This is a genomic window from Saccharopolyspora sp. NPDC003752 (assembly GCF_053605825.1).
Genome location: NZ_JBSGJZ010000057.1, coordinates 1 through 49,576 on the forward strand (window position 1 = coordinate 1; position 49,576 = coordinate 49,576).

Annotated in this window: 35 protein-coding genes and 1 pseudogene; 8 read left to right on the forward strand and 28 right to left on the reverse strand. The window is 64.8% G+C overall.

Annotated features, from left to right (window positions below; genetic code table 11):
• The first annotated feature begins 638 nt into the window (after positions 1-638).
• Positions 639-986 carry an IS110 family transposase gene (locus ACWEV3_RS39700; RefSeq protein WP_452618868.1) on the forward strand — a complete coding sequence of 116 codons (348 nt, stop codon included), beginning with the start codon at positions 639-641 and terminating at the stop codon, positions 984-986.
• Positions 987-1,562: 576 nt separating this feature from the next.
• On the opposite strand, the gene ACWEV3_RS39705 is transcribed toward ACWEV3_RS39700, so the two are convergent.
• Positions 1,563-2,084: a hypothetical protein gene (locus ACWEV3_RS39705; RefSeq protein ID WP_452618839.1), complete on the reverse strand. Its 522-nt coding sequence runs from the start codon at positions 2,082-2,084 to the stop codon at positions 1,563-1,565.
• Between the two features lie 385 nt (positions 2,085-2,469).
• Between ACWEV3_RS39705 and ACWEV3_RS39710 the strand changes: the two genes are divergently transcribed.
• The 4 genes from ACWEV3_RS39710 to ACWEV3_RS39725 all read left to right on the forward strand — a co-directional run bounded on the left by ACWEV3_RS39710 (position 2,470) and on the right by ACWEV3_RS39725 (position 5,489).
• The gene (locus tag ACWEV3_RS39710) at positions 2,470-2,682 is read left to right on the forward strand and encodes a hypothetical protein (RefSeq protein ID WP_452618840.1); all 213 of its coding nucleotides are present in this window, start codon (positions 2,470-2,472) and stop codon (positions 2,680-2,682) included.
• 562 nt (positions 2,683-3,244) lie between these two features.
• Entirely contained in the window at positions 3,245-4,294 is a 1,050-nt protein-coding gene (locus ACWEV3_RS39715; protein ID WP_452618841.1) for a hypothetical protein, read from the forward strand.
• Positions 4,295-4,336: 42 nt separating this feature from the next.
• Positions 4,337-4,915: a hypothetical protein gene (locus ACWEV3_RS39720; RefSeq protein WP_452618842.1), complete on the forward strand. Its 579-nt coding sequence runs from the start codon at positions 4,337-4,339 to the stop codon at positions 4,913-4,915.
• 328 nt (positions 4,916-5,243) lie between these two features.
• Positions 5,244-5,489: a hypothetical protein gene (locus ACWEV3_RS39725; RefSeq protein WP_452618843.1), complete on the forward strand. Its 246-nt coding sequence runs from the start codon at positions 5,244-5,246 to the stop codon at positions 5,487-5,489.
• A 178-nt stretch (positions 5,490-5,667) separates the two neighbouring features.
• Here ACWEV3_RS39725 and ACWEV3_RS39730 read toward each other — a convergent pair whose 3' ends face one another.
• The 5 genes from ACWEV3_RS39730 to ACWEV3_RS39750 form a co-directional block, all read right to left on the reverse strand.
• Positions 5,668-6,468 carry an SDR family NAD(P)-dependent oxidoreductase gene (locus ACWEV3_RS39730; protein WP_452618844.1) on the reverse strand — a complete coding sequence of 267 codons (801 nt, stop codon included), beginning with the start codon at positions 6,466-6,468 and terminating at the stop codon, positions 5,668-5,670.
• 215 nt (positions 6,469-6,683) lie between these two features.
• Positions 6,684-8,096, reverse strand: coding sequence for a GH1 family beta-glucosidase (locus ACWEV3_RS39735; RefSeq protein WP_452618845.1), 1,413 nt, complete (start codon positions 8,094-8,096; stop codon positions 6,684-6,686).
• 7 nt (positions 8,097-8,103) lie between these two features.
• Positions 8,104-8,925, reverse strand: coding sequence for a carbohydrate ABC transporter permease (locus ACWEV3_RS39740; protein ID WP_452618869.1), 822 nt, complete (start codon positions 8,923-8,925; stop codon positions 8,104-8,106).
• Between the two features lie 63 nt (positions 8,926-8,988).
• Positions 8,989-9,942, reverse strand: coding sequence for a carbohydrate ABC transporter permease (locus tag ACWEV3_RS39745; RefSeq protein WP_452618846.1), 954 nt, complete (start codon positions 9,940-9,942; stop codon positions 8,989-8,991).
• Between the two features lie 5 nt (positions 9,943-9,947).
• Positions 9,948-11,225: an ABC transporter substrate-binding protein gene (locus tag ACWEV3_RS39750; RefSeq protein ID WP_452618847.1), complete on the reverse strand. Its 1,278-nt coding sequence runs from the start codon at positions 11,223-11,225 to the stop codon at positions 9,948-9,950.
• A 920-nt stretch (positions 11,226-12,145) separates the two neighbouring features.
• On the opposite strand from ACWEV3_RS39750, the gene ACWEV3_RS39755 reads away from it, so the two are divergent.
• The gene (locus ACWEV3_RS39755) at positions 12,146-12,454 is read left to right on the forward strand and encodes a hypothetical protein (RefSeq protein WP_452618848.1); all 309 of its coding nucleotides are present in this window, start codon (positions 12,146-12,148) and stop codon (positions 12,452-12,454) included.
• A gap of 328 nt (positions 12,455-12,782) precedes the next feature.
• Here the strand turns inward: ACWEV3_RS39755 and ACWEV3_RS39760 are convergent, their stop codons facing one another.
• The 4 genes and pseudogenes from ACWEV3_RS39760 to ACWEV3_RS39775 all read right to left on the reverse strand — a co-directional run bounded on the left by ACWEV3_RS39760 (position 12,783) and on the right by ACWEV3_RS39775 (position 14,670).
• Complete coding sequence (locus tag ACWEV3_RS39760; protein WP_452618872.1) at positions 12,783-12,911, reverse strand: hypothetical protein; 129 nt, start codon at positions 12,909-12,911, stop codon at positions 12,783-12,785.
• A gap of 248 nt (positions 12,912-13,159) precedes the next feature.
• Positions 13,160-13,246, reverse strand: a pseudogene (locus tag ACWEV3_RS39765) (hypothetical protein); the annotation flags it as partial.
• A 220-nt stretch (positions 13,247-13,466) separates the two neighbouring features.
• Positions 13,467-13,988, reverse strand: coding sequence for an acyl-CoA dehydrogenase family protein (locus ACWEV3_RS39770; RefSeq protein WP_452618849.1), 522 nt, complete (start codon positions 13,986-13,988; stop codon positions 13,467-13,469).
• A gap of 253 nt (positions 13,989-14,241) precedes the next feature.
• Positions 14,242-14,670: an SsgA family sporulation/cell division regulator gene (locus ACWEV3_RS39775; protein WP_452618850.1), complete on the reverse strand. Its 429-nt coding sequence runs from the start codon at positions 14,668-14,670 to the stop codon at positions 14,242-14,244.
• 304 nt (positions 14,671-14,974) lie between these two features.
• On the opposite strand from ACWEV3_RS39775, the gene ACWEV3_RS39780 reads away from it, so the two are divergent.
• Positions 14,975-18,625, forward strand: a complete 3,651-nt coding sequence (locus ACWEV3_RS39780) for a BTAD domain-containing putative transcriptional regulator (RefSeq protein WP_452618851.1) — start codon at positions 14,975-14,977, stop codon at positions 18,623-18,625.
• On the opposite strand, the gene ACWEV3_RS39785 is transcribed toward ACWEV3_RS39780, so the two are convergent.
• The 13 genes from ACWEV3_RS39785 to uppS form a co-directional block, all read right to left on the reverse strand.
• Complete coding sequence (locus tag ACWEV3_RS39785) at positions 18,616-18,945, reverse strand: hypothetical protein (RefSeq protein WP_452618852.1); 330 nt, start codon at positions 18,943-18,945, stop codon at positions 18,616-18,618. The two genes, ACWEV3_RS39780 and ACWEV3_RS39785, sit on opposite strands and share 10 nt — an antisense overlap.
• 19 nt (positions 18,946-18,964) lie before the next feature.
• The gene (locus ACWEV3_RS39790; protein ID WP_452618853.1) at positions 18,965-19,582 is read right to left on the reverse strand and encodes a helix-turn-helix transcriptional regulator; all 618 of its coding nucleotides are present in this window, start codon (positions 19,580-19,582) and stop codon (positions 18,965-18,967) included.
• Between the two features lie 95 nt (positions 19,583-19,677).
• Complete coding sequence (locus ACWEV3_RS39795) at positions 19,678-19,812, reverse strand: hypothetical protein (protein WP_452618854.1); 135 nt, start codon at positions 19,810-19,812, stop codon at positions 19,678-19,680.
• 733 nt (positions 19,813-20,545) lie between these two features.
• Complete coding sequence (locus tag ACWEV3_RS39800) at positions 20,546-20,755, reverse strand: hypothetical protein (protein ID WP_452618855.1); 210 nt, start codon at positions 20,753-20,755, stop codon at positions 20,546-20,548.
• A 13-nt stretch (positions 20,756-20,768) separates the two neighbouring features.
• The gene (locus ACWEV3_RS39805; protein ID WP_452618856.1) at positions 20,769-20,921 is read right to left on the reverse strand and encodes a hypothetical protein; all 153 of its coding nucleotides are present in this window, start codon (positions 20,919-20,921) and stop codon (positions 20,769-20,771) included.
• A 22-nt stretch (positions 20,922-20,943) separates the two neighbouring features.
• A complete protein-coding gene (locus tag ACWEV3_RS39810) occupies positions 20,944-21,081 on the reverse strand; it encodes a hypothetical protein (RefSeq protein ID WP_452618857.1) in 138 nt (45 codons plus the stop codon).
• A gap of 110 nt (positions 21,082-21,191) precedes the next feature.
• Positions 21,192-22,244 carry an alcohol dehydrogenase catalytic domain-containing protein gene (locus ACWEV3_RS39815; RefSeq protein ID WP_452618858.1) on the reverse strand — a complete coding sequence of 351 codons (1,053 nt, stop codon included), beginning with the start codon at positions 22,242-22,244 and terminating at the stop codon, positions 21,192-21,194.
• A 468-nt stretch (positions 22,245-22,712) separates the two neighbouring features.
• Entirely contained in the window at positions 22,713-24,062 is a 1,350-nt protein-coding gene (locus tag ACWEV3_RS39820) for an amino acid permease (RefSeq protein ID WP_452618870.1), read from the reverse strand.
• Between the two features lie 754 nt (positions 24,063-24,816).
• Positions 24,817-25,083 (reverse strand): hypothetical protein, encoded by a 267-nt coding sequence (locus tag ACWEV3_RS39825; protein WP_452618873.1) that lies wholly within the window; start codon positions 25,081-25,083, stop codon positions 24,817-24,819.
• A gap of 273 nt (positions 25,084-25,356) precedes the next feature.
• A complete protein-coding gene (locus tag ACWEV3_RS39830) occupies positions 25,357-26,598 on the reverse strand; it encodes a cytochrome P450 (RefSeq protein ID WP_452618859.1) in 1,242 nt (413 codons plus the stop codon).
• Positions 26,599-26,604: 6 nt separating this feature from the next.
• Entirely contained in the window at positions 26,605-27,636 is a 1,032-nt protein-coding gene (locus ACWEV3_RS39835) for a terpene synthase family protein (protein WP_452618860.1), read from the reverse strand.
• 28 nt (positions 27,637-27,664) lie between these two features.
• Positions 27,665-28,546, reverse strand: coding sequence for a terpene synthase family protein (locus tag ACWEV3_RS39840; RefSeq protein WP_452618861.1), 882 nt, complete (start codon positions 28,544-28,546; stop codon positions 27,665-27,667).
• A 153-nt stretch (positions 28,547-28,699) separates the two neighbouring features.
• Positions 28,700-29,650 (reverse strand): polyprenyl diphosphate synthase, encoded by a 951-nt coding sequence (uppS, locus tag ACWEV3_RS39845; protein ID WP_452618862.1) that lies wholly within the window; start codon positions 29,648-29,650, stop codon positions 28,700-28,702.
• Positions 29,651-29,891: 241 nt separating this feature from the next.
• Here uppS and ACWEV3_RS39850 point away from each other — a divergent pair, with 241 nt between their 5' ends.
• Positions 29,892-30,692: an aldo/keto reductase gene (locus ACWEV3_RS39850; protein ID WP_452618871.1), complete on the forward strand. Its 801-nt coding sequence runs from the start codon at positions 29,892-29,894 to the stop codon at positions 30,690-30,692.
• 635 nt (positions 30,693-31,327) lie between these two features.
• Here ACWEV3_RS39850 and ACWEV3_RS39855 read toward each other — a convergent pair.
• The 5 genes from ACWEV3_RS39855 to ACWEV3_RS39875 all read right to left on the reverse strand — a co-directional run bounded on the left by ACWEV3_RS39855 (position 31,328) and on the right by ACWEV3_RS39875 (position 49,488).
• Positions 31,328-31,534, reverse strand: a complete 207-nt coding sequence (locus ACWEV3_RS39855) for a PLDc N-terminal domain-containing protein (RefSeq protein WP_452618863.1) — start codon at positions 31,532-31,534, stop codon at positions 31,328-31,330.
• 128 nt (positions 31,535-31,662) lie between these two features.
• On the reverse strand, positions 31,663-31,881 hold the full coding sequence (locus tag ACWEV3_RS39860; RefSeq protein ID WP_452618864.1) for a helix-turn-helix domain-containing protein: 219 nt from the start codon (positions 31,879-31,881) through the stop codon (positions 31,663-31,665).
• Entirely contained in the window at positions 31,881-32,318 is a 438-nt protein-coding gene (locus ACWEV3_RS39865; RefSeq protein WP_452618865.1) for a DUF2975 domain-containing protein, read from the reverse strand. Before ACWEV3_RS39865 ends, ACWEV3_RS39860 begins: the two co-directional genes overlap by 1 nt.
• Positions 32,319-33,153: 835 nt before the next feature.
• On the reverse strand, positions 33,154-33,828 hold the full coding sequence (locus ACWEV3_RS39870) for a type VII secretion system-associated protein (RefSeq protein ID WP_452618866.1): 675 nt from the start codon (positions 33,826-33,828) through the stop codon (positions 33,154-33,156).
• 60 nt (positions 33,829-33,888) lie between these two features.
• On the reverse strand, positions 33,889-49,488 hold the full coding sequence (locus tag ACWEV3_RS39875) for a protein-glutamine glutaminase family protein (protein WP_452618867.1): 15,600 nt from the start codon (positions 49,486-49,488) through the stop codon (positions 33,889-33,891).
• Between the last annotated feature and the right edge of the window lie 88 nt (positions 49,489-49,576).

Genomic DNA, 49,576 nt, shown 5'->3' on the forward strand with positions numbered 1-49,576 from the left:
GACCCTGCTCCCGGGCCTGGGCCACCATCGCCGCCACGGCCGCCTGTTCCGGCGAAGGCTGCCGTCCTGCCTGTTTCACGTTCCTCTGTGGACTCACAGCATCCGATGTCATCACTCACAGTGCCCATCCCGCCGGACCCCAGCCCGGCGCGTCAGGCCGAAAACACCGCTCGCGGAACAGTCCCCACCCAAGAGTGGAGGTACAGCCTGGGCCGCGGGACTGTCCGATGGACGGTGCACCTCTCTAATGAATTCCGAACGGCTCGCTGAGGCTGTGAAGCCTCTCTGTTACCTGGCCCGTTCGAGGTCTCGAAAAAGAGCGGCAGCTCGGTCCCAGCGAGTCCAGGTTGGTGTACGTGGTACGAGCCCGCCCGCACAGTGGAGGCCTTGCTTTTCGGGAGCCTTCGAGCTCTGACGCGAAGACTGGTCGCCGTGCTGGTCGCTGGGATCACGAACAGCTCATCGGAGGGAAGGCCATCGAGCCTCTCATTAGGGCGCTGCGCGTTCTCACTGGTCGCTGGCCAGTAGCGCTATCGGTCGACTGGAGGTAGCGGGTTGTTCTGCGGGATCGACTGGGTGGAAAGCCATCAGACCTGGCCATAGTCGACGCCGAGGGCACGCTCGAGGCCAAGAAACGTATCAACGAGGACGTTGATGGCTTCGCCGAACTGACAGAACTACTCGCCGAACTCGGTGACACTGCCGAAAACCCGATACCGGTTGCGATCGAGACACCACGTGGCCTGCTTGTCGCCTCGCTACGCGCCACCGGTCGTCCTATTTTCGCGATCAACCCGATGGCGGTCGCCCGCTACCGGAGCGCTACTCGGCTGCCCGAAACCAAATCCGACCACGCCGACGTCTACGCCATGACCTTGGCGAACATCCTGCGCGTCGATGCCCACATGCACCGCCGCGTCCCAGCCGACAGCGACCTGGCCCAGGCCATCGCCGTGCTCGAGAAAGCCCAGCAGGACGCGATCTGACGCCGCACCAAGGCAAGCACCGAACTGCGCTCGGTACTGAGGGAGTACTACCCGACTTTCCTCGAAACCTTCGCCGGCAGTCGGCGACGAACCTCGCCACCCCTGATACCCGCGAAATTCCGGCGATCGAGCCGACACCTGCAGCCGCGGCGAAGCTGTCGAAGACCCCCATCGTCGCCGCGCTGCGCCGACCCGACCGCAGCCGCAACATCGACCAGACCACCGCCGAGATCAAAGAGCAACTTCGCAAGCCGCAGCTCCACCAACCTTCGCTGGTGGAGGAAGCCTTCGGCGGCCAGGTCCTCGCCCTGCTGGCAACGTTAAACGCCGCCTGCATCGGTGCTGACGAACTCGCCGGGTCCTTCGAGCCGGTCCGCAAAGTCGCGCACGCACTACACGTGCGACGAGAGCTCCGCCAGCGGTCACCTCATAAGCACGCAAGAACGGAGCCAGTCAACAGATTCAGCACACCGCTTCAGCACGTCATCGCCGCAAACGTGCCCGACCGCCTCGTGCCCTGCTTCCATCAAAAGACAAAGCCCGCCCAGAAGCAGCGAGCCGTTCCTCGCGATGAGGCTACCCACATACCAGTACGGCCCAGAAGCGTCGTCGCTGCGCAGAATTTGGGTCTGGCCGTTGCTCGGTGATGTGCACCTGCGCGAACCTCTTGCCCCGCACTCGTACCTGCACGGTGGTGCCGGGCTCCAAGGTACGCAGGTAGTCCGCGACAAGGAGACCCACCCGGGCGGATGCATGCGCGTCCAGGTCGTGGTTCGACAGGTCCAGTCGTAGCCGCAGGTCGCAGTGCTCGGCGACGGACGTCCACGCCGGCTCTAGGCCAGCGTGAAGCGTCGGCGGGTAGATGGCGGCGCCGAGCAGGCGCAGGCGGTCGACGAGCTGGCAGACGGTGCCACCCATCTCGGCGATCCGGACCGCGAGCTGCCGGTCACCTGCCGTGGCGGAGATCAGGGCCAGCTCGATGGCGAGCGCCGACAGGCCCTCCGCCGGGCCGTCGTGCAGCTTTCGTTCGAGCTCGTACCGGTACTCGGCCGTGCCCCGGCTGGGCGCGCGTAACCGGCCGGGCAGCAGCCTACCCAACCCGGTGACCCTACGTACGAATTCAGACATCATGACAGCATCACCCCGGCGACAACCGGGAGAAAGACCGCAAGTCCCGCAAGCGCAGGGAAATCCATATTCTCCCGCGTACCAGATGATTGATCCGCACTCGGGTCGTGATTGCCAGCTGGGTGTTGGTCAGCGCACACGCGCGGCCTGAGGTTGTGGTTTCGAACCATTTTGGCCTCGGGTAAATTTCCTGGTAGTCGTACTCTGCGATGTGTTGAACGGCTCCCTGGGAGATCCGCGAGCTCACTCGGGCGGGGCCTGTGCCTGCTGTGACGCCACCGTGCGCATTGCTCAGATAAGCCGTTGGCCCCAAGGCAGGTGCCCAGAGCGAAATCTCGCTCGGCCGACCGGTGCCGTGCCCCACTACCACGACCAGCGGCACGCGCAGGTGCTCGACGGCGTACTCGACGTGACCGACGATGGCACCGTCGAGCACCTGCCCGTGCGCTACGAATCACGAAAGGCCGCCAAGTCCCTCGTCGAAGACACGGCGGCCGTCGACGCACCGGACAGGCGCAACAGGTTCCGGCGGGAGAACGATGATCTGGTCAGCTGCACGGAACCCTGAATACTCCACGAGCGAAGGAGTTTTCATCTCCGACCACGAAATGTGGCCGAGCGGTCACTGATGATCGCACCATTGCGCCAACGAGAACGGACTAACGAGACGAAACACGCATTTCCCGCAAGCGGATACTGTGCCTACTGTGCGACGTCGTCGGTCCACGCAGCTGTCCTCATCAGCCGAAGGAGACCTCCTGTCCGATCCTCGACTCGACTTGTCCCGAAAGACAGGCGTGTCAAACCTCTCAGTAGCGCTGGTAGCCGATTTTGCACCGCCGCGGCCGACACCCAGCGCGTGAGGACGAACCGCTGATCTTGAAAAAAACCTTCGTCTGTCTCCACACCAGCCCACACTTAAGATCTACTTATCTAGGGCGTTAGTCGCATGATGTGGTCTCGTCGAGCGTCCCCAGAATGGGCGCTTCCGCTGTGCCGAAAGGCAGGCATTCAGGGCCAATGAGGCAATGTGCGGGATTCGAGGTAACGGTCCGCCCACACAGCGCGTCTTGATTAGTATGAGAAATCAAGTTCGGGTCACGCTCATTGCCGCGGCTGTACTGTCGCTGATGGCCAGCTTGCTAGTGGTGACTGCGCAGGTATCCGCCTCGGCTCGGGGCGGTGGCAACTCGGTCGCGATCGCCGAGTATGACTTGGCTGACACGGCTTTCACCGATCCCCAGACCGGCACGGTCAGCGAACTGCGTGCAGTGGTGCACTATCCGCGAAAGCTCACCGGTCAGTCCCCGCTGATCGTCATGGCGCACGGATCGTGGTGGGCTTGCGACGCCCAGGATGCCGGCACTTGGCCCTGCCCGGCCGGCTCGCGCCCGTTCCCAAGTTATCGAGGCTATGACTACCTGGGTACCGCTCTGGCCTCAGCCGGATTCGTCGTGGTGTCGATCAGTGTGGACGGCATCAACCAGACCTCTTTTGACTACGGCGACCGAGCCCGACTGGTCAACGAGCACCTGCGGATGTGGCAGCAGTTGGCGGCCAGCGGGGCTGGGCCGCTGGCCGGACGGTTTGTCGCCCCGGACACCGGACGGCCGGTCACGCCGGAGTTCACCGGCCACGTCGACATGACTCGCGTCGGCACCCTGGGACATTCACGCGGCGGCAAAGGCGTCATGTGGCAGGCATCCGACAAGCACCGTGGCGAATGGCCGCCCGGTGTGCAAGTCGGCGCGGTCTTGGCACTGGCGCCGGTCAAGTTCGACGTTCCGGAGGGCGATCACAGCGACACGCTCGTCACCACACTGCCGTTCACGGTGGTCACCAGCGGTTGTGATGGCGCGGTCGGCGAAGCGGGCCAGCAGTACTTGGACGACCTCGCTGGGCGCAACACCGTGACGGACTACTCGGTTTCGCTGCTCAACGCGAACCACAACTACTACAACACGAACTGGACTCCGCCGTTCAAATTCGGCGAGGACGACAGTACCTGCCCCGCCCAGGAACTGGCTCCAGCCCAGCAGCGCCACGCACTCACCGCCTACGCAGTCGCCTTCTACCGCTACGAACTGTACGGCGATCAGAACGGAGTGCTCGTACTGACTGGCCAGCGCCCACTGCCGGGAACGACCACGAAGGTGCGCGTGGCGCCTCCGCGTCTGTAACGTCAAAGGGCCGTGAGCCACGCCGATGGCAGGAATCTTCAAATGGTTTCCGCCCAGTTTCCTGAGCTGTCTGGGCGAACGCGCCAACTCGCTGATCAAGATCAGCTGTTCTTCCACATGGCTGCCGAGATCGACGATGGCATGCTCGCCCAAATCGCGGAGGACCTGGACGCCGAAAGAGGGGTGGCGGCAGCGAGAGCGCTGGTCTCGATCGCCGTGGCGAGAAATCTTTCGATATCGCAGGAAGACCGCCAGACTCTGCGACGAGTGCATGGAATACACGATTGCGACCCCAAGCAGGTCGACCTGCTTGATGCGCGCGCCGCGGATCCGACACCCACGGCCAAGTTCGCGTCGATCGGGGCAGAGTTCCGTCCGCGCACGGGTACATCAAGAGACGTGATCGATCACCGGACGCGAACATCCGGAAGGACGGCCTCCCCCAACTCGGCCCCAGCCCAAGACGAGTTGACTGCCGCAGACGCGTGTACCACCAAGTTCATGCCCGTGACGCCACAGGAGCCTCCGCCCACCAAGTTCGCTCTCCTCCAACCTCCCGGGTCGAACTCGCCCGACACCACGAACGCCGAGCCCGTTCAGGCACCTCGCCTCACCGACTGATCCTGGCGCGATCTTCACCGAGTCCGCTGCCGGCCGCCGAAAGCCATCGCGATGAGATCCTGCCGGTAGGTGTTGTCGGCTGCCGACCGGTACCCGCTCCCGGAGGCCTCAGCGCGGCCGGTCACCGGCGCGGCGCCACTTCGGACGGACAGATCCTTCAGCCAGAGCAGATCGAGTACGTCGACACGACCGACTGGGTGGCATCCTCCACGACCACCGCGCAGCATGACTTGTATGGATGCGATTTTCGGCAAGTGCAGCGCTACGCAACAAGATCCGCGAGTGACGGCAGCTCACCGCGAAGAGCCCGAAGCCGTACCTCACTCCGATGCAGCTCAATCTCGTCGCGGACCCCGGTACCGCCGCCACCCCGCTCCGATTGGGCATGCGGGCCCGGCAGGCAGCCCTCATCGAGCAGTTGCGCGCGATGGGGGAACTCGGCGTCACGCACGTCTCCTTCAGCCTCCGCCCCGGAGACCGCCCGGTCGACGAGGTGCTCCAGGAGCTGGCACATGAAGTGCTGCCGCACTTCACCACCACTCCCGAACCCGCCCTCACCAGCCGAGGCACCTGACCTTGCCTACCGGGAAGTCACCGACCGCAGCTCCAACGTGCAGTTCGGCGAAATGCGCGAACGGGCGCGCGGTCGTCGAGCAGACACGAAGCCCAGCTGTGGAATCCGGTTGTTCAGGTGATGCTCGAAGCAGGTGTCGTGCTTCCGGGGTGGGGTCACCCGCGACCCCGGAGCGAGATCAAGGAATGAGGGTGGGAGCAACGCCGCCGTCGACCCGCAGGGCCGCACCTGTCGTGGCTGACGCATGCTCGGAGGCGGCATAGACAGCGAGGGCGGCTACCTCGTGGGGCCGGATGAGGCGGCCGAGCAGCGAGGTGGGCCGCTCCTGCCGGATGAACGCGGTCTCCGCCTCGTCGAAGGAGCCGCCCGGACCGACGCGGTCGGCGATGAATTCCTCCACGCCGGGCGTCAGGGTAGGGCCGGGCAGGATCGAGTTGACCGTCACGCCGGACCCCTTGAGCTCCTGGGCCATTCCGCGGGAGACCGCCAGCTGCGCGGTCTTGGTCATGCCGTAGTGCACCATCTCCGTCGGTGTCATAACAGCAGACTCGCTGCTGACGAACAGCACCCGCCCCCAGCCGCGCTTGGCCATGCGCGGTGCGTAGTGACGTGCCAGGCGCACGCCGCTGAGGACGTTGACGTCGAAGAAACGCCGCCATTCGTCGTCGGTGATCTCGAAGACCGGGGTGGCCGCGAAGATTCCGGCGTTGTTGACCAGGACATCGCAGTCGGGCACGGCGTCGATGAGCTTCTGCGCGCCCTCAGCGGTGGACACGTCCGCAGCCACGGACTGCACGGATTCCGCTGCGGCTCCGGCTTCGTCAGCCACTTGGCGGGCGGCTTCGACCGTGCGCGATTCTTCCCTGCCGTTGACCACCACGGTGGCGCCGGCGCGGGCCGCCGCCACCGCGATGGCCCGCCCGATACCCGCGGTGGAGCCCGTGACGACGGCGGTGCGGCTGGACAGGTCGATCTGCATGATGCTCCTTCATCTCCGGCCCCGGGGACGCCCCGCGCGTTGCCCGTGTGCTTCTGCGGGGATCGCCGAGATATACTATTTGCAGACGCGTCATACTAACAAACGCTATATATAAGCGCGAGCGAAGTAAGATATGTGACGGCGACCACAAGGGCCTTCAACCGGCGTCGCAAGACTCTGCCACCGGTCCGGCTGACCGCCCCGGTTCGTTGATGTCAGTCCGTTGTGCGATCGGCAGGGGCGTCGGCCGGGATGGCGTTGGCAGCCACAACACGCGAGAAGAACCGGGCGCTGTCTTTGATCGTGCGCTGCTGTGTGTCGAAGTCGACGTGAATCAACCCGAAGCGCTGCGAATACCCCATCGCCCACTCGAAGTTATCCAGCAATGACCAGGCGAGGTAGCCGCGCACGTCTGCACCTTCCTCGATCGCCCGGTGGACGGCGCGGAGGTGCTCGGCGAAGTAGCGGATCCGTTCGCCGTCTCGGATCCGACCATCACAGTCGATAGTGTCCGGGAAGGCTGCGCCGTTCTCCGCCACCACGAGCGGAACGTGTGGGCAGTGCCGGTACAGCCACAGCAACAGATCAGTCAGCGACTCTGGCGTCTGCTCCCAACCAGACGAAGTGAGTGGGCTGCGCGGTGGAAGCACGTTGAATCCCCGCAAGCCTGGAAGGCCGCAGTTGCTCGGTTCGGTTGGATCCGGCGCCGGCACCACCCGAGTCGGCGCGTAGTAGTTCACCCCAAGCCAGTCCAGCGGGGCGGCAATCTCCTTCATGTCGTCGTCATGGACTGCGGGTTCCAGGGCCTGCAGGTGAGCGACATCGCCGAGCACATCCTTGGGATAGCCCCGCCCCAGCACCGGATCGAGGAACACCCTGTTGTGCATACCATCGAACTTGCGCGCTGCCTCGCGATGGGGCTCGTCGTCCACATCAGTCAGGGCCGGCGAGAAGTTCAGCACGATGGAGAATCGTTGGCCGAGGCGTGCGACTGTCCGTAATGCGGCCATTCCCCATCCATGGGCCAGCAGGAGATGGTGCGCTGCGACTAGTGCCGTGCCGGGCTCCGCAATTCCTGGCGCGTGCACCCCGTTGCCGTAGCCGAGGAAGGCCGAGCAGAACGGCTCGTTGAGCGTCGTCCAGTCCTGCACTCGATCGCCAAGAGCGCTGTACACCGTCGCCGCGTAATCGGCGAACCGTGCAGCGGTGTCGCGGGAGCGCCATCCCCCTGTGTCTTCAAGTGCCTGTGGCAGGTCCCAGTGGTAGAGAGTGACCATCGGATCAATGCCCCGGCTGAGCAGCTCGTCGACAAGTCGGTCGTAGAACGCGATTCCCGCTGGCTGCAGTGTTCGGCCGTCCGGCATGACTCGGGGCCAGGACACCGAGAAGCGGTACGTCGGGAAGCCGAGTTCCGCGATCAGTGCGACGTCTTCGGGGTAACGGTGAAAGTGATCGCAGGCCGTCTCACCCGTGTCACCGTTGACGACCTTGCCCTCCCGGGCGGTGAACGTGTCCCAGATCGACGGTCCACGACCATCTTCCGTCGCACCGCCCTCGATCTGGTAGGAGGCCGTGGCAACTCCCCAAGTGAAGCCCGGCGAGAATGCAAGTTCCTGCCCGTTGGTCATACCCACCTCATCTGTTGACTGAAGCTCGAGTGATTCCGTCCACAATCTGACGTGCCAGCAAGACGAATACAACGATAACGGGCAAAACGCCGAGCGTCGCACCGGTCAGCATCAACGAGTAGTCCAGGAAATACCCGCTCGCCAGCCTCGACATGGCGACCTGAACGGTGGGGCTCTCGTTCGGGTCCAGCACGATCAGCGGCCAGAAGAAATCGTTCCACGCGGCCATGAACGTCACCATGCCCAACACCGCCGCTTGCGGGCGGATCGCAGGGACCGCGACGTGCCAGAACGTTCCCCACAGCGAACAGCCGTCGACTCGTGCCGCATCGACCAGCTCGACGTGCACCGCCTCCTCGCACGCTTGGCGCATCCAGAAGACGCTGAACGCATTGATCAGACCCGGCACGATCACCGCTTCCAAACGGCCGTACCACCCGAAGTTCCCGACCACCATGTACAAGGGGATCACGCCGAGCTGGGCGGGCACCATTACCGTACCGAGCACGACAAGGAACAGGCTGTTCCTCCCCGGGAAGCGCAGACGAGCAAAAGCGAATCCGGCGAAGCTGGACAGCACGACGGTCGACACCATGACCGTCCCCGAGACGATCAGCGAGTTCTGGATCGCCAACCAGAAATCCACGGTGTCGAAGACACGTCGGACGTTGTCCAGGAAGTAGCCGCCCGGGATCAGCGGAGGACTCGCCTCGCCGATCGCCGATCCATCACTCGAAGCCACCACGAAGGACCAGTACAGCGGGAAAACCGACGTCGCGACCACCGCGAAGAGAAACCCGTAGACCAGACCGCCGGGCCGGCGGACCAGCCGACGCCTGCCCGCAGATCCGCGAACCTGCGGCGACCGACCAACAACACTCCCACGCACCGCTCAACCACCTCCCCTGATTCGACGAACCAGGGCGAAGTTCCCCAACGCGGACACCAGGCACACAGCGAACAGAACCCATGCGATCGCTGCCGCATACCCGGCGTCGAACAGGCCGAATCCCTTCTCGTACAGGTACATGGTCAATGTCTGGAACTGGCGGTCGTTGCCACCAACGCCCCCGGTTCCCGACGAGTCGAACAGCTGCGGCTCCGCGAACAGCTGCAGGCCGCCGATGGTCGACACCACCACGGTGAAGACGATGGTCGGCCGGATTCCCGGGACGGTGATCGACCAGAACGACCGCCACCGCGATGCTCCGTCCAGCGCTGCGGCTTCGTAGAGCTCCCTCGGGACGTTGCGCATAGCTGCCAGGTAAAGCAGGGCGTTGTAGCCGGTCCAACGCCACATCACCATGACTGCGATGGCCAAGTGGGAGGACCAGCGCTGGTTCTCCCAGTCCACGGGTTCCACTCCGACCATCCCCAGGATCCAGTTGGCCACGCCGAAATCACGCCTGAACAACTGGGCGAAGACCAACGTCACGGCTACCACGGAAACAACATTCGGCAGCAGGACTCCGGCCCGCCATGCGGTTCCCGCGCGCAGTGGCCGGTTGAGCAAAGCCGCGATGCCGAGAGCGGCCAACAACTGCGGAACGGTGGAAACCAGGAAGATGCTCGCTGTGTTGAACAGGGCGTTGTAGAAGTCGGGGTCGGCGAACAACGCGGAGTAGTTCGCCGACCCGACGAAACCCTGATCGCCGTCGATCAGGTGCCAGTCGTGCAGCGAGACCCACGCGGTGTACAGCAGCGGGAAGAACCCGAACACCGCGAACAGCACGAAGAATGGCGCGATGAAGAGGTACGGCGTGACCCGACCGTCGATCCTGGCGAGCAGCTCACTCCAGCGTGAACCCGAAACGGTTGACGGCAAGAGCGACGGGCGCGCTGGCATCATCCCTACTTGACTGCTTCGCGCGCCTGTTGGACGGCTTCGTTCCACGCCTCGTCGAGGGTTTGCTTCCCGTTTTCGACGCGGCCAAGCGCCAAACCGAACTTCGGGCGCACGACGCTGTCCTTGGGTCCGCGGTAGTGCGGTTGCAGGCTGTCCGCAGCAGCCGCGTAGATCTTGCCGACCGGCGCGTTGTTGAAGTAGGGATCGGTCTTGCTGACCACCTCGGGGGCCTGGTAGGCGGCTGGTGCGCTGGGCAGGATTCCACTCTGCAAGAAGATCTTCTTCTGCTGCTCTGGAGCTGTCAGCCACGTCACGACGTCATAGGCTTCCCTCTGGTGTGAGCTCTGCTTCGGCACGGTCAGGTAGGAACCGCCTTGGTTGCCGCTGTTGCCGGGAACCGTCGTGACATCCCATACACCCGTGTTCGCGTTACCGCCCGCTTCCTTGATCTGCTCCAGCATCCAGGCCGGGCAATTCATAACGGCGAACGACCCCTGTTTGACCGCGACATTCCATGCCTGGGTGTAGGTGGTCACCTTCGCGGTCTGTCCCTTCGCCCCGATTTTCCCGGCGATCTCGAAAGCACGCCGGAGGTTCGGGTTCTGGTCAGCGATGAACGAATCGTCCGCCTTCGAGAAGAAGTTCTCCTCGGACTGGTTGAGGATCGCGGTGTAGATACTGCCGGCGGAATCGGCGAACTTGGCATCAGGTACCGCCGCGCTGAACCGATCGGCAACACTGGCGAACTCTTCCCAGGTGGGCCACAGCTCGGCGACCTCATCGCGGTCGGTTGGCAGGCCTGCCTTCCCGAACAGGTCGCGGCGGTAGCAGAGTGCGAGACCACCCATGTCCGTCCCGAGGCCGAGGACGAAGCTGCCGTCCTTGCTGACCCCCTGCTCCCATTTCCACGGGGCCCAGTGGCCCTGCAGCTCCTTGGCCCCGAAGTCGGCCAGATTGACGAACTTGTCCTTCGACTGCAGGAACTGCGGCATGTACTGCTCTTCGATCGCGACGACGTCGGCGACGCCGCTTCCGCCTGCGAGATGGGTGGCCAGTCCCTTGTGGTGGGCCTCGAAGTCGGAGACTTGAGGAACGAGGTCGATGTTGGGGTGCTGTGCCTCGTACTCCTCAAACAGCGGTTCGTAGCCGAACTCGCCGAAGGTCGCGACCTTGATTTCGATCTTCCCGCTGCCGGACCCGCTTACTCCCCCGCATCCCCCCAGAACCATGAGCAGGGCCGCGCTCAAAACGAGGGCTGACCAGAACGAACGTCCTATCGTCATCGCACTTCCTCACCTGTCGGTCGCGGACCACCATGCCGCACGCTGAACACTGAGTTCACCGGGCGCTCGAAAAGCGTGTCCACCGAGGGAAGGCAACTCTGTCCTCCGGTACATCCAACCGCGGCCACATGACCTCAGACGAGCGCGAGGGATCACAAGAGCACGGCCTTCGCCTTGCTGCCTTGTTCCCCATGCATCGATCAGCCACCTGCAGCGCCTCCGGGGCCGCCCACGCGGGTGCGGTCGTCGTGACTGCCGGCGCGGTCTCGGCAGACGAGCTTCACCCCGCGACGGGCCCGCAACCAACGCGCTCAGCGTCTCGGCGGTGCGATCAGGAAGCACCTCGACCAGGCGGCGGTACTCGACATCGATCAGGACCGTGCGCAATAGCGGCCACGACGCAGAGCGAAGTCGTCCACACCAGCATCCGCGGGGCAAGCGTTCGGACGTGTAGCCGCTGGAAGTGATTTCGATGCTTCGCGCAAGCATCAGATGCGAGCGGCGGAGACGCTCGATTCCGGTAGGCAGAACCAGGGGCCTCGAACCGCGCTGAGGCGTGATATCTCGACCAGACAGACGTCGACGATTCTGTGCGAGCGCCTGGGCTGGAGCCGCCAGCGGCCGGCGCGACGAGCAGCCGAGCGCAACGAGGCGTATCCAGGAATAGGGCTACAGATAGATCATTAACTGGACCCGCCCACCACGTGTGTATGCGTGCAACCTCGCAGGGATGCGAGGGCAACGCGCTAACCAGCACCTCAGCGGGGCGCTAAGGTTGCGATACAGGATCGGGTCGACCACTCCCACCGAACGTTTGGGATCGCGTCAATTGCCGCCCAAAGGCGGTCCGCATCCCTGCGGCAGAAAAGACCAACCGCGCCACTGACGCGACTTTTCCTTCGACTACCCGGGGAGGATGAATGTCCACCACGGACCGGGACACGTTCCTATCGGCCACCCAACGACAGGACTTTACAGACGGCCTCGATCAAGTGCTCTTCCACATGGGCTCGGCCCTCAAAGAGGATCAAACGGACATCGTGGCAGACCACCTGGAGCACGGAAACGTACTGGCTGCTGCAGAGACGATGGCGTCCATCGCGGCGGCAAGACGGCGGCGCATGTCCCATGAGGACCGCGGCCTTCTTCGCGTGGTCATCGAAACGTACAACGGCAATCGCACGAACATCGATCGATTGGACTCGCAAGCTGTCGTTGACGCCCGTTGATATCAGAGCACCCCGATTCCTCGGCCTGGCTTGATTCAGGCCGTGCCGCGGCCAACGAGCAGAGTTCACAGTCGTCTCCCGAGGGCGCGAGTTCTGCTGGTGAACAAATCCGCAATAGGATGACGTGTCGCCGCACTTCGGCTAATCCGAAGGTCAGCGCAGCGGACGTGTTGTCCCCCGCGGCAAGATCCGCCTCAGCGCCGGCATGACATCGAGCCTACTGTCGCCGATTTCCTCATGCGACAACGTCCGCAAGTCCTGCGCACCAGCGGTCTTGTCAGTCCAACCAAAATCACGCACCTGAGTTACCGATCAATAAAGATCAAGCTCAGACGACGGCCCCGTCAGCTAGCAGTGCGAACTCGGCCGCGATCTTGCGGATGTCGGCCTTGAGGAACTGGATCGCCCGGCGCGCCCGATCGGCGACCTCGCCGGGGGTCTCCACGGCCCAGGCCATGACTGCGCGATGGCGAATGTGCAGGCGATGACGCGTCCAGCGAGCACGAGGTGCTCTTGCCGAAGCGGTTCGTCGAGGAAGGCCAAGTCCACGTCCTGCCCGCGGCAGGCGGGAGACGTCGACTCCCATGCTGCGAGAACCGAGCTGAGTTTCCCGGTTCCCTGCCTTTCCTGGCAGTATTGCGTGAGCTGCTGGCTCAGCAGGTCGTTTGTGCCATCGAAGATGGTGAAGACGCGCGTGTCGCGGAACGCTTGTGCGGCGATGTTGGTCGGCGAGCCGCATCGGTAGCGCTCGCCACCGACAATCTGCTGGTAGTGATGCGCGGCATTGACCATGTGCTTGGTGGCGACCGTCTTGAGCGCCTGGGCCACGGGGAAGCCTTCCGCATGTCGGCCATGACGTCCAGCCGTGTCCGCAGGTAATGGCTCAACGCGTCGCAGACCGTGCTAGACGCCTCGATCGCGTTGAGCCGGTACTGCACGAACCGGAGGTCCGCCAGCGCCGCCAGCGCGGCCATCATCGATCTCGGCGGCATCAGCAACTCCGCCATGGCGCTCAGTCCCCGTCCTCGGCAACCAGCCGGCGGTGCGCCGGTACGATGGCGTCGATCTCATTGAGGCCGTAGTCGAGCAGCTTCATGCCGATCGGCTCGTATCGCTGAACCGTGCTGAACCCTTCGTCGCGCCGCACGACGAAATAGCCGTACTTCCTGCCATCCTGATCGTTCTTAGCGCTGACCACCCACCAGTGCGCGGTCGCGCTGAAGCCTTGCCAATGCTTGCGGCCACGGATCCGGTAGCCGTTGCCGACCTCCTCGAAGGTCGTGGCCATATTCGACATCGCCGAGCCGCAGCCCGGCTCCGTCGAGGCGAAACCACAGATCATCGGGCGGCCAGAGGCGAACTCCGGGCAGACCTCAAGCTTGGCCTCCCGGCTTCCGCGCAAGGCGATCGGCCGCAGGGCCACCGCAGATACGATCTTCGTGTACATCGCCAACGGCAGGTTCCACTCCGCGATGCGCTCCACGACACGGCGCAACTCGACGTGGCTACCCCGGCCGCCGAACTCCCTGGGCACCGCTGGGAGGACATCTCGGCCTCCGTGAGGCGCGCCCAGTCCTCAGACGAATGTTCTTCTGCGGATAATGGGCGCAGTCGAAGACTTTCTCCGCCAAGTCACTGATCCCGTCGAGGGACTCTTCGCGTGCTGCCCTTTTCCACCCGGCCGTCGCCCTAGACCAGAGCTCTCGTCGCACACCGTCCCGGCAGCTGGGTGCCCCACATCCCATCTCAACGCAGACGCCCCCGACACACAGCCCACTGAGAGCATCTCAGTGCAGGTCAGTCTGCAATAATCGATTCAGTACCTCGTCGACGCTCATCCATTTGTGCTCGTCCCCGGGGGCGACGGCGGCGTAGGTCTCGTCCAGGAACTCCGCCAGTTTGGCAGCGGGTGCTTCGAAGGCGGCCTGCCCGGACGGCGAGCTCAACGCGATGACGACGAGCTCGGGCTTGTCAAGTTGGGGGATGATTTGCACGTCACCTTCACCACTCGCAACGACCAAGCCGGCCGCCAGCAGATCCCGGTCGATCACCCAGTCGACCTCGCCACTCATCCCCGCGCGGAAGCTCATGTTCACCGCGTACGGATCACGGCTTTCGTACCGCAGTTCCACCTCGAGCGGCCTCCGCACATCGGCCGGGGCCATCAGGTTGAAAACCGCGGCAGAGTAGATCGTCTTGTGGTTCTCGCTCATCATGCCTGCGCTCCTCAGAGTCGGATCCTGCACGACACACAGCATGGCCGCCCTGGATCCACAACTTCTTCACGCCGTCTTCAGCTCGTCGCAAGCACGCAGGCCAAGCCCGACGAACACGCATGTACAAAAGGGCAATCCTCCAGGTAAAGACGATCACGGGCACAAACGGATGCCCGAAAGGGCACTACGGTGCAAGAGATCCAAATGGATGGCTCTTGCGCAACTAGGGGTGGCGATGCCTGCGAGCCCGTGCGGCCCGCTTCGGGTCGAATTGCTGGGGCCTTCGCGTGCTTGGCTCGGAGAGGTGGAGATCACGCTCGGCCCGCCACGCCAACGAGCAGTGTTCGCGGTGGTGGCACTGCAGGCCAACCACGTCGTCCCCCGACATGAACTCATCGACGCCCTGTGGGGGGAACGCCCTCCCACCAGCGCCGAAGGCAGCATCTACACCTACATTTCTGGCCTGCGCCGCAGCCTGGAACCGCAGCGCTCCCGCCGATCCAACGACGGCATCCTGATCTCGCAACCAGCCGGTTACACGCTTCGCCTTCCCCCGGAAGCCCTGGACATCAGCGTCTTCGAGCGGCTGCGCGAGCAGGGACGGCAACAGCTTTCCTCCGGTGACTACGAGGCCGCGGTTGCATCCCTGGACGGTGCGTTGGGCCTATGGCGCGGAGAAGCGCTGTCCGGCGTTCCGGGGCCATTCGCCCAGCGCCACCGCGAACGCCTGGCGGAATTACGCCTCGCGACCATCGAAGACCGTTCGACCGCGGTTCTCGCGCTGGGCGGCCACGTGGATTTGGCTGCGGAACTTGCCGGACTCGTCCGCGACTTCCCGTTGCGGGAGTCGTTGCGCGTGTTGTTGATGATCGCCCTGTATCGCAGCGGACGACCGGCGGAGGCATTAGAGGTCTACAGGGACGCCCGCCGGATGCTGGTTGAAGAGCTCGGCGTCGAGCCGGCTCCCGAGCTGAGCCGAGTACACGAACAGATTCTGGCCAACGATCCCGTGCTGGATGCAGAACCAGCGAGGGCACCGGTGCCCAACAACGCACCACGGTCAGCTGGCAGCGCGCCGCTCTCGGTCGTTCCGGCCCATGTCACCCGTGCGCTGCAGCGAAGCGGGGAAAGCCGCTTCGTTGGGCGCACTGCGGAGGTCGCGCGCCTGCAGGATCTGGTCGCCGAGGTGCGGGCAGGCCGTGGCCGACCGGTGTGGATTGAGGGCGATCCAGGGATTGGAAAGTCCGAGCTGCTCACAGTTGCCCTCGCCGACGCCGGCCGCCGCGGCTGCCAACTCGCATGGGCGGTGGCCGACGAGCTGAGTCAGCGATTCCCACTCCAGGTCGTGACGGAGTGTCTCGGCATCGATGCGACAGCACCCGACCCGCGGCGGGCGCAACTTGCCGCCACCTTGCACGGCGAGCATGCCACGGACCCGGTCCACCGGTTGCTCGAACTCGTCGACGAGATCTGCGCGATCGCGCCGCTGATACTGGTCATCGACGATCTGCAGTGGGCGGACGAGGCCAGCGTCCTGGTGTGGCACCGGCTCTGCGCGGCGACGCGCCAATTGCCGCTGTTGCTGGTCGCAGCGTCGCGCCCGGCACCGGATCGGGCCGAGATGGGACAGCTGCGCCGCGCAGTCGAATTGCGGGATGGCGAGGTTTTTCTGCTGGGTCCGCTGTCCGAGACGGAGACCGACCAGTTGCTCGCCGAGTTGGTCGGCGCCGAACCAGGCCCCGTACTGCGGGAGATAGCCGCACGCGCTGCGGGAAATCCCATGTACGTGCAGGAAATGACCGACGCATTGCTGCGAGCCGATGCCGTGGCGATCGGGAACGGCACTGCCGATGTCCCCGCGGCATCGATCTCGGAAGCCCCTCAATCCCTCGTTGCCGCTGTCGGCAGACGACTCGACTTCCTTTCCCCACCGAGCCGGGAAGTGCTCCGCTGGGGCGCGCTGTTCGGGCTGGAGTTCTCCGTCACCGACGTTGCCGCGGCCGCGGGTCGACAAGCGTTCGAGCTTCTGCCGGCCTTCGAGGAAGCTATCGCTGCCGATGTCGTCGTCGATGCCGAGACCCAACTCGCATTCCGGCACCCACTACTGCGGCAGGCGCTCTACGAAGGGATCCCGAAGGCTGTGCGAGGCGCGCTGCACCGGCAGGCGGCGGAGGCCCTCGCCCGTGGTGACGCCCCGGTGCGGCAGGTCGCGGAACAGCTCCTGGCCGCACCGGCTGCCAACGAACGCTGGGTGTTGGAATGGCTGGCTGATAACCACGTCGCGGTGTCCAACCGGGCGCCGCTGATCGCCATCGAGCTGTTCGAACGCGCGCTCGAAACCTGCCCGGCTGGTGACGCGAACCGAGAAGTGCTGCTCACGGCACTTGTGAAGGTTCTGTTTCGCGCGGGGCGTGACCCCGAGGCGAAAGCGCGGCAAGCCCTCGCCATCGCGACCGACCCGTACCGGTCGGCGGAGATGCGGCAGCTACTGGCCGCGATGTTGCACCGAAGAGGCGACACGCCTGCAGCAATCGAAACGCTGGGGGACGCGGCTGATGATCCGGCGGTCCCGGAGATATGGCGCGTCAGGCACAGATCGCTGCTGGCGAACTTCCGGCGCGGTGACCTCAGCGATCTCGACGCGACCGAAAGGGCTGCCGATGACGCGTACGAGGAGGCGGTGACCGCGGGTGAGCCCTACCCCATCGCGCACGCGTTGCAGACCAGGTGGCTGGTTGACACGGTGCGCCGAGATCACGTACGCGCGCTCAAGCACATCGACAAGGCACTCGGCGTGGTCGGCAATGACCCCGAGTTTTCGGAGTTCCGCTTCGATCTGCTCGACAACCGCTCCTTCACGCTGCAGAACCTGGATCGTCTCGTCGAGGCAGAGAAGACCATGCGCTCCGCTCGCGTAGTCGCAGCACAACACCTCCCGTCCAGCGGTCTCCAAGTGACCGAGGCAGTGCACTACTACTGGGTGGGCCGCTGGGACGACGCCGTGCTCGAACTGCAGACCTTGACGGACGACGGTCCGGCGATCTCCTTCTACGGGTTGCGCGAGCCCGGCCCAGCAGCGCTGCTCGCGCATGGCGTCGGCGCGTTGATCGCCGGGCATCGGGACGACAGCAAGGCCGCCGCACGTCATCTCTACGCTGCCGAACAATATGCGCCGGCCACCGGCGCGGAACGGGAGAGCTGTGACTTCCTCCTGGTCGCGCAGGCGCTAGCGGCCGAGCAACGCGGTGAACCGGACAAGTCCCTGTCCATCCTGGACCCGATCCTAAGCCCGGGATTCGCACCCCTGATGCTGCGGCACCAATGGCTGCCGGACCTCGTCCGACTGGCGGTTGAAGTCGGCGATCTCGACCGGGCACATCGAGCGTTGGACGTGTGCCAGGAAGAAGCGGTAAAGGAAAGCCAGCCGGCCCGGGCGTTCACTGCGTCTGCCCGCTGCCAAGGGCTCATCTCCGGCGACCCCGAGCCGATCATGGCCGCGGTGCAGCACTACCGAGAGGTGGGGCGCGAGGTCGAACTCGCCGCAGCTCTAGAAGACGCGGCGCTGCTCCTGGCCCAACGGGATCTGCGGGACGACGCCCAGGACAAACTCGACGAAGCAGTCCAGCACTTCGCCCTCCTGTCCGCCCGCTGGGACATTCGCCGAGCCGAGTCCAGGCTCCGCGCACATGGGATTATCCCGAGTCCGCACGCTCGACTCGTGCGTCCCTCCGGTGGCTGGGCGGCCCTGTCTTCGGAAGAGGTCCGGATCGCACGCCTAGTCGCGGAAGGGCGTTCCAACCCTGACATCGCAACCGAACTGGCTCTACCGCGGCGGATTGTGCAAGGCCATGTCACCAGCATCCTGGGTAAGCTGAACGCGCATTCTCGCATCGCTGTCGTCGACGAAGTTCGCAGACGCGCCCCGGACGGCGCGCTGACCGAGATTCACAGGTAATCGCTTGGGTCAACATCCAACAACAGATCTCGCAACGCCGCACGCAACCGTTCGGCCTGCAACGGCGTGAGGACCACATCAGTACCGTCCGGGGTGGTCAGAACCATCCGCCGTCCAGCGAACACAAGCGTCAGTTCGCGATCGCTGCCCTGGTCGTCGGAACATGGAAGCACGTGTCGTGCTTTTTTCGGGGAGATCTTATCGGCGACGGGCATCGAGGGCCTCCGGTGCTCCGCGACCTCCGGACAGACTCCGGCTGCGGAAGCAAGCACCGAGAACATTGTCGAGCGACCACCTGTTTCCCGCAGCCGCAAACCCATGTCGCCCATCTCCTTCTGATCAGATCGCTCCGACTCTCATCGCATAGGCCACCGCGTGCTGCCGGTTGCGCAGGTTTAGTCGCCTCGTCACCCCGTAGACGACGTTCTTGACCGTCCGCACGGAGTAGCACAACTGCTCCGCGATCTCCGCGCTGTCCAGCCCTTCGGCCACCAACCTCAGCACATCGATTTCCCGGGAGGTCAACCCGGATTCGTTCAAGCCCTGCGAGCTCGGCACGTCCCGCTGCAGGTATTCCACCTGCTTGAGCAGCTCGCCAAGCAGGTCGGGCGGCTTCATGCCATCACCCTTGGCCGCAGCGATCACACTGTTGATCAGCCTTGTCTCAGTAATCGCAGAGCGCGGCAGTACAGCCACCACGCGAGATTCGACCGCATCGAGCGCATCAGCCGGGTTGAGTACGTTGGTAACCAGCACTCTGGGCATCGACCACTCTTGTGCGGAACGTCGCATATCGGCCAAAACCTGGGCGTTGACGCGGTCTGCAGCGAACACGATCACGTCGGATTTAGCAGGCTTGGCCACCACGCAGAGCTCCGCCTGAGTCTCCAGGAAACTCGTCAGACCCGCCAGGGTGATCGCATCGTCTGCCTGCACAGCCACTCGCACTGGGTTCATCGGGGCCTCCCTACACGCTCTGTGCGTCGTGATCTGAGTGTGGGAAGGCCGTCTTCACGATTTCTCTACATCACCTCTACGGTCGTTTTGCCTGATCAGCGCCGTTGCACGGCCAGGCGACACCGGCTCCACTCGTCGAGCAGGAGATCGATCCAGATGACGTGCAGTTGGGCGGCCTGTTCGTTACCCGCCGCGCGGCACCGCAGGACGTACTCACGGGCGTCCGACATCTCAGTCTCGAGTTGCCGCAACACGAGCCCAGCATCCTCGGGCTGCTTTGCCGTTTTCAACACGTTCCCCCTCTGTCATGCCTGGGACAACCATGCCTGAAACTTGGCGAAATATGAACTCCGGCGCCCAGAACTGGCCAAACGTCTAGCCTGTTTGCCTCGTCGTACCACCCATTCGAGACAGTTCAAAGTCGCCGCAAATGCGTGTCGGCCCGGCGAACCCAGAATGTTACCCCGGAAACCCTGACCGCCCGGGCAGATTATGACGGCGATTCGGGCAGCGCCTCACCAATTCCACCAAACCAGCAACACGGCAGCGCGTAAGATTTCAATGCCTCCGGATACGCACGCGCAATCGTGTTCCAGCGCAAACCTCGCGCCGCCTCGGCGAAGACGACGTTGCCGTAGACGCGAGATCGAGAAGACGTACACGAGAGCACACTCCATCCAGACGGTGGGACCGAGTCATGCGGCGAGGTGTTGCGTAGTGTCCGGATCGAACACGTGGATCTCGACTGCATCGCGCACTGTTACCCGGATCGCCTCGCCGATGCGCGGTGGGGCGCGGCCAGCCGGCCCACGGACGACAATGTGCTGCCGATTCGCCTAGGACGCCGTGAACGTAGGCGTCCGAGCCGAGTTCTTCCACCAGCCGGACGGTGAAGTTCAAAGTCGTACTCGGCCGCTCGTATCAGCCTCAACGCCTCCGCACGCGCTCCGAAGACCACCTCGGTCAGCGTGCTGTCCGCAGCATGACTGAACATCTCCCTGGCAGCGGGACAGTGAGCTCACCGATCGCAACGCCGTCGCGCTGCAGCGACAGATTCAGAAAGTTGATCGCGGGGGTCCCGATTAAGCCGGCGACGAACAAGTTCGCCGGGCACTCGTACAACCCCCGAGGAGTCACGCACTGCTGCAGCACGCCGTCGGCGAGCACTGCCATCCGATCCCCATCGTCATCGCACCTCGACCCGGTCGTGCGTGACGTAGCTCGTCGTCGTTCTCAGGCGCTGTTGCAGCGGTACGATGTCCGCCCGGGTTTCGACGCGCACCTCCGCGTCCAGTTTGGACAGTGGCTCGTCCATCAGGAACACGCTGGGTGCGCGCACGATAGCCCCACCCCATAGCAACTCACTGCCCCTGCCCACCGGACAGCACCTTCGGTTTACGATCCAGGTACTTGGTGATACCCAGTACCCCCGCATCCTCCCCGATCTTGTCCTTAATCTGCCGCTGGGGAATGCGACGCAACTTGAGCGCAAAGTCCATGTTCTCCGCGCGACCGTCATGATCATTGCCTCCCAGCGCCCCTGCCCCAGCCGCACCCACCCACTCCGCGCAGGGCGGCCAGCAGCAGCGAAGCCATGCGGAACCGCGGCCTAAACATCGGCACTACCCACCTGCGTGTAGCACTTCGACTCGCGCACTCCGAAGTGCGGCAAGACCAGGACCTTCACTCCAGCCTGGGTGCGAGTCAACGTCATTGCTTCGTCAAGGCCCGATAGAGGTACGGCGTGGGTCAACAACGGATCGGTACGGATCGAGCCTGATGCGATCAGGTGCATCGCCATATCGAAGTGGTCCAGCCCGGCCATCGAACGACTCACCCTGTCGTCATCCTCTTTCAACTTCGGTAGCAGGACTCGCGACAGCTGGACCCGCGCGCTCGCGTGGGGTGTACCAAAAAGGATCAAGCGGCCATCGACTCCTACCTCCTCGAATGCCTCCTCGATCACATCCGGATCGCCGGTGCAGTCGATCGACGTATCGAACTTCTCACCGCTGACCCCATCGAGGCCTGGGGCGACCAAGTGCGCGCCGAGAGTTGCCGCGAGGTCCAGCTGATCCACGTCGCGGTCGACGACGGTCACTTTGACCCCACTGAGGCACAGCACCTGCAGTACCAGCATTGCCAGCGGATTCGCGCCGAGAACCAATGATCGCTGGCCGGCGACCACGCCGAACCGGCGCACACCCATGAGTGCACGCGCGGTCGGTTCGATCATCGCCCCCTGCGCCCAAGTCATCGTCTCCGGCAGCCGGTAGCAGCTGGCCGCAGGCACAGCAACGTAGTCAGCGAACGCGCCGTCCACGGACTCACCGATCACACGGTGCTGCTCGCATTCCACCGCAGAACCCGAGCCGCATGCCTCGCAATGCCCGCAGGGCAGGTTCGGATCCACCGCGACCCGATCCCCAACTCGCCAGTCTCCCTGCACTGCAGGTCCCAACTCGACGATCTCGCCGCTGAACTCGTGCCCCGGCACAACGGGGTAGGAGGCCGAGGGAAATTCGCCGCTGGCGATTCGCACATCATTGTCGCAAACCCCGCACGCTTGAACCCGGACGATCACCTGCCCGGAGCGCGGTGTCGGATCAGGAACTTCACCGATGCTGATCAACTGCCGTCCGGTGATGATCGCAGCCCGCATCTGCATGCACCTTCCTAAACATCATCGTTGGCCTGGGGGATTCCAAACTGCGCCCACATGAGCAGCTACCCAAATGACCTCTGGACCATTCAAGATGTCTCTGACACCCACAAAAAAACGCGGGATCAAATCTAAGCCCCTAGTGCCACGCCGCTTTGCCCATTCCCGCCCCATCTCGTCCTCGCCACGGCCGCACCAACCGCAGCTGAATTACGAGTGTCCACGAAATCTTAGTTCCGAACTCGTAAACGAGCGACGACGGATCGTGGAACCCGACGATCATGATCAACGCGGCGGCATGCCCGACCGGAAGATCGTTGCGCCCCGACCTGGCAGGTGGATCTTCTGCGCGTTCAGCGGGACTTACGAGAACGTGTCACGAGCCGCTTCGAGCTGCCCGCGACCACGTCCCGTACCGATGTTCCCTAGGCGCGGCAAAGGGCGCACCGGCGTTCTGCAGGAACCCGGCTAATGGCGATCGCCGGTACCCTCCAGAGCCTTTGCCGTATCGACTCGCTTGCGGACGCAGAACCAGCCGATCACCAGCGCAATCGCGAGCACCGGCACGCACAGCAGGGTCATACGTCCCGCTGGCACGTCAAACCACATCAGGCACGCGACGGACAGCAAGAACGCGATCGTGACGATTTGCGTGACCGGCGAGCCCGGCAAGCGATATGCCGGCCGCGCGACTGCTCCGGCCCGCGCCTTGCGCACGAACAGGAGGTGACACAGCATGATCATGCTCCAAGTGGTGATGATCGCGATCGCGCTCAAGTTCAAGACGATCTCGAACGCATCAGTAGGCACCACGTAGTTCAGCCCCACACCCAGCACGCAGACCGCGCCGGTAAGCAAGATCCCCCCGTAGGGCACGTGGCTGCCGTTCATCAGACCGGTGAACTTCGGGGCCGAGCCGGCGACCGCCATGGAACGCAGGATGCGACCGGTGGAGTAAAGCCCCGAGTTGAGGCTGGACATCGCAGCGGTCAGCACCACGAGGTTCATCACGTCACCGACGGCCGGGATTCCGACCTGCGACAGCACTGTCACGAAAGGGCTCTCGCCCTTCTGGTACGCATTCCACGGCAGCAGCATCGTCAGCAGCACCACCGAGCCGACGTAGAAGACACCGATCCGCCACATGATCGAGTTGATCGCCTTCGGCATGATCTTCGCCGGGTTGTCGGTCTCCCCCGCGGCGACACCGACCAGTTCAACGGCGGCATAGGCGAACATGATCCCCTGGACCACGAGGATCAACGGCACCAGACCGTTGGGAAGAACACCCCCGTGGTCCGCGATCAGCTGGGGTCCTGGCACCGTGCCACCGATCGGATGCGCCGCAACGAGCAGACCGATACCGATGACCATGAAGACGACCAGTGCGCCGACCTTGATGATCGCGAACCAGAACTCCATCTCACCGAAGAGCTTCACAGAGACCAAGTTCAGCGACAGCACCACCACCAGCGCCACCAAAGCCAGCACCCACTGCGGCACGGGCGTGAAAAAACTCCAGTAGTGCGCGTACAGCGAGATCGCGGTGATGTCGGCAATCCCGGTGGTCGCCCAGTTCACGAAGTACATCCACCCGGCAACGAAAGCACCCTTCTCGCCCATGAACTCACGCGCGTAGGACACGAACGCCCCGGAGGATGGCCGATGCAGAATAAGCTCTCCCAACGCGCGCACGACGAAGAACGCGAACACCCCGCAGACGGCGTAGGCGATCGCGAGTGACGGACCAGCCTGCGCCAACCGCCCGCCCGCACCGAGAAAGAGGCCGGTGCCGATCGCACCCCCAATCGCGATCATGTTGATGTGCCGGCGTTTCAAGGACTTGCGGTATCCCCTGTCCCCTGGATCCACATGTGTTCGCGGTTCCGGCTGACTGGGATCCTGCAATATTTGCTTAGTCACAGAGTTCTCTCGTTTCGGCTTGCCGTCTCCCGAACAACACGCCAATGCGCCCCACGGGAGATCGCCATACTCATCGCGCTCGTGACACTCAATGATGAATACTGGGACCAAGTCCCCGAATGGTCAAGATCTCCACACGAAAACGAGATTCCCGGGCAGCCCCTTCTGCCCCGCCGAGACAACGCGTCCTGCCTTACTCCAAAAAAAGCCTGCTCGAACACCTGCGGCGCAACGTTTGCCAACGAAGCATTGAAATGTGATTTCGGCCACTTCAAGCAACCAGAAAGCGCACGTAAGTGCCGAACACTCGCGAATACTCACTTGCTTTCGCAACGTCGACGTCGCTATCCGGCTAATGCACCGACATCGAAACCCGACAAGGCGCGCTTTCCAACGCGAGGGGAGGCGATCAAGGTGAGCACCGGTCCGTGGCCGAACGAAGGAGATCAACAACGACGCGGTCCATGAAAGGGCTCTGTTGCCTCATCGAAGACGCATTGCCGACCGGGCGTGCTGGATTTAGGGCCGATGGCGCAGCATCTGCCCGGCCCCGCATCTCGTGCCCCTGCACCAAGTCGCTCGGGGCGTAGCCGGGCGCCGGCCGCAGCCGCAACATCGACCAGACCGCCGCCGAGATCAAAGAGCAGCTTCACAGCCGCAGCTCAACCAGCCTCCGCCGGTCGAGCAAGCCTTCGGCCGCTCCCGGTAGCGGGCGACCGCCATCGGGTTGATCGCGAAAATAGGACGACCGGTGGCTCGCAGCACGGCGACAAGCAGGCCACGCGGCATGGTGATCCACCACCCCGATCCCATAGGTCCGGACGGTGTTCGGGTTGCCGAGCAAATCACGAAAGGTGTCAGCCGCCGCCCGGACGGTCACGGCCTTACCGGTCGGCAACTGCCCGACGGCGGGCATCGCTCAAACGCTTTCGGCCCTCGTCGTGGACCTCGGCATCTCGACGATCGCCAGCCGAGCCGCCGCGATTCGCTAGCACGTCATGGAAATGCCTGTCCCCGTGGTCACCGACGCCGTCGGCTACCACAACGTCACCACCCCCGGCTCGCCGCCCAATCCGGAGGACCGTGGAGCCGATCCCCCCGCCCCGGCGACCACACGGTCGCCAGCAAGCCCACCGACGCAGCGAACTCACGCCAGTTCATTACACGAGCTCACCAGTCCGCAATGCCCTCACGTGAGTGAGCATGCGACGTGCCGGTCGAGCTCCACCGGCAGGCTCTGCGGTATGGAGATCTTCATGCCAGGCAACCAGGGAACCTGCTCCAGGGAACACCCGAGTCGCATACGTGGAAAACCGTTGAGAAGAGCGGAGAAGGCCGTCCTCGCCTCCAGTCTGGCCAGAGACGCTCCCAGGCAGTAGTGGATGCCTTTGCCGAAGCCGAAGTGGTGGTTGTCGCGGCGGCGGATATCGAACCGTTCGGGGTGGGGGAAGGCGGCCGGATCGTGGTTGGCAGCCGTGACTGCTATCAGCACCATGTCTCCGCGCTGCAGGGTCTGCCCGTGCATCTTCAGATCTTCATGCACCCAACGAGGAGTGACGAAGGCGCTCGGCGGGCGGCAACGGACCATCTCTTCGATAGCGGAATCGATCAGTTCAGGCTCTTTGCGCAGCAGGTCCATCTGGTCGGGGTGCTGGAGAAGGAGGAGGGTGCCGTTGGCCAGCAGGCCCGAGGTCGCCGCGATGCCGGCGCGGATGACGACGGACACCATCGGCAAGATCTCCTCCGTGGTGAGCGTGCCTCCGGAGTTTTCGGTAGAGAGCCAGTCGCCGAGGAGCCCTTCCTCGGGGTGCGCCCGTATTTCCCGGATCAGCTCCTGGACCAAGAGCAGGAGGTCCTCCAGCGACTCTCTGACGTCGTCGGTGACGGGGGCGTCAATGTCCCTTGCAGTGATGCGGTTCGCGTACGCGACCAGGAGTGGCTGGTAGTGCGAGGACCTGACAAGGAGACGGCACACAGCGAGGGAAGGGATACGGGAGGCGAAAGAGGAGACCAGATCTACCGATCCGGACCGCGGGAGTTGCGCGATGGTGTCGTTGACGATGGCTTGGACGTCCTCGCGCCATCCTTCGACCCGGTGGGGCGCGAAGAGCGGAGCGAAGCAGGCACGCAGGCGTGTGTGTTCGGGTGGGTCGGTCTTGGCCAGGTGCCGCAGCATCAGGTCCTCGACCTCCAAGGGGGAAAAGGTTCGCGCGATCTCCTCGGCGGAGAGAACAGAGCGCACGTCCTTGCGGAAGCATGTGTCTTTGAAGATCGTGTTGACGTCTTCCCAGCGCGTGATGAGCCAGGCCGTCCCGCCGTTGGGCAGGGCGATCCTGGCAACGGGGTGGTTGGTCCGCAGCGGTCCGAGGATCCGTTCAGGGTCGCGCTTGAACTCGGAGCTGGCCAGGTCGGCTTCGATGATCTCGGCCATGCGAACTCACTCCTCGGAGAGCGGGCCTACGGCGGGGGCGTGGGGGTACGCCGCAGCCTCCCGCGGGTCCAGACGGGGGACGAGGCAGATAGGCCGCAGGTCCGAGTAGCGGCCCGACTCCGCGTGCCAGTGGATGCAGCCGCTCAGGAACGATCCGGTGGCCTCGCAACTGCGTTGCAGGAGCTCGCCGTGCTGGGGGAAGAACTCCAGCATCATCCGCTGCTGTTCCTGGGCGCAGCGCAGTTGCGATGTGAGGTGGGTCCAGACGTAGTCCACGGCCTGTTGCAGCGTGATGCGGTACTCGTTTTGCACGACGAACACGAGGTTGTGCGGGTCAGATGTCTCCAACTCCTTGCGGAGAGAGCCCAAGTCTCCGATAGCGATCATGCTCTCGGCGACCGCGTCCCGGTACGCACGATAGATCCGGCTGCTCGTCACGTCCTCGGGCAGCGAAATGTGCTCGGCCAGGTCGACGAGATCCAGGTAGATGTCCAGTGCGACTGTGCGCCTGCGGCCTTCCTTGTAAGTCTCCTCGGACAACATGATCCCGTCCCTCATGTTGTCGGCCTCCCAGAGGAAGGAGTCGAACCACTCCTCCAGGTGCGCCGCCAACCGGGTCCGCCAGCTTGCCGAGGTCACAGGCAGCAGATCCCGCCACACCATGGCCGTGAGCTGGGCGACGGCGCCTTGGGAGGGCGGTATGGGCGCGACCTCGGGGTCGGCCAGCACACTACGGAGATGGTCGATGCTCTTGGACATCAGAGCACGGTCGGCGATCAGCGACGGGTGCCCGAAGAAGTCGTCGGCGCAGAGGACCAGCAGCCCGATGTCGTGTGCGACTGTCAGCTCTTCCAGCCCGGCGGTCGGGTACAAGTAGGCGGCCATCTCGGTGTACGCCTCGCCCCGGTATTTCTGGAACGCCGGATCGCTCGTCGAGTGGTACAGCTGCAGGCCGCGTCGCACGTTGTGGTCATCGAGCGCGTCCAGGCTCGGGTTTATGCGGAAGGGGTATGGGCTGAGCAGTGGCGGAACGGTCACGGTGTCGACGGGGTTTGCGGTATGAGCGTCAGGAAGTGGATTGCGGGACACTGATGCCCTCCTCCTTCGGATCGCTGTAGCGACCGCTCTCTTCGTGCCATCGGATGAAGCCCGCCTGCCACATGCCCACACGGGTGAAAACCTGGTGCAGCGCCTCCCGGTGTTCGGGAAAGGCGATCTGGATCTGCGGTTCCAGATCGACGAGCTGCTGGGTGTGCAGGGCGTAGAGGTCGGCGACGTGGCTAGCAGCGGCTTCCAAGCCGCATCCGTACTGGGTCTTCAGGATGCTGATGAGGTTGGCCTGAGCGCTGCCGGTGGATTCCTCCACCCGGTAGGAGATCAGGTCGTTGAAGTAGCACAGGCACTCGACGGCTGTGTCCAGGTAACGCTGGTAGAGAGGGCTGTCGTGGATGTGTTCCGGAATAGCCTGCGGCATGTCCAGATGGAGCATGTCCATGTAGGTCCGGGATCCGAAGAGATGAAGCCGGTGGTCCCAGAACTCTTCCTCTTCGAACGGGCGGTTGTGTCCCAGCTGGTCCGTCTCCCAGCAGCAGGCGTCAAACCACGCGTTCATGTGCCCGACGAAGCGCCGCCGCCAGGCCGGCTTCGTACGGGGCACCAGAGCGTGCCACCACGTCTCCACGAGCCGCGCATTGGGATCCTGCGGCACGACTGGTGTGCCGCGCGTGTCCGGGTAGGCGAGCACGTCGGCGTAATGGGCCAGCGCCGATCGGGTATGCGCCACATTTCCCCGGAAGCCAGGCCGGTCGAGATGGTCGTCGATGACGACGACGGACCAGTAGAAGTCGTGGATGATCTCCAGGGTGGACAGGCTGGCCCAGGGATACGTATAAGCGGTCAGATTGTCGAACATCTCGCGCCGGAACTTGTTCCGGACGCGCTCGGGCACGTCACCGTAGAACCACTCTCCCCGCTGCTGGGAATGCCATCGCAGTTCAGGATGATGCGGGCTGACCTGGGCGGGGAATCGGCTGGCAACGCGAGGACGAAGCCGGTGAGACATGGACACGGGCGACTCCCATGACGTGGAACGGACGGCTGTTCAAGCTCCGAACCGCCGGTGGCGGTTGCTGTAGGCGCGCAAGGCGGCTTCCAGATCAGCACGGGCGAAGTCAGGCCACAGCGGCGCACAGAAGTACAGCTCCGCGTAAGCGGCCTGCCACATCATGAACCCGGATGTGCGGATCTCCCCGGACGGTCGAATCACCAGATCGGGATCCGGAACGCCGGCCGTGGACAGATAACTGGCCAGTACGTCCTCCGTGACGCTGACGGGCTTCCCGGACTCCACGTCCGCGACCAGTGCGCGCACCGCGCCGACCACGTCCTGGCGCCCCCCGTAGGCGATGGCCAGGTTGACCAGCATCCCCTCGACGTCGGCAGTCTGCCGCTCCGCACGACGCAGCCTGTCGGCCAATCTCGTCGGCAGCAGCTCCAGCGAGCCGATCACGCGCAGGCGCCAGCGCCGGGCCGCTACCAGCCTGTCGACCACATCCGCGTCGATCGCATAGAGATCAACCAGTTCGCGCTGCGAGCGCGTCCGGATGTTGTCGTCGGACAACATCCACAGCGTCACAACCTCAAGGCCGAACTCCTCGCACCAGCCCAGCACCATTGGCATCTTTCCGAAGCCAGCCCGGTGCCCTTCATATGCCCCTGACTTACCGTTTGCGCGCGCCCAGCGGCGATTGCCGTCCATCACGATCGCCACATGCCGCGGAAGGCGGGAAGGGGAGGCGGATACACCGTGAACGGAACGAAGGGCGGTGGAAGCGTCCTCGCCTTGTCCCACGACGTGGGGTAGAAGATCAAGCGGTACGCATTCCGGTACGGATCGCATGTCGATCTCGGTAGTGGCGGCAGCCCGTAAGGCATTCCGCTGACGTGCGTTGAACACCCAATCCTGCGGAGCCTCCGTCCCCGGCCCGCGAACTCCGGTCCCTTGATCCCCTGCGCCACCTGGTGGGACGCCATTAGCGTCTTCTGCAGTCATCAGCCACACCTCCCCTGGTCCCTTCCGGAGCTGACCGTAGGTTCGGGAGTACCGGGCTCACACCACTGCAAACGGAAACCTGTACGAACAGACCTAAAATCAGACCCTCATGCACTCCAAAGGACGCCTCTCGCGTAGTGTGATCAAGTTTGAGTGGTAAGCATCAGTTCAGAAGCCCAACGAGGCATATCCGCCCGATTTCCGGCGCGTACTACAACTATCCCGAGAGGCGATGAAGGCAATGGAGTCCTGCGCGGAGACCTTCTCCATAGGCGGTGAGCTACCGGTCCGCAGGATCGGCTACGGCGCCATGGGGCTGACCGGTCCGGGCTACTGGTACTACCCGACGGATACGGATGCCGCGTTGGCGGTGCTGCGGCGCGCTGTCGACCTCGGCGTCAACCACATCGACACCGCCGACGCCTACGGCCCCGAGACCAGCGAGCACCTGATCCGCAAGGCCCTGCACCCGTACCCCGACGACCTCGTGATCGCCACCAAGGGCGGGGTGACCCGGCAGGGACCGAACCGGTGGGCGCGAGTCGGCCGACCGGAATATCTGCGTCAGTGCGTCGAAATGAGCTTGCGTCGACTGGGCCTCGACCGGATCGATCTGTACTACCTGCATCGCATCGACCCGCAGGTCCCGGTTGTCGACCAGGTCGGAGCCCTGACCGATATGCGAGACGAGGGCAAGATCCGGTTCATCGGCCTGTCCAAGGTGACGCGCAGCGAGATCGAGCGGATCGCGACCGAGACGCCGATCGCCGCGGTACAAAACCGGTTCAACGCCAACGACGGAGATCGTCAGGTGTTGGACTACTGCACGGACACGGGCACGGCGTTCGTGCCGTATTCCCCTTTTGATCAGGGGAAACTGCCGGACGTACCTGGCGAGGGAGGGCACCGGTTCACGACCGCGCAACGGACACTGGCCTGGCTGCTGTCCCTGTCGCCCGTGGTGCTGCCGATACCCGGCACTACGTCGCTCGATCACCTATCCGAGAACATGGACGTCTCGTTGCGGACAACACGCCGCTGAACTGCTGCACGAGGGCTGGGAAGACCGTGGCCGCCCCGACGTTTCATCACATCCGACGTCGGCTACTCAGCGGATCACGCGGGTATATCGATCACACCTTATAACAGCACATGCCAGCAGGTCAGCGCTGGAGCGTGCAGGGGACTGGCTATCGCGGTGGAGCCGACCCCAGCTTCGCACTGGTTGTCGTGACCGGGAGGATGGTGACGGGGCCTGCAAGCCGTCACCACCCATCCTTCTCAGCGGCAACTCCCAGCGCGCGCAGCAGCCGGCCGAAAACGGCTGCGGTTTCTCCTCCACACCACGCCGGTCGACCGCGATGCTGCCGTCGGAAAACTGCTCGCGCAGCCGACATACCGCGAACGCCGCCATGACGTATGCTGACGCCGAGCTGGCCGACGATCACGATGTCGCTCCGCGAGGAGATGAGCTCGCCGAGCCAGCCGAGCTCCGCTTCGCGCCCCACCAAGTCCCCGTGGCAGCCACCGCAGCGCCGCCGACGCGTTGATGGACGAGTGGGTGGAGCGAGCTACTCGAACACAAACCCAAGTGCAGCCACAAGAGAACACTGACTAGCGAATGCCGCATGGGCGGCACCGCGCCAGCATCGCAGCCGGAAGTCCGCACGGACACACTCAGTTCTGTGGTCCGGCAGCCTGGTGGCCGGGCCGCGGCTTCCACCCCGACAGGAACCACAACAGCGGACCGAAGAACGGCAGGCAGGCGGCGAGCAACAGCCACACGAGCTTCGTCCCCAAGCCCTTGTCGCTGTGGAATACGCTGAACAGCGCGCCAACGACGAACAGCAGATACAAGAACACGATCGCTCCGATCACCAGCACGCTCGCTCCACCCCAGAGCGGTACGAATCCTTGAGCAGCATGGGCGGCCGCCGCGGGCATCATCGCGATACTTCCTTTCCGGACAATCCATTGCGTACATGGCTGTTGATGAAACCGCTCTCGCGCCTTCAGGCGGTGGACTCGTCGGGAACCCAGCGCAGGAGGTCACCCGGCTGGCATTCGAGCACTCGGCAGATCGCGTCGAGCGTGGTGAAGCGGACAGCTTTCGCTCGGCCGTTCTTCAGCACGGCCACGTTCGCCGCGCTGATTCCCACGGCTTCGACGAACTCGCTCACCGACATCTTCCGCATGGCGAGTTGAACGTCAAGGTCAACAACGATCGCCATCAGACGACCTCGTCCATCTCACTGCGCAGCACAATCGCCTTGCGCAGCAGGTGCCGCCCCACGAACAGCAGCAGGACTACCCCGATAGCAGCAAGCGTGCCCACCGCAGAGCCCAGCCACAAGCCGATGAGCTCCATCCCGTCCGACGGAGAGGGGATGTCCGCGAAGGTCACGTACACGAACAAGCCAGCGAGCACGACAGCAGCGGCAAAGACGGCGCCGATTGTCACATTCGCCCAGGCAAGCGCGCCATGCTCGAAAACAGTCCCCTTGCCCGCCCGGTGCAACAACGCCCACACCGTCACCAGGGCGACCTGGAAGCACGCGATGAAGACGATCGCTGCCGTGACCAGGGGCACCCGCACGGATTCGTAGGGAGGGAACAGGGCGACTTCGCCGGCCGCGGTCGCCGGGATCACGACGAACTGGGCGAACAACCCGACAGCGAACGCTCCAGCGAGGAGGACCTGGAGAACGAGGACAGCAGAACGAGGCATGCGTCGATTATCGATAGTTTCCCATCGAAAATCAATAGATAGAATGTGGATCTCGGCGCTCGGCCGTCGGCGAAGCCAAGGCCCGAACACCGACACACCGTGCAGGCGCGGCGGACCGTCGACACCGCACGCCGGCTGCACACCACCCCCACCGCCTCCACGTCGACATCTCTGCGCCAGTACAAGAACCTGGCCGATTCGAGCGCATCCGACGCACCTTGTGCGGCGGTGTCCACAACGAGGACCTCCGGCGCCATCTACTACACCTGGACGGGGTTCGCCATCACAGTCAGCGCGTGACGCATCTGGGCACCCACCGGCCTTCCCCCAGTGAACCCGAGCGCCGTGGCGAGCATCTCGGCCGGACGCTCCTGCACCGCGGACGCCCGCCCACGTTCCAACTCCCGCAGCGCGCGCACTCACGCCGCAAGAGCAGGCGGGCTCCACTTGCAACAATCCCGCTGTCCGCCAGTACCGCAGCAGCAATGGCCGAACACGGCCATCGTGTCGCTCAGGTCGGTCGCACCCAACATTCAACTCGGCAGTTTTCACCGCAAAAAGCTGCCGCTTGCGCCTCCTCCGCGCCCTCCACGGCCCCTAACCTGCGCGGCTTCCCAAACGCGGCCACCAGAACGAGTGGCCGTGGGCGTAGTTGGGCACACAGCGGCATATTGGCTCAATCGACCCGACATCTCAGCACGAAAGACCAAGCACCATTTAGTCCTCTATGGACGATCGTCGGGCGACATGCCCCGCTTCACCGCGCGGTTTAGGCCTACTCGCCCGACGCGGGCTCCTCGTTGGACTCGCTCTCACCGGGCACGGGATTCTCAGGCGTCCACGGCACCACCCGCAGGCCGGCTGCGTCCTGGTGGTTCGCGTACAGCTCGGCCACCTGCTCGTCGTCCAGCATCAACGTTTCGCGCATGAAATCCCCGGTGAGCCGCACCGACGCCGGCCCCGCGGGATTGAACAACACATCCACCCCGTCAGCGAGCAGCACGACCAGCTCATCGAGGTCGATCCGCCGCCAGTCCGGCGAACTGACCCGCCGCCGGTGCGGCTCACCGGTCGCCACCACCACACACGGCACCTCATCCGGCGACTTCGTGACCAGCGGACGCCCATCACCATTCATCGCGATATCGAACAGCGAGTCCCGCAACACCAGCTGGATGTGCTCAACCTCCGCACGATCCTGCAACACCAGCCGCAGCACCGCGTCCAACGGATCCGACGGCGAGTTCTCCTCGCTCGGCGCGTACTCCGGATTCGGCCGGAACTTGCCGAGCCTGCACCCATCCTCCACCGGCCACAGCCCCACCACAGCCTCGATCGGCGGCGCCTCATTCCCAGAAGAGGAGGTCCACGACGGGTCCATCAACAACAGCCAGTTCTCCAACGGCTCTTCGGCCTTGGTCTCTTCGCTCGTCTCAGTTACGAAAACCATGATGCTTCCTCACTCGGGTCGATCGCTGTTCGATCTGCCGCTACGAGACACTCCGCCGCGCTATGCGCTCCCTCGGGGGTCAACGGCCTCGTCGTTGTCGACGTGCCACGCTCCGGGAAAGTAGTTGGTCTCGAGGTCGCTTACCGCGGGGAAGTGCGCACCGACGCGATCACCACCGCCAGTGGCGAGCGGCCACGCCTCGCCGGCGTTGCCAGGCAGCCATCCCCCAGCAAACGACGGCGGAGTGTTCGCGGGGAACGCGGCCCCTGCCTGCTCACCACTGCCGCCGACGAGCGGCCAGCCTGTCGGCTCCAGGTGCTCTCGCGACGGCGCGATGTCCGGCCTGGACCACTCTTGTGGGTGGGCTGTCGTGCGGCCGACCGGCATAACACCGTCGAAGCCCCCCACGCCAGACCAGTTCACCGCACCAACATTCGGATCCGGCACAACATCGTCGAACCCGAACCCCCTCGCCTCCTGCTCGGGCATCCCCGGCAGACCACGGGACGAATCGATGCTGAAGGCAGCGTCGGTCATGAAGGCGTTGCCGTCAAAGCCGCCGTTGTTCTCGGCGAAAACGTCGTGCGGACCAGTGACCTGGCCGATGTTCGAAGCGCTGAACAGGGCCTGCAGCTGCCCTTCGGACGAACGCAGGACGTCGTCGATGTTGAGTGCACCGCCGGCAACGGCATCGGGGGCGGCCGCGTTGAAGAACCGGTCGAGTTCGGCGGGATCGTAGGATAGGGCGTTGGGGTCTGCGGGACTGAAGGAGAAGACGTCGAAACCGGCGGAATGGGCAGCGTCCATCATGGACAGGAGGTTTTCTCCCAGTCTGCGGTGTTCCTCGACGCGACGCTCCGCCTCCTCGTTGAAACTGATCAGCTCTTCTTCACCACGCTCGTGTCGGATTTGGCTGTCGGCTTCTCGGAGGCTGGTTGAGCCGGGCGCCACCGGTAGCCAGTCCCATACATCGGGGTCACTGAAGATGATGAGGGCTTTCCCGTTGGGATAAGACCCAAGTGACGGCTCGTACTCGAGCCACTGGTCGGGATGGTCGGCGCGATGCTGGTCTAGGGCGCCCTGAACGTGCTCCGGACTACCGCTGAGCAGGATGACCCCGTTCTCGTCGGCGATGTCGATGCCCATCAGAGCCAGCCAGTCCTCGGCGGGCAACGGGGCATCGCTGAGCGCGGGGTCGAGAACGTAATTGCGAGGTCCGTACGGGGTGCCGACCACGATGGCAGGCGCCACGTGGAAGCCCCAATTGACCGTGCCTGGCAAGCCCGGCCAGGCATCGACGGCATTGGCCGAGGCGACCGAGCGACCCGGGTTAGTGCGGACAACGAAGATCTTGCTCGGCTGTGCGCCCATGCGCTGCAGCTGGAGCGACCAGAAATGCGCTCGGGCCGCACAGCCGGTCTCTGGGTAGTCGATCCGGATGGGGACCGTTCCGCTGGAGTGGTGGTTGAAGGTGGAGTTCTTCAACTGCTCGTGCCACCAGGCCGCCTGCTCCAGGGAGACCGGATTGTCGTTGACGAAGCCCAGTGCGTCGAACACCGCATGGGCGTGCTCAGGTCTCAGATTCATCAGATCATCTCCGAGGCTGCGAGAGCTAGCCGCCTGGTAGGCGTCCTGCACGGCCCACACGGTGCGCATGTCGCGGTCCAGGCCGTGCAGCATCATCACCGCCTCGTCGAACTGATCGGCCTCGATATGGCGCTGCAGCTGTTCGGCGAACGCCCGGACGCCCGGGAGTTCAGCGGGCTCCTGAGATGAGCTCGCCGCGCCGCCGCGGCGTTCGCCGACTTGCGATCCCCCAAGCACGGCCGCCTGCGGCGCAGTCGGCTCATAATCCATCAATTCCAGCGACCCGTCGTGCAACGGACCCGGATCCGACACAACACCGCCGAAGTTCCCCGTACCAAACGGATCCATCTCACGGGCAATCGGATCCGGAACACCGCCATCGAAGTACCCATCGCCCCTAGCGACCTGGCCGGAAGCGGGTTGCGGGACCACGGGGGCGCGTGATCCTCTGGCGGTGTGGGTATCGTGCAGTGACCGCGTGGCCATGTAGTGGTTTGTGCCGTTGTAGACGATGTAGCAAGTCAGCCAGTCTTTGCGGAACTCGGCGCCCTGCGCGGACTCGCGGCCGTCGGGACCAATCACCATGATGTTGACCCCCAGCACGCCGGAGGCGAGCTGGGGGGCGATGTCCCCGCCCACGTTGTTCCAGCTTCCGGGTGTGCGTATGTTTTCCTCGATCGACAGCACGTCCCACGCGTCGAGACCGGTGTCACCGAAATAAGCGGTATTGTCAATGATTGTTTGTAGAAATTTGTTGGCGAGCGCGTTGCGCAAACCCTCCACGGACCGTTCAAAGCCGAGCTCGCCAAGCCGGCGCTCCAATACTTCCTTCGGCACCGACACCAGGACCGACTGGGGAAAGCAATCCCCGTTGGCTTCGACATCTAGGATCTCCAGTCCCAACGCCGTCGCCCTCGCACGCTGCCTGTCCCAGGAACCGCCGTCACCAAGCGGGACCAGGTCCTGGGTCAATCCGGACCTGTCCTGCTCCCTGCCATCGAACCCGCTGCCCTCACCGGCGGTATCACCCGCGCCCGGTACAACCAGGCCGGCATCGTCCGTACCGGGATTGGCATCCTCCGGGGCAGGGGCAGAACCGGCCTGCTCAGACTCCGCCCGGCGTTCCGACAACGCCGCCACGTTCTCGCCCGTATCACCCACGCCCAGCACAACCGCACCGGCATCCCCCCTACCGGCACTGTCGTCTTCCGGACCGCCGGGATCCTGCCGCACCCCTTCGCTCTGTGGCTCCAGCGTGCGCCGACCACTGTCCAAAGAGGCCTGCTCAGACCGAACGACATCAAACAACACAGCATCAAAATACGTGTAGGGCAACCGGTACGGCTGGATGCGGACAGAGTCCCGCAAGAAGTCATCAACGGACGGCGAGCCGGCGGCGCCGAACTGGTTGCGCACCTGGCCGACAGCCTCACGGATAAGCTTCTCGACCTCCCCCACGACCCCTTCTCGGACGACCACCACCCCGACATCCAAGACCTCACCACTGCCCGGATCACCCCCCACGCGGCGATAAAGGCCCTGCACCATCCTGGTCACCCGCAGCCGCGCCGACTCCGACAACACTGGGAAGTCCCTCAGGAAGAACTCGGTAAGCTCCAAAGCCCCGTAGTAGCCCTCCTCGGTGCCATCCGGCGTCGCGTAAACAGCGATCCGAACACCTCGCGGGGGCCCCTCCAACAACGGGCCGGTCGGGCCGACCCACGGGCTGAGGTGCCGGCTGAGGTAGGTGAAACGCAGCCCACGCAACCGGGCGGCCACACCATCCCGCTCCAGCCCCTTCTCACGCACCCGCGCCTCAACCACACCACGCACCACATCCTCGACAAGCTGGTGCGCGGCCACAGGCCGCCCGTACTCGTTCTCGTTCTTGTTGCCGTGGTACATCAGCCGCAGGTCCGGCATCTCCAGACCCTGCTCCGCACGCTCCACCAGCACACCGGCCAAACGACCGGCGAACTCCTCCAACTCCACCCGGTCACCGTCATCGAGCACGGCCCCCGCAGGCCCCACCAACGCACCCTTCCAAAAATCGATCGCCCTATCCCGCGAAGAGTCCAGCTGGAGGCTATCCCAAGAGGCCCTGCCGCCCCTCCAAGACAGCCGCGACACCTTATCCTCAGGCAGCCCCGGCAACCCCCCAACGGAAACCACCGACCGCCCAACAGGCCCAACCGACCCACCAGACCGTCCAGACACCTCCAGCAGAACCACACCGTCATCCTCCGGGCCAGGGGCAGAACCGCCCTGCTCAGACCGAACAATGAAGTCCACCCCGCGTGCGGACAGCGCCGCCACGTTCTCGCCACCCGGCTGAGACTCCGCCGCACCGCCACGGCCTTCGCCGACTTGCGACCCCCCAAGCACGGCCGCCTGCGGCGCAGCCGGCTCGTAATCCATCAACTCCGGCGACCCATCGCGCAACCGACCGGACGTCCCTGCCGCCGGAACAGCACCCGGATCCGACACAACACCAACGAACCCACTCCTGCCCCCACCGGCCGTATCACCCGAACCCAGCACAACCAGGCCGGCATCGTCATCCTCCGGACCAGGGGCAGAACCGGCCTGCTCAGACTGAACGACATCGAATAACACAGCGGAATACGGGTGAGCCCCCTCGTACGGCCGGATGCGGAAGAAGTCCTGCAGGATGGCATCAACGGACGGCGAGCCAGCAGCGCCGAACCGGTTGTCCATCGCGCCGACAGCCTCACGGATAAGCTTCTCGGCCTCCCCCACAAGTTTCGCGGCGACACGGTTCGGGTTCGACAAACGCACGGATTCCGGATTGGCCACCACCCCGACATCCATGACCTCACCGCTGCCCGGAGCCCCCAACGCCCGGCTAACAAAGCCCTGCACCATCCGGCTCACCCGCTGCTGCGCCGACTCCGACAACACATCGACTTCTTCCAAGAAAAACTCGGTAAGCTCCGACGCCTCGTAGTAGCTCTCCTCGGTGCCATCCGGCGTCGCGTGAACACTGATCTCAACCCTTCGCCATCGGTCTTCCGACGGCCGGATGAGGTAGGTGAAACGCAGCCCACGCAGCCTCGCGGCCACACCACCACGCCCCCGCCCACGCACCCGCGCCCTAAGCGCACGGCGCACCACAGTTTCGACAGCCCCGTGCTCGCGGGGCATACGCCCGTGCTCGTACTTGAACTTGTCACTGTGGTATGTCAGCCGCAGGTCCGGCATCTCCAGGCCCCGCTCCGCGCGCTCAACCAACATGTCGGCCAACTCGTCCGCGAACCCCTCCAACCGTGCCCGGCCACCGTCATCGAGCACGGCCCCCGGACTGTAGACCTGGGCGAACCAACCGGCGATCGATTTATCCCACCAAGGTCTGTCGTTCCACACAGAGTTGGGCTGCCGCTTGGCCTTCCGAAACAGCCGCGACACCGCCTCCTCAGGCAGCTTCTGCAGCCCCCCAACGAAACCCACCGACTGCCCAACAGATTGAGCCGACTCGCCAGGCCGTTCAAAGGCCTTCGGCAGGACCGCATCCTCATCCTCCGGGGCAGGGGCAGAACCGGCCTGCTCAGACTCCGCCCGGCGTTCCGACAACGCCGCCACGTTGTCGCCACCCTGCGGCGCAGTCGGCTCGTAATCCATCAACTCCGGCGATCCGCCGCCCAACCGACCGGATGCCCCTGCCGCCGGAACAGCACCCGGATCCGACACAACACCACCGAACCCACTACCACCCCCACCGGCCGTATCGTCATTCTCCGGACCGCCGGGATCCTGCCTCACCCCTTCGCTCTGTGGCTCCAGCGTGCGCCGACCACTGTCCAAAGAGGCCTGCTCAGACCGAACGACATCGAACAACACCGCAGCATACGAGTGGGCACCAAAGTACGGCCGGATGCGGAAGAAGTCCCGCACGATGACATCAACGGGCGGCAACGCGGTGCCAAACTGGTTGCGCATCGCGCCGACAGCGTCACGGAGAAGCTTCTCGACCTCCCCCACTAAACCCAGGACACTGTCCGGTTGCCACTTCCCCCACCATTTGGCCACCACTCCGACATCCATGACTTCACCACTGCCCGGAGCCCCCAACGCCCGGCGGACAAAGCCCTGCACCATCCGGCTCACCCGCTGCTGCGCCGACTCCGACAACACACCGAATTTCTCCAGGAAAAACTCGGTAAGCTCCAAAGCCTCGGAGTAGCCCTCCTCGATGCCATCCGGCGTCGCGTGAACCCCGATCTCAACGCGCCCTGGCTCATTCGACCACCGGCTGAGGTAAGTGAAACGCAACCCACGCAGCCTGGCGGCCACACCACCACGCCCCCGCACCCGCGCCCTAACCGCACGACGCACCGCCCCCTCGGCAACCGAGTGCGCGGGCACCCACCCGTGCTTATCCTCGTCACCGAGGTACGTCAGCCGCAGGTCCGGCATCTCCAGACCCCGCTCCGCACGCTCAACCAGCACGCCGGCCAAGCGATCAGCAAACACCTCCAACTCCGCCCGGTCACCGCCTTTGAGCCTGATCCTCGTGCGACCGTAGACGCCACCCCGCCAACCGTCGATCGGTCTATCCCACCAAGGGCCGTACCACCCAGAGTCCTGCGCCTGCCCAGTGGCCTTCCGAAACAGCCGCGACACCGCGTCATCAGGCAGCTTCTGCAGCCTCCCACCCCCCGACTGCGGAACAGGCCTAGCCGACTCGCCAGGCCGTTCGGAAGCCTTCGGCAGGACCGCATCCTCATCCTCCGGGGCAGGGGCAGAACCGGCCTGCTCAGACTCCGCCCGGCGTTCCGACAACGCCGCCACGTTCTCGCCCGTATCACCCACGCCCAGCACAACCGCACCGGCATCCCCCCTACCGGCACTGTCGTCTTCCGGACCGCCGGGATCCTGCCGCACCCCTTCGCTCTGTGGCTCCAGCGTGCGCCGACCACTGTCCAAAGAGGCCTGCTCAGACCGAACGACATCAAACAACACAGCATCAAAATACGTGTAGGGCAACCGGTACGGCTGGATGCGGACAGAGTCCCGCAAGAAGTCATCAACGGACGGCGAGCCGGCGGCGCCGAACTGGTTGCGCACCTGGCCGACAGCCTCACGGATAAGCTTCTCGACCTCCCCCACGACCCCTTCTCGGACGACCACCACCCCGACATCCAAGACCTCACCACTGCCCGGATCACCCCCCACGCGGCGATAAAGGCCCTGCACCATCCTGGTCACCCGCAGCCGCGCCGACTCCGACAACACTGGGAAGTCCCTCAGGAAGAACTCGGTAAGCTCCAAAGCCCCGTAGTAGCCCTCCTCGGTGCCATCCGGCGTCGCGTAAACAGCGATCCGAACACCTCGCGGGGGCCCCTCCAACAACGGGCCGGTCGGGCCGACCCACGGGCTGAGGTGCCGGCTGAGGTAGGTGAAACGCAGCCCACGCAACCGGGCGGCCACACCATCCCGCTCCAGCCCCTTCTCACGCACCCGCGCCTCAACCACACCACGCACCACATCCTCGACAAGCTGGTGCGCGGCCACAGGCCGCCCGTACTCGTTCTCGTTCTTGTTGCCGTGGTACATCAGCCGCAGGTCCGGCATCTCCAGACCCTGCTCCGCACGCTCCACCAGCACACCGGCCAAACGACCGGCGAACTCCTCCAACTCCACCCGGTCACCGTCATCGAGCACGGCCCCCGCAGGCCCCACCAACGCACCCTTCCAAAAATCGATCGCCCTATCCCGCGAAGAGTCCAGCTGGAGGCTATCCCAAGAGGCCCTGCCGCCCCTCCAAGACAGCCGCGACACCTTATCCTCAGGCAGCCCCGGCAACCCCCCAACGGAAACCACCGACCGCCCAACAGGCCCAACCGACCCACCAGACCGTCCAGACACCTCCAGCAGAACCACACCGTCATCCCGCACAGCCGGGGAGACCGGCCCTTCACCAGTCTGGTCAGCGTTCGTCCCTTCGACGTCCATCCGGTCGACGTTTCCCAGGCCGAAGTCACCGACCTCCGGCACACCACCCTCGCCCGGACCAGTCTGGCCGGAAACGGGTTGCGGTGCCACGGGATCGCGTCGTTGTCCTCCGGCGGTACCGACATCGCGGGTCTCTGGCAGTCGCCGGGTGGCCATGTAGTGCCTACGGTCCATGCCGTTGAAGACGATGTGGTAGGTCTCCGTGGTGTCGTGGGACCCGACGCCCTGGAAAGTCCGGCGGCTACCGTCGGGGAAGATCACCGTGATGTTGACTCCCAGCAAATCCGCGGCGAGCTTTAGAGCGAGGTCACCACCCTCGTTGTCCCAGCTCCCGAGTTTGCGAATTTCGTCCGCGATCGTCCACTCGTCCTTGCCAATGATAAAGTCGCGGTAGCGTCCACCGTGTTCTATAAGATAGTTGGCGAGTACATGACGCAATCCCTGCACAGACTTTGCATCGCGGAGATGGGGGGCTTCCCATTTGTCGGCCGGCATGGTTGCCAGGACCGCCCTGTAGAAACAGTTCCCGTCGGCTTCGATGTTGAGGATCTCCAGGCCCAACTCCTTTGCCGCCGCCTGCTGCGCGCGCGTCACCCAGGAATCACTGTCGCCAAGCCCGACGAAGTCCTGGACCAGTCCGGACATGTCTTGGCCCCTGGCGCCGAACCCGCTGCTGCTCTCATCAGCGGTAGCACCTGCACTCCGCACACCCCTACCGGCGCCATCCTCACCAGCCTTGCCATCCGCCGATTCAACGGGATCCACCCTCACCCGTTTCCGCGGTGGCTCGAGCGTGCTGCTGTCCGGAGAGGCATGACGTTTGCGCTCCGCGCTCTTGTTCTCCTGCCACCGCCGCGACACGGACGCCTGGCTGGCCGGGCCGCCGCTCTGCAACGGGTCGTGCTTCCCGCCGACGTCGTCCAGCGAGCTGGAGGGGAAGTGCCCATCGACCCGGTCAGCACCGCGGGTGGCCGACGGCCACGAGAAAAGCGCGCCGACCCGGGCACCAAGCCTGCCGAACAACCGCCACACCGAGCCGTTCGGTGCCGGGGCAAGCGTGGCCTCCTGGCCGACTGCCGCGGGCGACGGCGCGGAAAACGACACGCCAACCTGGTCACCGCGGTCGTTCGCCAACGGCACCGCAGCCCTCGCCACAGCGACGGGCAGCGGCGAGTCGCGCTCCAGCAGCAGCGTGTCCGGCCCTGTCGGTGAGCCTGGCGGCGGAGCGTCCACCGTCGTCGACAGCGGCGTGTCGGGCGGGGCCGCCCGGGTGCTCTGCGGAGGTGTGTCCGGAAGGATTGCAGCTGGCATCCCCTCGGGAGGCACCTCAGTAGAAGCGGGGTTGGCAATCGAAACCACGTTGCCGCCGGCGGGTTTCAGCTCGCTGGGAATGACATTCCCAGCGTCGTGCCGACCGGGCTCTGATGCGCTTTCCGACGTCGGTGGGCCGGTCAGGACAGCGGGGAGTCGAAGCTCGTCGGGAAGCTGATGCACCGGGCCCGGGTGACTCACCCTACGCCCGGAGTACTCGACGAGAACGATCTGCGTCGCGTCGGGCGAAAGCTTGCCGAGTTTTCCGGTCTGGCCATCCAGGAAGACGACACCCTCGGGCCGGTTGATGACGTTGAAGACGTGGGCGATCGGTCCTGCTGTCTCGACGTACACGATCGCACGAGCCCCAAGCTGGGTCTCCTTCATGTGCCTGATCGCATAGTCCCACGAGTCGTACCGATTCCATGCTGTCGTGTGGAAATAGTTCCGGATAGCGGTGCCCGTGTTTCCAGGCTCTGCCGCCCATGGCGCCTCAGCGACCATGTTGTCAATCGCTTTGTCGGTCGCCTCGATGCACTTCAAGCAGTTGACGTTACCGGGGAAGTGTTCGTACCAGAAGAAATTGGCGGAATTGACGGACAGCAGATGCGGAAACGTCGACTTGATGTACTCACGTGCCAGCAGGAACGGGACCGAGTCGAGATGGATCGCCGGCTCGCTCGCAACTTTGGTCTTCCTGGCAAGCACGGGCCAGGTATCCGTTGGCATTCCAGCGGGTTCGCCGGCGAATGGATGGTCGGCGCTCGCGGGGTAATCAAGGCCGGCAGGGTTTAGCCGAGCGATGTCGTCGTCGGACAACGCGGTCCTGTGCTCTCGCGACGGCGACATGCCCGACGCGGACTCCTTGTGCGTGTGAGCTGTTATGCGACCGAACGGCCAACGCGACTCTTCCAACGGGGACTGCGATTCCTTCGGCGTCGCGATACTCTCCGGGTCCAGGAAAGACTCGATCGCGCCTTCAGCGTTTTCGTCCCGAGTCTCGAACAGGTCAGCACCTGCGAAACCGGTCCGTTGGTCGTTGGTCAGGCTCGGCCCCGACACCACCGCAGTGTCCGCTATGGACGGAGCAACAACATCGGGCACGCCGAGCCAGTCCTCCGTTCCCCAATCGGAATCGAGCAACCAGTCCGGCACCTGCCCAACGATGCTCGACAGGTCATCACCAGCCGAGGCACCAAGATCCAGGCCCTCCAACCAAGCCTGGTCAAAACCCAGATCGGTCAGGCCCAAGACCAGGCTAGCCGGGTCAAAGACCGGGTCAAAGTGGGTCAGGCCGGGGTCCACCGCACCCGGATCCTCTACAGAGTGCTCCGGCGGCGCCTCACCCGAGGAAGAATCAGCCTGCTCAGCCCCCAAGGCGGCACCCGAATCCACCTCACCCGCGGCCGCGAGGGAATCCGGCCGCACCCGTTTCGCCGGTGGCTCAAGCGCGTCCCGGCCACTACCGGAAGAAGCCTGGCGTTTACGCTGCGCTCTTCCGTCAGGGCCGGTGTCCGAGGCGGCACCCGCCTCGACGACAGCAGCAGATCCGCCCTGCCCCACATCCGCGTGATCACGGGTATCCACACCGGACGACTCCAGGCCCCGTTCCCATTCCCGCACCAGCCCATCCGTGACCGGACAGACGAAGAGGCCCCTCATGTCGCGGCCAAGGGGCAGTTTCTGGCCGCCGTCCCACTCCAGTTCCAGCAGAAACTTCCACATTGTCTGCGGCTCGCCGGGTTGGGGGCGCCACCCGACGATCTGCTGCCGCACCTCCTCCGGCACCACCGGTGGTAACACCTTTCCCCACCAGTCCCGCACAGTAATGCTGCCGAGCAGCCCGCCGGACAGCTCCGCCACACTATCTTTGGTGTGGACGTATCCGTCGGCTTCGTTGGTCTGCCAGCGCAAGCCCTTGACCCACGCTTTCACCAAATCCCCCGTGACCAGACAGGCAAAGCGGCCCCTCTTGTCGCGGGCAAGGGGCAGCTTCTGGCCGCCGTCCCACTCCAGACCCCGCAGAAACTCCCGCAGGTGCTGTGGCCCGCCGGGCTGGGGGCGCCACCCGACGATCTGCTGCCGCACCTCCTCCGGCACCACCGGCGGTAACACCTCCCGCCATGCACCACGCACAGCGTCGCTGCCAGCCAGCCCGCCGGACAGCTTCACCACACTATCTGTGGTGTGGGCGTATCCGTCGGCTTTGGTCTGCCAGCGCAAGCCCTTGACCCACGCTTTCACCAAATCCCCCGTGACCAGACAGGCAAAGCGACCCGACTTGTCGCGGGCAAGGGGCAGCTTCTGGCCGCCGTCCCACTCCAGACCCCGCAGAAACTCCCGCAGTGTCTGCGGCCCGCCGGGCTGGGGGCGCCACTTCACGATCTGCTGCCGCACCTCCTCCGGCACCACTAGCGGTAACACCTCCCCCCACCAGTCCTGCACAGCGTGGATGCCAGCCAGCCCGCCAGACAGCTCCGCCACACTCTCTCCGGTGTGGGCGTATCCGTCGGCTTCGTTGGTCTCCCAGACCAAGCCCTTGACCCACGCCTCCACCAGATCCCCCGTGACCGGACAGGAAAGACCCCGCAGAAACGCCCGCAGTGTCCGCGGTCCGCCAGGCTGCGGGCGCCACTGGGTGATCCGCTCCCGCATCTCCACCGGCACCACCAGGGACTCGCCCCGCGCGGCTGCGTGTTCACCGGTACCCCCGTGGTGATCACCAGTGCCCGCCCGACTACCAGACGATGCTGAAGACACCGAACCACCGACTAGAGCATTCACACCAAACGGCTGCCGGCCACTGCCGGAAGAAGAAGCCTGGCGTTTACGCTGCGCGCTCGCGTCAGGGCCGGTGCCCGCGGCGGCACCTGCCTCGACGACAGCAGCAGCTCCCCCTTGTCCCGCATCCGCGTGCACACCGGTATCCGCATGATCACCGATGCCCAACCGGCTACCCAACGGTGAAACACCCGGCCGCTCCTGGACCCCAGAGACCATACTTCCCGGCATTTCCGGCAAGGCCATGTACCCGGCATCAGGCGCACCGAACCCGGACGGCGTCCCGCCCGCGAACAACGAGTCGTGGTCGTCCTCGGCCTCCTCACCAGGCCGCACACCCACCCCGCCCGGCACCGAATCACCGACCAGAGCATCCACACCCGACGACGCGTCACCACCCACCACCCGCCCGACCGGAAGCACCACACTTGCGTGATCACCAGTGCGCGGCCCGGTGCCAGACGGTGCTGAAGCAGACGTCTCGGTGAACAGAAGGCCATCCTTGGCCCTGGGGGATGGGCTGATCACCACGTGTTCACGCAACTCGGCGAGCGACAGCCACCCGTACCGCGGGAGAAATCCCTCACATACCTCTTCCAGCGCACGGTCCCGTAGTTCCGTGTCCCACGCCACACGCTCCTTCTCAAGAACCTCGACGTTCAGCGTGAGACGCGCATCAGGCCGACTCTCGACAAACCGACCGACGAAACCCTCCAGCCGCCAGAACAGCCGCTGCCCATCAGCGGCCGACAAACGATCCTTTTTCGCCGAGAGAAATTTGAGGTCCAGCTGGCGGGCGTTGCGATAGTAGTCCGCAGTCCGACCCGACAGACCACCGACAGACCGGATTTCGAAGTCGGGGTCGAGAGGAAAATCACGGTCTTCGTCGCGTCCTCTGTAGCGACGCCACCAAGACCAGGTCACCGGCAGACGTTCCAGGGCAGCCGCCAGTTCTTCGTTGAGAAGGTGCGGTACACGGGCTGGCACCTCGCCGCGCTCACCGTCCCCATCGGCCTCGTACTCGCCCCCACCCTGCGACGGCCGGTACTTCTTCATCTCCTGATCCAGCAGACCCTTGATAAAGCCCAGCGTCCGCTCCCTCACCGTCGGCTGCAGCGCGCCTGGCAGCAACCCACTCGGCGGATCCGGCCTGCTGTCAGCGTCGACATTCGCCCGAACCGTGATCCGGATATCCGGCAACTCCGCCTCCGGCCCCAGCCCCGCAACCAGCCCCGCAATCACCTCACCCAACTGCCTCCCATACTCCTCAACACGCCTCTCGTCCGGTTTGAGCAACTCGGTCTTCTCCACGGTAAGGTCGTCAAACTGTCCCTTACGCAAGTCATCCGGCAATCGGACCTGAGCGACAGCAGCGTGTGGCACCGGCGGACTGCCGATTAGAGCATCCACATCAGACGACCCCATGCCCAGTTTCCATTCCCGCACCAGCCCATCCGTGACCAGGCAAGCAAAGTGGCCGTTCTGGTTCTTACCAAGGGGCAGTTTCTGGCCGCCGTCCCACTCCAGACCCCGCAGAAACTTCCACAGTGTCTGCGGCTCGCCGGGCTGGGGGCGCCACCTGACAATCTGCTGCCGCAGCTCCTCCGGCACCACCGGCGGTAACACCTTTCCCCACCAGGCCCGCACAGCTTCGCTGCCAGCCAGCCCGCCAGACAGCTCCGCCACACTATCTTTGGTGTGGACGTATCCGTCGGCTTCGTTGGTCTGCCAGCGCAAGCCCTTGACCCACGCTTTCACCAAATCCCCCGTGACCAGACAGGCAAAGCGACCCCTCTTGTCGCGGCCAAGGGGCAGCTTCTGGCCGCCGTCCCACTCCAGACCCCGCAGAAACTCCCGCAGGTGCTGCGGCCCGCCGGGCTGGGGGCGCCACCCGACGATCTGCTGCCGCACCTCCTCCGGCACCACCGGCGGTAACACCTCCCCCCATGCACCACGCACAGCGTCGCTACCAGCCAGCCCGCCGGACAGCTCCGCCACACTATCTTTGGTGTGGACGTATCCGTCGGCTTCGTTGGTCTGCCAGCGCAAGCCCTTGACCCACGCTTTCACCAAATCCCGCGTGACCAGACAGGCAAAGCGGCCCGACTTGTCGCGGCCAAGGGGCAGCTTCTGGCCGCCGTCCCACTCCAGATCCCGCAGAAAGTCCCGCAGGTGCTGCGGCTCGTGGCCGGGCTGGGGGCGCCACCCGACGATCTGCTGCCGTACCTCCTCCGGCACCACTAGCGGTAACACCTCCCCCCACCAGTCCTGCACAGCGTGGATGCCAGCCAGCCCGCCAGACAGCTCCGCCACACTCTCTCCGGTGTGGGCGTATCCGTCGGCTTCGTTGGTCTCCCAGACCAAGCCCTTGACCCACGCCTCCACCAGATCCCCCGTGACCAGACAGGCAAAGCGGCCCGGCTTCTCGCGGGCAAGGGGCAGCTTCTGGCCGCCGTCCCACTCCAGACCCCGCAGAAACTCCCGCAGTGTCTGCGGCCCGCCGGGCTGGGGGCGCCACTTCACGATCTGCTGCCGCACCTCCTCCGGCACCACTAGCGGTAACACCTCCCCCCACCAGGCCAGCACAGCGTCGCTGCGAGCCAGCCCGCCGGACAGCTCCGCCACACTATCTCTGGTGTGGACGTATCCGTCGGCTTCGTTGGTCTCCCAGATCAAGCCCTGAGCCCACGCTTTCACCAGATCCACTGTGACCGGACAGGAAAGACCCAGCAGAAACGCCCGCAATGTCCCCGGTCCGCCAGGCTGCGGGCGCCACTGGGTGATGCGCTCCCGCATCTCCACCGGCACCACCAAGGACTCGCCCCGCGCGGCTGCGTGTCCACCGGCACCCCCGTGATCACCAATGCCCGCCCGGCTACCAGACGATGCTGAAGCAGAAGGGCCAGTGACACGAGACGTACCGGGCGCGCCACCACGCAGACCCGGAATAGCCGGCCGGTCATGACCGTTTCGTTTCTGCGCCTCGACATAGGCGACTTCAACAGCCAGCCTTACGGAGTTCTCCGGCACCGAAAGCCGAGCCCACTCCGGGTATATGTGCCGAACCTTCCGCCAGTGCGCATACCCGTGGCGAGCATCCTCCGCCGTCACCACAACGTTTTTCTGCGGCTGCGTTTGCTGCCGGATCTGCCGCATCGCAGACCGCACGTGTTCGAGCAGGTCACCACTCAACTCCACCGGCCAACCACCCACCACCGCCGCCGACTCCACGGTCTCGGCGTTCACCTCACCAGACTGCGGCCGCCCGTACAGGCCGGCAGGCCCAGCGTCCGGGGATTGATCAGCGTGCGTGGCCTCTCCCGCCACCACCTGCACCCATGGTGTGTCACGCTCCAGCAATGGGGTATCCGGCCCCGCCGGTGAGCCCGGCGAGTCCACTGGCGTCGACGGTGGCGTGCCGGACTCGACCGCCCGGTCGCCCTGCGGGCGAATAGACGACGGATTTCCAGCCGACGGATTTCCAGCCGACGTCGGGCCGGTCGACGTCGGGCCGGTCGACGTCGGGCCGGTCGACGTCGGGCCGGCCTGGGCGGCTGAGGGGCTGCCGACGTGCAGTAGGCCGCCGGTTTCGGACAGCTCCGCGTGGGGCTGAGCAGTTTCGGCCATGCCATTGTGTCGCCCGGAGTCGGTGCTCTGAGACAGGTCAGATCCGGTGTCGCCATCGAGGGCAACGGGCGTGGCCGAGGCAGTCGAGGAAGCCTGCGGCAGGGGCAAACCATCGCCCAACGACGGAGCGACAACACCATCCGCGAGCGTTCCCGCGCCCGGGCCGGGGGAAACGCCGGGGGAAACGGTCCCGGTCTCTGCCGCCAGTGTGGGCGCGCCCGTGGTTACCGGAGTGTCCGGTGTGGATATGGGTGTGGCCGGATACTGTCCCGCCGATGGGACGAGGTCGATGACCGGGGCCGACGTGTCGGCTCCGTCCACGGACGGCAGGCCCGCGGCCGCAGCCGGCACGTCCGCGCCCGGATTCGGCACATCCGACACGGGAGCACCGATGCCCGGACCCACCACACCCGGCGCCGACGGGACCGTCCCCGCCGACGAGATACCCACTGCCACACCAGGGACGGCG

Excerpts from the sequence above, each read along its gene's own strand:
- ACWEV3_RS39720 (WP_452618842.1), top strand. The coding sequence starts at position 4,337 with ATGGTTTCCGCCCAGTTTCCTGAGCTGTCTGGGCGAACGCGCCAACTC.
- ACWEV3_RS39785 (WP_452618852.1), bottom strand. The coding sequence starts at position 18,945 with ATGGGTTTGCGGCTGCGGGAAACAGGTGGTCGCTCGACAATGTTCTCG.
- ACWEV3_RS39850 (WP_452618871.1), top strand. The coding sequence starts at position 29,892 with ATGGAGTCCTGCGCGGAGACCTTCTCCATAGGCGGTGAGCTACCGGTC.
- uppS (WP_452618862.1), bottom strand. The coding sequence starts at position 29,650 with ATGACTGCAGAAGACGCTAATGGCGTCCCACCAGGTGGCGCAGGGGAT.
- ACWEV3_RS39750 (WP_452618847.1), bottom strand. The coding sequence starts at position 11,225 with ATGACGATAGGACGTTCGTTCTGGTCAGCCCTCGTTTTGAGCGCGGCC.
- ACWEV3_RS39735 (WP_452618845.1), bottom strand. The coding sequence starts at position 8,096 with ATGACCAACGGGCAGGAACTTGCATTCTCGCCGGGCTTCACTTGGGGA.
- ACWEV3_RS39775 (WP_452618850.1), bottom strand. The coding sequence starts at position 14,670 with ATGATGAGCGAGAACCACAAGACGATCTACTCTGCCGCGGTTTTCAAC.
- ACWEV3_RS39825 (WP_452618873.1), bottom strand. The coding sequence starts at position 25,083 with ATGCCCGCCGTCGGGCAGTTGCCGACCGGTAAGGCCGTGACCGTCCGG.
- ACWEV3_RS39730 (WP_452618844.1), bottom strand. The coding sequence starts at position 6,468 with ATGCAGATCGACCTGTCCAGCCGCACCGCCGTCGTCACGGGCTCCACC.
- ACWEV3_RS39745 (WP_452618846.1), bottom strand. The coding sequence starts at position 9,942 with ATGCCAGCGCGCCCGTCGCTCTTGCCGTCAACCGTTTCGGGTTCACGC.
- ACWEV3_RS39870 (WP_452618866.1), bottom strand. The coding sequence starts at position 33,828 with ATGGTTTTCGTAACTGAGACGAGCGAAGAGACCAAGGCCGAAGAGCCG.
- ACWEV3_RS39760 (WP_452618872.1), bottom strand. The coding sequence starts at position 12,911 with ATGGCCTGGGCCGTGGAGACCCCCGGCGAGGTCGCCGATCGGGCGCGC.
- ACWEV3_RS39830 (WP_452618859.1), bottom strand. The coding sequence starts at position 26,598 with ATGGCCGAGATCATCGAAGCCGACCTGGCCAGCTCCGAGTTCAAGCGC.
- ACWEV3_RS39715 (WP_452618841.1), top strand. The coding sequence starts at position 3,245 with ATGGCCAGCTTGCTAGTGGTGACTGCGCAGGTATCCGCCTCGGCTCGG.
- ACWEV3_RS39800 (WP_452618855.1), bottom strand. The coding sequence starts at position 20,755 with ATGGCAGTGCTCGCCGACGGCGTGCTGCAGCAGTGCGTGACTCCTCGG.
- ACWEV3_RS39725 (WP_452618843.1), top strand. The coding sequence starts at position 5,244 with ATGCAGCTCAATCTCGTCGCGGACCCCGGTACCGCCGCCACCCCGCTC.
- ACWEV3_RS39795 (WP_452618854.1), bottom strand. The coding sequence starts at position 19,812 with ATGTCGGACGCCCGTGAGTACGTCCTGCGGTGCCGCGCGGCGGGTAAC.
- ACWEV3_RS39820 (WP_452618870.1), bottom strand. The coding sequence starts at position 24,062 with ATGATCGCGATTGGGGGTGCGATCGGCACCGGCCTCTTTCTCGGTGCG.
- ACWEV3_RS39815 (WP_452618858.1), bottom strand. The coding sequence starts at position 22,244 with ATGCGGGCTGCGATCATCACCGGACGGCAGTTGATCAGCATCGGTGAA.
- ACWEV3_RS39755 (WP_452618848.1), top strand. The coding sequence starts at position 12,146 with ATGTCCACCACGGACCGGGACACGTTCCTATCGGCCACCCAACGACAG.
- ACWEV3_RS39790 (WP_452618853.1), bottom strand. The coding sequence starts at position 19,582 with ATGAACCCAGTGCGAGTGGCTGTGCAGGCAGACGATGCGATCACCCTG.
- ACWEV3_RS39860 (WP_452618864.1), bottom strand. The coding sequence starts at position 31,881 with ATGGCGATCGTTGTTGACCTTGACGTTCAACTCGCCATGCGGAAGATG.
- ACWEV3_RS39810 (WP_452618857.1), bottom strand. The coding sequence starts at position 21,081 with ATGGACTTTGCGCTCAAGTTGCGTCGCATTCCCCAGCGGCAGATTAAG.